Origin of the sequence: Aporhodopirellula sallentina SM41, from assembly GCF_000346505.1 — a bacterium.
Lineage (GTDB): Bacteria > Planctomycetota > Planctomycetia > Pirellulales > Pirellulaceae > Rhodopirellula > Rhodopirellula sallentina.
In genome coordinates this window covers 1-57,671 of sequence record NZ_ANOH01000315.1, presented here as the reverse complement: position 1 = coordinate 57,671, position 57,671 = coordinate 1, and the positions used below count along the sequence as shown (strand labels likewise).

Annotated in this window: 39 protein-coding genes and 1 pseudogene (1 of these 40 running past the window's edge); 27 read left to right on the top strand and 13 right to left on the bottom strand. The window is 57.6% G+C overall.

The genetic code is table 11. The annotated features are described in order from the left end of the window. The 6 genes and pseudogenes from RSSM_RS20965 to gluQRS form a co-directional block, all read left to right on the top strand. Positions 1 to 399, top strand: the end of a protein-coding gene (locus RSSM_RS20965; RefSeq protein ID WP_008683603.1) for a serine/threonine protein kinase. 2,067 nt of this gene lie to the left of the window's left edge; 399 of the gene's 2,466 nt are visible here — the last part of the coding sequence; its start codon lies off the left edge, out of view; the stop codon is at positions 397 to 399. A 206-nt stretch (positions 400 to 605) separates the two neighbouring features. Beyond that, positions 606 to 1,655 (top strand): aldose epimerase family protein, encoded by a 1,050-nt coding sequence (locus RSSM_RS20960; RefSeq protein ID WP_008683599.1) that lies wholly within the window; start codon positions 606 to 608, stop codon positions 1,653 to 1,655. Between the two features lie 97 nt (positions 1,656 to 1,752). Further along, a pseudogene (locus RSSM_RS35225) lies at positions 1,753 to 2,379 on the top strand (sodium:solute symporter family transporter); the annotation flags it as partial. A gap of 130 nt (positions 2,380 to 2,509) precedes the next feature. Next, positions 2,510 to 3,517, top strand: a complete 1,008-nt coding sequence (locus RSSM_RS35220; RefSeq protein ID WP_261340262.1) for a sodium:solute symporter family transporter — start codon at positions 2,510 to 2,512, stop codon at positions 3,515 to 3,517. Positions 3,518 to 3,535: 18 nt separating this feature from the next. Further along, complete coding sequence (asnS, locus tag RSSM_RS20945; RefSeq protein ID WP_008683594.1) at positions 3,536 to 4,924, top strand: asparagine--tRNA ligase; 1,389 nt, start codon at positions 3,536 to 3,538, stop codon at positions 4,922 to 4,924. A gap of 15 nt (positions 4,925 to 4,939) precedes the next feature. Further along, positions 4,940 to 6,019 carry a tRNA glutamyl-Q(34) synthetase GluQRS gene (gene gluQRS, locus RSSM_RS20940; protein ID WP_008683592.1) on the top strand — a complete coding sequence of 360 codons (1,080 nt, stop codon included), beginning with the start codon at positions 4,940 to 4,942 and terminating at the stop codon, positions 6,017 to 6,019. Positions 6,020 to 6,038: 19 nt separating this feature from the next. Here the strand turns inward: gluQRS and RSSM_RS20935 are convergent, their stop codons facing one another. Continuing rightward, positions 6,039 to 6,926 (bottom strand): LysR family transcriptional regulator, encoded by an 888-nt coding sequence (locus tag RSSM_RS20935; RefSeq protein ID WP_008683590.1) that lies wholly within the window; start codon positions 6,924 to 6,926, stop codon positions 6,039 to 6,041. 255 nt (positions 6,927 to 7,181) lie between these two features. Between RSSM_RS20935 and RSSM_RS20930 the strand changes: the two genes are divergently transcribed. Further along, the gene (locus tag RSSM_RS20930) at positions 7,182 to 9,824 is read left to right on the top strand and encodes an alpha/beta hydrolase-fold protein (protein ID WP_008683588.1); all 2,643 of its coding nucleotides are present in this window, start codon (positions 7,182 to 7,184) and stop codon (positions 9,822 to 9,824) included. A 32-nt stretch (positions 9,825 to 9,856) separates the two neighbouring features. Here RSSM_RS20930 and RSSM_RS20925 read toward each other — a convergent pair whose 3' ends face one another. The 3 genes from RSSM_RS20925 to RSSM_RS20915 all read right to left on the bottom strand — a co-directional run bounded on the left by RSSM_RS20925 (position 9,857) and on the right by RSSM_RS20915 (position 14,514). Further along, positions 9,857 to 11,989 carry a MutS family DNA mismatch repair protein gene (locus tag RSSM_RS20925; protein ID WP_008683586.1) on the bottom strand — a complete coding sequence of 711 codons (2,133 nt, stop codon included), beginning with the start codon at positions 11,987 to 11,989 and terminating at the stop codon, positions 9,857 to 9,859. Between the two features lie 5 nt (positions 11,990 to 11,994). After that, complete coding sequence (locus RSSM_RS20920; RefSeq protein ID WP_044303171.1) at positions 11,995 to 13,698, bottom strand: hypothetical protein; 1,704 nt, start codon at positions 13,696 to 13,698, stop codon at positions 11,995 to 11,997. Positions 13,699 to 13,866: 168 nt separating this feature from the next. Next, positions 13,867 to 14,514, bottom strand: coding sequence for a DUF502 domain-containing protein (locus RSSM_RS20915; protein ID WP_008683582.1), 648 nt, complete (start codon positions 14,512 to 14,514; stop codon positions 13,867 to 13,869). A gap of 440 nt (positions 14,515 to 14,954) precedes the next feature. Between RSSM_RS20915 and glmS the strand changes: the two genes are divergently transcribed. The 4 genes from glmS to leuD all read left to right on the top strand — a co-directional run bounded on the left by glmS (position 14,955) and on the right by leuD (position 19,580). After that, positions 14,955 to 16,808, top strand: coding sequence for a glutamine--fructose-6-phosphate transaminase (isomerizing) (gene glmS / locus RSSM_RS20910; RefSeq protein WP_008683580.1), 1,854 nt, complete (start codon positions 14,955 to 14,957; stop codon positions 16,806 to 16,808). 134 nt (positions 16,809 to 16,942) lie between these two features. Beyond that, a complete protein-coding gene (locus RSSM_RS20905; protein WP_008683578.1) occupies positions 16,943 to 17,143 on the top strand; it encodes a hypothetical protein in 201 nt (66 codons plus the stop codon). Positions 17,144 to 17,361: 218 nt separating this feature from the next. After that, positions 17,362 to 18,819 carry a 3-isopropylmalate dehydratase large subunit gene (leuC, locus tag RSSM_RS20900; RefSeq protein WP_008683576.1) on the top strand — a complete coding sequence of 486 codons (1,458 nt, stop codon included), beginning with the start codon at positions 17,362 to 17,364 and terminating at the stop codon, positions 18,817 to 18,819. 167 nt (positions 18,820 to 18,986) lie between these two features. Further along, positions 18,987 to 19,580: a 3-isopropylmalate dehydratase small subunit gene (gene leuD / locus RSSM_RS20895; protein ID WP_008683574.1), complete on the top strand. Its 594-nt coding sequence runs from the start codon at positions 18,987 to 18,989 to the stop codon at positions 19,578 to 19,580. 190 nt (positions 19,581 to 19,770) lie between these two features. Here leuD and RSSM_RS20890 read toward each other — a convergent pair whose 3' ends face one another. The 3 genes from RSSM_RS20890 to RSSM_RS20880 form a co-directional block, all read right to left on the bottom strand. Further along, positions 19,771 to 20,502: a PIG-L deacetylase family protein gene (locus tag RSSM_RS20890; RefSeq protein ID WP_044303177.1), complete on the bottom strand. Its 732-nt coding sequence runs from the start codon at positions 20,500 to 20,502 to the stop codon at positions 19,771 to 19,773. 126 nt (positions 20,503 to 20,628) lie between these two features. After that, positions 20,629 to 23,934, bottom strand: a complete 3,306-nt coding sequence (locus RSSM_RS20885) for an efflux RND transporter permease subunit (protein WP_008683569.1) — start codon at positions 23,932 to 23,934, stop codon at positions 20,629 to 20,631. Beyond that, entirely contained in the window at positions 23,934 to 25,580 is a 1,647-nt protein-coding gene (locus RSSM_RS20880; RefSeq protein ID WP_236621281.1) for an HlyD family secretion protein, read from the bottom strand. Before RSSM_RS20880 ends, RSSM_RS20885 begins: the two co-directional genes overlap by 1 nt. 1,146 nt (positions 25,581 to 26,726) lie before the next feature. Here RSSM_RS20880 and RSSM_RS20870 point away from each other — a divergent pair. Further along, positions 26,727 to 29,888, top strand: a complete 3,162-nt coding sequence (locus RSSM_RS20870; RefSeq protein WP_044303170.1) for a vitamin B12-dependent ribonucleotide reductase — start codon at positions 26,727 to 26,729, stop codon at positions 29,886 to 29,888. Between the two features lie 133 nt (positions 29,889 to 30,021). Here the strand turns inward: RSSM_RS20870 and RSSM_RS20865 are convergent, their stop codons facing one another. Further along, positions 30,022 to 31,272 carry a S49 family peptidase gene (locus RSSM_RS20865; protein WP_008683559.1) on the bottom strand — a complete coding sequence of 417 codons (1,251 nt, stop codon included), beginning with the start codon at positions 31,270 to 31,272 and terminating at the stop codon, positions 30,022 to 30,024. A 348-nt stretch (positions 31,273 to 31,620) separates the two neighbouring features. On the opposite strand from RSSM_RS20865, the gene RSSM_RS20860 reads away from it, so the two are divergent. Beyond that, positions 31,621 to 32,022: a nucleotide pyrophosphohydrolase gene (locus RSSM_RS20860; protein ID WP_008683557.1), complete on the top strand. Its 402-nt coding sequence runs from the start codon at positions 31,621 to 31,623 to the stop codon at positions 32,020 to 32,022. Between the two features lie 113 nt (positions 32,023 to 32,135). Here the strand turns inward: RSSM_RS20860 and dsrP are convergent, their stop codons facing one another. From dsrP to RSSM_RS20845, 3 genes are all read right to left on the bottom strand, one after another. Then, the gene (gene dsrP, locus RSSM_RS20855; RefSeq protein ID WP_008683555.1) at positions 32,136 to 33,401 is read right to left on the bottom strand and encodes a sulfate reduction electron transfer complex DsrMKJOP subunit DsrP; all 1,266 of its coding nucleotides are present in this window, start codon (positions 33,399 to 33,401) and stop codon (positions 32,136 to 32,138) included. 15 nt (positions 33,402 to 33,416) lie between these two features. Beyond that, complete coding sequence (locus RSSM_RS20850; protein WP_008683553.1) at positions 33,417 to 34,343, bottom strand: 4Fe-4S dicluster domain-containing protein; 927 nt, start codon at positions 34,341 to 34,343, stop codon at positions 33,417 to 33,419. 178 nt (positions 34,344 to 34,521) lie between these two features. After that, positions 34,522 to 35,181 carry a cytochrome c3 family protein gene (locus RSSM_RS20845; RefSeq protein WP_008683550.1) on the bottom strand — a complete coding sequence of 220 codons (660 nt, stop codon included), beginning with the start codon at positions 35,179 to 35,181 and terminating at the stop codon, positions 34,522 to 34,524. A 53-nt stretch (positions 35,182 to 35,234) separates the two neighbouring features. Between RSSM_RS20845 and RSSM_RS34305 the strand changes: the two genes are divergently transcribed. The 13 genes from RSSM_RS34305 (at position 35,235) to RSSM_RS20785 (ending at position 52,086) form a co-directional block, all read left to right on the top strand. Next, positions 35,235 to 35,621: a hypothetical protein gene (locus tag RSSM_RS34305; protein WP_008683548.1), complete on the top strand. Its 387-nt coding sequence runs from the start codon at positions 35,235 to 35,237 to the stop codon at positions 35,619 to 35,621. A gap of 147 nt (positions 35,622 to 35,768) precedes the next feature. Further along, positions 35,769 to 38,198: a molybdopterin-dependent oxidoreductase gene (locus tag RSSM_RS20835; protein WP_008683545.1), complete on the top strand. Its 2,430-nt coding sequence runs from the start codon at positions 35,769 to 35,771 to the stop codon at positions 38,196 to 38,198. 109 nt (positions 38,199 to 38,307) lie between these two features. Further along, on the top strand, positions 38,308 to 39,117 hold the full coding sequence (locus tag RSSM_RS20830; RefSeq protein WP_008683542.1) for a diheme cytochrome c precursor: 810 nt from the start codon (positions 38,308 to 38,310) through the stop codon (positions 39,115 to 39,117). A gap of 226 nt (positions 39,118 to 39,343) precedes the next feature. After that, on the top strand, positions 39,344 to 39,976 hold the full coding sequence (locus RSSM_RS20825) for a 4Fe-4S dicluster domain-containing protein (protein ID WP_236621280.1): 633 nt from the start codon (positions 39,344 to 39,346) through the stop codon (positions 39,974 to 39,976). A 166-nt stretch (positions 39,977 to 40,142) separates the two neighbouring features. After that, positions 40,143 to 40,433: a hypothetical protein gene (locus RSSM_RS20820; protein ID WP_008683538.1), complete on the top strand. Its 291-nt coding sequence runs from the start codon at positions 40,143 to 40,145 to the stop codon at positions 40,431 to 40,433. Between the two features lie 179 nt (positions 40,434 to 40,612). Then, complete coding sequence (gene ric / locus RSSM_RS20815; protein ID WP_008683536.1) at positions 40,613 to 41,314, top strand: iron-sulfur cluster repair di-iron protein; 702 nt, start codon at positions 40,613 to 40,615, stop codon at positions 41,312 to 41,314. 13 nt (positions 41,315 to 41,327) lie between these two features. Continuing rightward, positions 41,328 to 41,723, top strand: coding sequence for a putative zinc-binding protein (locus RSSM_RS20810; RefSeq protein WP_052336087.1), 396 nt, complete (start codon positions 41,328 to 41,330; stop codon positions 41,721 to 41,723). Between the two features lie 367 nt (positions 41,724 to 42,090). After that, the gene (locus RSSM_RS20805; RefSeq protein WP_449314186.1) at positions 42,091 to 43,623 is read left to right on the top strand and encodes a circularly permuted type 2 ATP-grasp protein; all 1,533 of its coding nucleotides are present in this window, start codon (positions 42,091 to 42,093) and stop codon (positions 43,621 to 43,623) included. 112 nt (positions 43,624 to 43,735) lie between these two features. Then, positions 43,736 to 44,686, top strand: coding sequence for an alpha-E domain-containing protein (locus tag RSSM_RS20800; protein ID WP_008683530.1), 951 nt, complete (start codon positions 43,736 to 43,738; stop codon positions 44,684 to 44,686). A 52-nt stretch (positions 44,687 to 44,738) separates the two neighbouring features. Next, positions 44,739 to 48,158, top strand: coding sequence for a transglutaminase family protein (locus tag RSSM_RS20795; RefSeq protein WP_008683529.1), 3,420 nt, complete (start codon positions 44,739 to 44,741; stop codon positions 48,156 to 48,158). Positions 48,159 to 48,269: 111 nt separating this feature from the next. After that, positions 48,270 to 49,637 (top strand): circularly permuted type 2 ATP-grasp protein, encoded by a 1,368-nt coding sequence (locus RSSM_RS34865; RefSeq protein WP_008683526.1) that lies wholly within the window; start codon positions 48,270 to 48,272, stop codon positions 49,635 to 49,637. After that, a complete protein-coding gene (locus RSSM_RS34860; protein WP_261340261.1) occupies positions 49,567 to 51,105 on the top strand; it encodes a circularly permuted type 2 ATP-grasp protein in 1,539 nt (512 codons plus the stop codon). The genes RSSM_RS34865 and RSSM_RS34860 overlap by 71 nt, the downstream gene beginning before the upstream one ends. A gap of 90 nt (positions 51,106 to 51,195) precedes the next feature. Continuing rightward, positions 51,196 to 52,086 (top strand): transglutaminase family protein, encoded by an 891-nt coding sequence (locus RSSM_RS20785; protein ID WP_008683522.1) that lies wholly within the window; start codon positions 51,196 to 51,198, stop codon positions 52,084 to 52,086. Positions 52,087 to 52,112: 26 nt separating this feature from the next. Here RSSM_RS20785 and RSSM_RS20780 read toward each other — a convergent pair whose 3' ends face one another. Together RSSM_RS20780 and RSSM_RS20775 are read right to left on the bottom strand one after the other, a co-directional pair. After that, positions 52,113 to 53,255, bottom strand: a complete 1,143-nt coding sequence (locus RSSM_RS20780; RefSeq protein ID WP_008683520.1) for a DinB family protein — start codon at positions 53,253 to 53,255, stop codon at positions 52,113 to 52,115. Positions 53,256 to 53,437: 182 nt separating this feature from the next. Then, positions 53,438 to 55,216, bottom strand: coding sequence for a DUF5060 domain-containing protein (locus RSSM_RS20775; RefSeq protein WP_044303172.1), 1,779 nt, complete (start codon positions 55,214 to 55,216; stop codon positions 53,438 to 53,440). Positions 55,217 to 55,524: 308 nt separating this feature from the next. Here RSSM_RS20775 and RSSM_RS20770 point away from each other — a divergent pair. Next, the coding region (locus RSSM_RS20770; RefSeq protein ID WP_044303168.1) for a glycoside hydrolase family 95 protein at positions 55,525 to 57,671 on the top strand (2,147 nt) is incomplete at its 3' end.

The following is a 57,671-nucleotide window of genomic DNA, read 5'->3' as shown; positions in this document are numbered from 1 at the left end:
CCTCACGAATTGCCGCTGAACGTCCAGCAATACACCGCCGGGATTGCTCACCTGCGCGCCGGGAAATCTGACGAGGCCATCGACCTGCTCAAGACGGCCCAGCGTGATCGGTCATGGCCGGCGAGTTGGTTGGTCGACGCCCCGTTGGCCATCGCCTACCAACAACGCGGTCAAACCCAGCAAGCCGTCGAAACGTTGCAACGATCGCGTGAGTCTCTCGCGGAAGTCACCGAGATGCTCAACAAAGTAAACACGATCGACGACAAGCCGCCATGGTTTGACTTCGTCGAGTACCTGATTTTCTACCGCGAGGCGTGCGAGAAAATCGAAGGAGCACCGCCGAGCGATTTGCCGTCGTTCGAAGAAGCACATCAGCGAACGTGGGCGAGTCTCTGGTAGACGTTCGGCTGAAATCTCAGCATGCCTCTCCGCTGGCGTCTCAGAAAACCGCATGTCGTTGGTGGACGCCTGCCTCGCTGCGTCGAGACGTCGCGTCCTGCGGGACTGGTGAATCGACGTGATGTGCGGGTAAACTCCTGCAGCCGACCGCTGCAGATGCCGGTGCCGCTGCGCCGCCCGACTCCTTCGACCTTCAAATCAACACCATGAGTATCATTGCCGTCCCTTTTGGCGAGACGTCCGACGGGGCTCCGGTGACCAAAGTCACGCTGACCAACAAATCAGGCAATCACGTCAGCGTGATGAACTGGGGCGCGTCGCTGTTGGAGGTGGTCGTGCCGGATCGGTCCGGCAAACGTGAGAACATCAACTTCGTTTTCGAATCGCTCGAAGGTTACCTGGGGAAGCACTCCGGTTTCGGCAGCACGATCGGTCGTTTTTGCAATCGGATCGGACTGGGCCAATTCACCATCGACGGGGTCAAACATCAAGTTACCGTCAACAAGGGCAAGCATTGCCTGCACGGGGGAGCGGTCAACTTTTCGCATCATAATTGGTCTACCGAATTGATCCCGGCCGATGAGGCTCGTGGCGAAACCGAAGACCGTGTTCGCTACACCCTGGTCAGCCCTGATGGCGACGAAGGGTTCCCCGGTGAATTGACCGTGACGGCGGAATACGGTTGGAACGATGCGAATGAGTTGACGCTGGAGTACCGGGCCACCACGACGGCGCCCACTCCCGTCAATTTGACCAATCACAGTTACTGGAATCTCGGCGGCGTCGATTCCGGCATCGCACTGAATCACGAGGCAATGATTCACAGCAGCAAACTGCTGGACACCGACGAGGATCAAATCCCAACCGGCGACATCCTGGACGTCGACAACACGCCGTTTGACTTTCGCAAACCCATGCCGTTTGCCAGACACATCGAATCCTTGCCCGCGACAAAAGGCTACGACCACTGCTACGTCATCGACGGCGAAACCGGGACACTACGCCCCGCGGCTCGCGTGACCGATCCGGTGTCGGGCCGCGTCATGGAACTGGAAACGACTTTCCCCGGCATGCAACTGTATACAGCCAATAATCTCAAAGGCGATGCCTCGAGTGCCGGGTATCCTCCGCACACGTCGTTCTGTCTCGAGACGCAATATTACCCCGATGCGCCCAACCACGCGAACTTTCCCTCGACGGTACTGCGTCCAGGCGAGAGTTTTCACGAAAAAACCGTCCATCGCTTCATTTCATAGGCTCACACGGGCGCGCTGAATATCGTAAAACATGCGTCAACGCATGGCGTCGCTCCCGAGCAACCATGCCCCATCCCCGCCATCTGATTAGTCCGCCATGAATATTCTCGAAGTTGTACTGTTTCTCGGATCCGTGATCGGCGTGATCGCGCTGGGCATCTGGATGGCGTCCGAACCAGATGACGGCGACCCGACAAACGACGCATCGGATTACTTTCTCGCCGGCCGTGGGCTGACGTGGTGGTTGGTCGGATTCTCGTTGATCGCCGCTAACATTTCGACCGAACAATTCGTCGGGATGTCGGGATCGGCGGCAAACTGGTTGGGGATGGCGATCGCCTCCTACGAATGGATGGCGGCGGTCACGTTGGTAGTGGTCGGCTTCCTGTTCCTGCCGCGGTTCCTCAAGGCAGGCTTGTTCACGATTCCTGAATTCTTGGAATACCGTTTCGGACCGATCGCCCGTTTGGTGATGGCCATCCCGGCCGTGGTGACGTTGGTGTTCGTCGCAACGTCATCGGTGATCTTTTCCGGTGCGAAGTTTATCTCCGAGTACTACAACACGGTTCCGGTCCTGAACAATTTGACCGCGATGTGTTGGTTGATCGCGTTGTTTGCGGCGGCATACGTTTTCGTCGGCGGACTCAAAGCCTGTGCGTGGACCGATTTGGTCTGGGGTTCAGCGTTGATCGTGGGCGGCATTGTGGTGATGACGATGGCGTTCATTCAGTTGTCGGATCGCCCGGCCGAAGAGTTGATCGAAACGAAAGTCGCTAACTCCGACGCGACCGTTGCTGATTTAGAAGAAGCCGGGTTCTGGAGAAGGTTTATTTTGCTCAACGACGGCGTCGACAATGAAGCGGTCGCGGTCAACGGCCCCAACGGCAGCGGCGGAAAAACCCACATGGTCCGGCCCAAGGAAGACCCCCGAGTTGCCGTGGACGGCTCTGATCGTTGGCCTCTGGATTCCGAACTTTTTCTACTGGGGTTTGAACCAATACATCGTTCAACGAACCCTGGGTTCGAAGTCGCTCGCCGAAGGCCAGAAGGGGATCGTGTTCGCGGCGTTCATGAAGTTGTTGATTCCGTTCCTGGTCGTGATCCCCGGGATTCTGGCGTACAACTTGTTTGCCGAAGACTTGTTTAATTCAGCGACCAACGAATACGACTACGACCGGGCATTCCCTGTGCTGGTTCGGAACCTGATCAAACCGTACCCGATGATCTCGTGGTTCATCCTGGCGGCTCTTTCGGGTGCCGTGATCAGCTCGCTCGCATCGATGTTGAACTCGGCATCCACGCTCGCGACGATGGACTTGTATGCCAAGGTCACTCACGAGAAAGACCAAAACAAACTGGTCATGGTCGGCCGAGTGTTCGTTGTCCTGTTCGTTCTGTTGTCCGCGTTGGTTGCCCCATCGCTGGATAACTTCACCAGCATTTTCACTTACATCCAAGAGTTCCAAGGGTTCATCTCGCCAGGCATTCTGGCTGTGTTCCTGCTCGGTTTCTTTTCGCCCCGAACGCCGAAATATTATGGAACGCTTGGTATCATCGTGAACGTGATCGCCTACGGTGCGTTCAAATGGTTCCTCGGTCCGATCATGGTCGAGAACGGTTGGTGGTACGCCGATCAGATCGCGTTCCTCGACCGGATGGCGTTGTGCTTCTTCATCGTGCTGTTGACCGGTTTGGTCGTGACCTTGGTGAATCCTCTCAAGACCCCCGGTCCTGATGCCAGTGAACGAGAAGATGAACCTCGAATCATCCAAGGGCGCCCAGATCGCGGGCGGGTTAATTATCTTGGCGACCATGGGCCTCTACTACTATTTCTGGTAAATAGTGGTGGATCCTTTCGATAACCCCAAAGTGAGTACTCCATGGATTGGAAGACGATCGACGCTTGTCGACGCTGCGAAACATTGCCTCAAAGAGTTGAAGTTCGCGGTTGGGTTCGCACCCGCCGCGACAGCAAGGGGGGCTTCAGTTTCATTGAGGTTAACGACGGAACCTGCCTCGGTAATCTCCAGGTCGTTGCTCCGGGCGAACTCGACAACTACGCGTCCGAGGTCCAAAAACTGACCGCGGGTTGCAGTGTTGTCGTTCAAGGTGAGCTGGTCGAATCACCCGCGAAGGGGCAATCCACGGAACTGCACGCACAATCCGTTCGCGTGATCGGTTGGTGCGACGGCGAAACCTACCCGTTGCAGAAAAAACGCCATTCGTTCGAAAAGCTCCGCGAGTGGTCCCACCTGCGTGCCCGCACGAACACGCTCGGCGCGGTGATGCGGGTCCGCAATCGGCTCAGTCAATCGATCCACCGATTTTTCGACGATGCCGGTTTCTATTACCTGCACACTCCGATTGTGACTGCGAGTGACTGCGAAGGCGCGGGCGAAATGTTCCGCGTGACGACGTTGGACCTCGAAAAACTCGCCGGCAGCAACCGTCCGTTCGATCCGTCACAGGATTTCTTTGGCAAACCCACGCACCTGACCGTCAGTGGCCAACTCGAAGGCGAAACCTACGCCAGCGCGTTGTCGAAGATCTACACCTTCGGCCCGACGTTCCGCGCCGAGAACAGCAACACGTCGCGGCACCTGGCTGAATTTTGGATGGTCGAACCGGAGGCCGCGTTCTTCGACCTTCGCGACAACATGAAGCTCGCCGAGTCGTTCCTCAAACACATCTTTTCGGATGTATTGGAACACTGCGCCGAGGACATGGAGTTCTTTGACCAACGGATCGAAAAGGGAAAAATCGATCAAGTGAAATCAGTGATCGAAAAACCTTTCGAACACATGACGTACACCGAGGCTGTTGATCGCCTGACGTCGTCGAAGGAGTCGTTCGAGTATCCGGTCAAATGGGGAATTGACCTTCAAGCCGAACATGAGAAATACCTCACCCAGCTCGTCGACGGGCCTTTGATCCTGACCGACTACCCGTCGACGATCAAGCCGTTCTACATGCGAGTTAGCGACGATGAAAAGACGGTCGCGGCGATGGACGTGTTGGTACCAGGCGTCGGCGAAATCATCGGCGGCAGCCAGCGAGAAGAACGCCTCGACGTCCTGCTTCGACGTATGAACGAAGCGGGACTCGATGAGAAGGAATACTGGTGGTACATCGACCTTCGTCGCTTCGGCAGCGTACCGCACGCCGGATTCGGGCTCGGCCTCGAACGTGCTGTCCAGTACGCGACAGGGATGACCAACATCCGTGATGTGATCCCTTTTCCGAGAACTCCCGGCAACGCGGAATTCTGACACGAAATCGCCGACGTGCTCTCCCAAACCACCGCGACAAATCCAGTCTGCCGGTTGGCCCCGTCTCCAACCGGGGCTCAACACCTCGGCAACGCGCGGACTTTCTTGATCGCCTACTGGAGTGCCCGCGCGCAAAACGCCCGCCTGCTGCTGCGGATCGAAGACATTGACTCGCCACGAGTGAAACCGTGGGCAACCCACCAGGCGATCGAGGACCTCGCGTGGCTAGGGATTGAACATGACGGCTCCCCGATAATTCAAACACAACGCACGGAACTCTACCAGGAACTGCTCGATCGGCTCCTCGCCGACGACCGCGTTTACCCGTGCACCTGTTCCCGCAAAGACATCGAAACGGCCGCCTCAGCGCCCCACGAACAACGTCCACCGAGTGCTCCGTCGTCTGACGGCCAACTCACCTTCGAACGCGAACTCATCGCCGAAGGCCAGTTCACCGCCGAAGGCCAACTTTCTGTCGACGCAGAATCAACGCTGTATCCGGGCACTTGCAGCGGTTGGCGGTTCGGGCAGGCGATGCCTGAGGAAGGCAGCTACTGCCTGCGGTTTCGAATCGATCCCACGCCGATGACTTTTAGCGATCAGATCGCGGGCAATGTGCACTGCATCCCAACGACCGCGATCGGTGACTTCCCGGTCACCCGCAAAGAAGGCGTCGCGGCGTACCAGCTCGCTGTCGTGGTTGACGACATCGATGCGGGAGTCACCGAAGTCGTCCGCGGCGATGATTTGCTAGTCAGCACGTTCCGCCAACTGCAGCTCTATCACTACCTCGGCGCCCCGCCTCCCACGTATGCGCATGCCCCGCTCGTCGTCGGAGAGGACGGCCGCCGACTGGCTAAACGCCATGGCGACACGCGATTGTCACAGTACCGAGAACAGGGCGTTGCACCGGAGACGATCGTCGCCTGGGCGGCTCGGTCAGCGATGGGAACCCAAGAAACGTTTCCGAGCCAAACCGAAACAGCGAGCTGGGAGCTTCGCCGTTGGCACGATGAAATGATCGCTCGCTTCGATTGGTCACAAATCTCACGCGAACGGATCTGTTTCGCCGAATCAGAAGGCTTCGGTTGCTAAGGACGGATCGTGATCGGCCTCACGAGAATTGCTTGCTGACGTAGTCGTGGATCGCCTCTCGGAATCGGATCAACAGTTGGCTTTGGAACCGGTATGGATTCCAAATCGCGACGACCGTACGTTTGGGTTTCGCACCGCTTAATGAACGATAGACGCGGCGATCGGTCTGGTCGAGGTTCTTCGCCATTTCAGGTATCAGCGAAACTCCGTGCGACAACGCAACGAGTTCTTGAACCATCGCCAACTGGTTCGCTCGCTCGACCGCGAGCGGGTGAACCGACCGCTGCCGACAAAACGAGACGATGTTATCCGAGAGACAGTGAGCTTCGTTGAGCAGCACAAACGGCTCGTGTTGGATGTCGCTCAGACGAATCTGCTTTTTCGTTGTCAACGGATGATCCGGAGGCATCACGAGACTCAACTCTTCATCGAACAGATTGTCGATCTCGACATACTTCGTAGGGATGGGCAACGCGAGGATCGCCACATCGAGTTCGCCTTGTTTGCACCGCCGCACGAGGTTGTCTGTCGTGTCTTCCTGCACGATCAGATTGGCATTGGGAAACTGGTCCGCGAACTGACGCAGCAACTCGGGGAGAAAGTACGGTGCGATTGTTGGAATCGCGCCGATCCGCAGTCGCCCCGTCTGCCCGTCGTCGCAGATTTCCGCCTTCATGTCTTCGACGATCAGCAGGATCTGTTCGGCGCGAGATTGAAAGATCAGACCAGCGTCCGTCAACTCCACGCAGCGAGGCTTCCTTTCAAAGAGAGGCTGCCCGACTTCGTCTTCGAGTCGCTGGATCGCACGACTGAGTGCCGACTGCGAAAGGCTCAGCCGTTCCGCAGCGTGAGTGAAGTTTTTCGTTTCGGCAACGCACTGAAAGTACGCCAGTTGGTCCATGTCCATGTCGGATTCTCTCGTTGATCACGCGCCCGAGGCAAAACATTGTTGCCCGCCACGAATAGGCCGCGCACGCGCTATGCGTTGTTGACATCGCAGCCATCGTAACGGTGCGTTGATCGCAAGACCATTGGCGGGATCGTTCGGCGATGTCGCCTGACTAGAAAACTCCGTCGATCGGATTGAGTACAATCATGGCACGCCGAAATTAACCGGCCCCGCCTTCCTCCCTCGCATTTCCCCACCCGAGGTTCACAGCCGATGAGAACTCGTTTCACATCTCTTCGATGCATTACCATTCATCGCATCGCCATTCTTCTTTGCATCTTCTCTTGCGGATCCATCCACAAAACGTTTGCTCAGCCGTCCACGGACGATGTCAACCCGCACGCGAAAACTCAATCCGATCCCCCACGCGGAACAGTCACCTCTGGGACCTTCAATCGCAGCGATATTTACCCGGGAACGACTCGCGATTATCGCGTTTACGTTCCGGCCCAGTACAACTCGCAAACACCCGCAAATTTGATGGTGTTCATGGACGGGCTGAACTACGCACGAGAAAAGGGAAATTTCCGTGTACCTCACGTGCTCGACGATCTGATTCACCGTGGTGAAATTCCGGTGACGGTCGCGGTCTTCGTGAATCCAGGAACGATTCCGCCGGTGCAACCCGGAGCGAAACCGCGCAGCAATCGCTCCTTCGAGTATGACTCGATGTCGGATCGTTACGTACGGTTTCTCGTCGACGAGTTTCTGCCCACCGCGTTGAAAGGGATCGAAGTATCAACCGACCCGGCAGACCGTGCCGTTTGTGGCATCTCTTCCGGAGGCATCTGCGCGTGGACGGCCGCGTGGGAGAGGCCGGACCAATTCGGCAAAGTACTCAGCCACATCGGCAGCTTCACAAACATCCGCGGCGGGTGGGCCTACCCGGGTTTGATTCGCAAAACGCAAGGCGATCCCAAACCGATCAAAGTCTACCTGCAGGAAGGCAAAGACGACCTGAACAACGTGCACGGGAGTTGGCCACTCGCTAACCATGACATGTCCGCTGCGCTTCGGTTTGCCGGCTATCAAAGCAAACTTGTGATCACCGAGGGAGGCCATACGTCAAAGTACGGTGGCGTCGAACTGCCCAACGCACTGCGATGGTTGTGGGACGAGAACGCGAAGAGCGACGAAGTTGTGAACCGCGAAACCAACCCCCAATGGCAGCCTCATCAGGACGCCGTCGTCCACGACGATATCCCGCAGGGAAACCTGTTCAAAATGCCAGCGTGGGAGTCAACAATCTTTCCAAACACGACTCGCGATTGGTGGATCTACGTTCCCGAGCAATACGACGAGTCAAAACCCGCCGCGTTGATGGTGTTTCAAGACGGCAAACGATTGTCAAACCGGGAGGGCCGGTGGAGGATTCCCACGGTCTTCGACAACCTGATCGCAAAAGGGGACATGCCACCGACGATTGGTGTGTTCATCGATCCGGGACATCACCTGTCCAAACCACGGTTCAAGAATAAGTCATCGAATCGGGGTTTCGAATACGACAGTCTCGGCGACCGCTATGCACGGTTCCTTACCGAAGAGATCCTTCCGGAAGTTGAAAGCCGGTACAACATCACTAAGGATCCGAAAGGGCGTGCGATCGGCGGATCGAGTTCCGGAGCGATCTGCGCGTTCACGGTCGCGTGGCAGCGTCCTGATCTTTTCTCCAAGGTCTACTCGAGCGTGGGTAGTTTCACGAACCTGCGCGGCGGAAACGCGTATCCCGCGATCGTTCGCAAAACCGAACCGAAACCGATTCGTGTCTACATGGCCGACACCAGCGGTGATATCGACAACCGTTTTGGCAGTTGGCCGTGGGCGAACCAGCGAATGGCAGCGAGCCTTCAATACATGGGCTATGACGCGCGTTTCGACTGGGCCGAGGGTTACGCTCACAACGCGGACTACGGCAGCTCACGCTTTCCTGACGCCATGAAATGGCTGTGGCGAGACGCCGAGCACACACCGTCCACCGACACGTCCGACGACCTCCGCGGCGACGTCACTCTTTTGAACCTACTGATTCCCTCGGAAACGTGGGAAGTGGTCGTCGATGGGATCGGTTTCGCCGATGCACCGTGTGCGGACGATGACGGTAATTTCTACTTCAGCGACATGCGAGAGCCAGCGATCTACCGCATCAACGCGAGTGACGGAACCCAAGACAAGATCGCTGCCGAAGCGGTTAGCGGACTCGAGTTCGGCCCCAATGGCACGCTGTATGGATGCCAAGGGAGAAAGAAACGTGTCATCGCCATCAACCTCGGCAATGGGAACGTTGACGTTGTCGCTGAAAACGTAACACCCAACGACTTAGCGGTTACCGACGACGGATACATCCTGATAACGGAAACGAAAGCCAAACAGGTGACTCGCATCAATCCCAAAACAGGCGAACGAACAGTGATGGACACCGGGATCACGCGGCCCAACGGTATCGTACTCTCGCCCGACGGCGGCACGCTCGTGGTGTCGGATCACGGAGGTCAGCACGCATGGATGATGCGTGTCGGAGCGGAGGGAACCCTCGACTCCAAGATGCCAACGATCACGTTGCGACTGCCGATTGATCCCAAAGGCGATTTCCCGTTCAACGAACCACCACCCTACGTCGACGCCTCTCGGGGCGACGGATCGGCCGTCGACTCGGCAGGAAGGTACTACATCACGAGTGCCGTGGGAGTGCAAATCTTCGACGCGACGGGCCGAATGTGCGGAGTACTCCCCGCACCCAATCCCAACAAACCGCTGACGAGTTGTGTGCTCGCTGGTCCGGATCACGAACATTTATACGTGACCAACGGCGACGCGATTTATCGCAGAAAACTCACGATCCGGCGGCCCACTCGCTAGTCGCGATACACAAACCAGATGCGATCGGCCGCCTAAGATGACTCTTCACCGAGGCCAACCATCTCGAGCAATCGGAGTGCGTTGGTTGTCGGTGACACTCCGTCTCGCATCCGGTAGTCGAACGTCATTCGTTCATCACCATCAGCATCCGGCGTGATCGTTTCGCGGAAGTGGACGGTGTGAGCGATCCGCATCAACTCAGGTTCATCGGCGAGTTCGAGGTCGTGCGTCGTAATCGCCCCGATTGCGCCGCTCTCGACGAGCATTCCCAACACGCGGGTGACCGCAATCTGGCGTTCGCGACTATTGGTTCCTTGTAAAATCTCGTCCAACAGAAACAACAAACGTCGAGGTGACTCACGGCGTTGGCTCGAACCGTTTGCGGCCTCCGCTTGAGCCGATCTGTGGAGCTGGCGAGCATGCTCCACGACGGCGGCCAAACGATTCAGCTCTGCCATGTAAAACGAAACGCCTTGGCTGAGGTCATCGCTGACTCGGATGCTCGTTGCCATTTCGATCGCGGGCAAACGCATCGCCGAACAGCAGACCGGTGCGCCCGCCATGGCGAGGGAAACGTTCAGACCGACGCTGCGCAGCATCGTGCTCTTTCCCGACATGTTGCTACCGGTGACCAACAGCAACGTTCCCGCCGGACCAATGGAGACGTCGTTGCGGACCCGCATCGTGTCCTGCAGGAGGGGATGCCCGAGCCGTTCGCAACGGACGATCGAATCGTCAGCGGAGTCGGAATTGTTCTTCGAATCAAAGCCCCCGGCACTCCACTGCGGGGCCGCCCAACGAGGGTACTCATCAGCGAGTGCGGCGAGCGACAATAACGATTCGAGTTCACCGAGCGAGGTAAACCAATCCTCGGCGTTCTTGGCATAACGTTCTTTCCATTCTTCGAGCCGACGCAGCACGCGGACATCCCAGAGACCGAACGCTTGCAACGGAAGATAGATTAAGAACGTGGCTGCGGAATGCTTCAATGCACCGGCTTTCGCGATCGATCCCAACTCCCTCATCGCGAGCCCGGCCGATTGGCCGCCATGACCAGGGTCTCCAAGGAACGTTCGACGAATTCTCGCAGTCAACTCGTTCGACGAAGCCCCCTCCGGTGCATCAGTTGGTAGCAACTCTGCCGACTGGAACAACTCCGCGTAATCATCAACGCTGCGTCGAGACTGAATCGCGACCGAAAAGATCTGTGCGACCGGACCGAGCATCAACGAGGCGATGGACAGGTTCAACACCGCGATCCCGATCAACGCAAAGAACGAGATTCGCGTGAGGTCTCGGTCCTGCATCAATGTTGCCGCGACGAGCGCTATCAAACACAACACCGACGCCACCGCGGTCAGGTTTGACCACGGCGATAGCCAACGACGCGAAGGAAGCCACGGTGGACTGCTGGCCCACTGCACGAACGACTCCGGGTCTCCGGTCGACGTACCTACTTCACGAGCGAGCGTATAAAAACGCAACCGTGCGTCACGTTGATCGGCGAGTGCGGCGACGGCGTGGTGTCGGTCCTGCGCTACCGCGGGATCGACCGGTTCGGTCAACCAACCCGCGAGCGTTCTCTGACCAGGGGTCGTCGCCGCCATCGATACCAGTTGAAACAGAGATGAATCACCGAGCAGATCCAAATCCCCGGCAAGGTAGCGTTGGCGTTCGTTGAGTTTGACAACGTCAGAAATTTGCCCGATCGGATCGGCAACGAGCGTGGCCCAGTCCCGATCGAGCCGGGCACAGAGTCGTCGCAGCGTCCGAGCCTCGTTTTGCCGGATTTCAATCTGCATCCGAACCGTTTCGTTTTTGACAACCGCGACGAGGAAAGCCAAAAACGCAACGATCGCGACGGCGATCCAAAACGGATGGCCGGTGGTCGTTGAAAAACCGATGCCGATGACCATCGCAAAAAACAGCGTGACGCGGACCGTGCCGAACTTTGAATCGGTTGCGGAATACTGTTGCAACTCAGCATCGATGCTCGACAACTGCCCGCGATACCGGTCGCGGGCCTCCTGGCAACTGTCGAGAGGGTCTACCGGAGTCGCATCGCTTGCGTTGGTGGTGTGGGAATTCAGAGGATCGGAACCGACCGCGACATGATCAGATTCGGCTCGGTTGCCCGATTCGGGCTGGGAAGAATGTTCGGACATCCGTATCAGGCTGCATCCATTTGGGCGGGCGCGCGTGGCGGCGACGTGGCGGCCGCATCGATTACTTTCAGAGCGATGCGATCTTGAAGATTGGGCCGGAAGATCGTAAGCAGCAACAGCGGCAGAAACCATCCCATGTACAACCCGCCGCCATAGCCGTGCCAAAACTGAGCCGCGATCATCAAAGCCGCCGAGCAACTGATCAGGATGCCAAGATTCTTCTGGGCGGGCCAAATCGCCAGAAAGATACTCAGGATGACAAAGGCCACGATCACCGGCAGACGCCAAACCGGATTCCACCCGAGTTCCCAAACACCACGCGGGTCCTGCGTCGGGAAGAAGAGCCCGAACATCTGTCGTAAGTGTTCAAAGAAAGGCTCGGTCCCGTCGAGCACGAGCAGCGCCATCAACACACCAATCATCGACAGAACGCCGATGGCAAAACGCCGAGCCCCTCGCTGCCAATAGAAACTGAACCAAAGCGGCAACAGAAAGAACGGGTAGTAAACCAGTCCCGCAGCGGCCCCGACGAACAATCCCGAGAAGAACGGTTTACGGTACAGCAGGATCGCCCAAAGCAGCAGCGCCGCCGGCACCACGTGATCGACCCGACCGGTCATTTGCGCCGTGTAAGGCATCAACAGATACAACGTGGCACAGCCCGCTCCGGCGCGGAGGTTTCCAAAATGGCGATTGCCGATCAGCAGGATTCCGATCAGGATCGCCGATTGGCTGATGATGGCGATGATCTTTGCGATCGCGGCGCGACTCTGCTGCGCCGGCGATAACTCATCGAGCGTTGGCGGTTCGGCTCCTCCGATCACTTCGCTGATGGGGCGAACTGGAATCGTCGGTAACATGTTCATCAACGCGTAGCCCGGGCCAAGTTCGGGGCCTTGTTCGCGTTGGATTTCCGGCGTGCTGGCGACCACGTTCGCCATCATGAAAATGAACAGAGAGATACCGAGGAAGTTCAACCCACCGGTCGTCAGGTTCGGATCCAACAAAGGCCGCCGGACCATCAACGGGTCGAGCAACATGCGGATCATCAAACCCATCTCGATCACAAACAACCAAATGAATCCGTTCCGCCGCATCGACGTCGCTGAATCGTAGGCTGCGATCTGTTCGGGAGTCCGAGGGTCCGCGACCTCAGCAGATTGGTGTGCATCCAGAGCGGGGGCTGTATCCAGAGCGGTTGGATCAGGAGCGGGGGCTGAATCTTGCGACTGGGAAACGAGCGTCTGACCACCTGATTCGTTCGGAGCGTCCGAGTCTCGCAAAAGTTCTGCGTCCCCTAGTGCTGCGTCCCCAAAAAGTTCTGCGTCCCCCGCGGGTTCCGACGAATCGTTTGGAAATGGCTCGCTGCCGCGAACACTCGTCTGCACCGGAGCCGCCTGATCTGAACCGGACGCCCCCGGCTTCGTTTTCTCCTGCGATGACGTGGAGTCCTCTATCGACAGCGACTCGCCAGCGGATCGTTGCTGGGCGAGCGTTTGAACCAGCTCTCGATCCAAACGGGTTTGTCGACGGTATCCTTCGTTGACCATCAACAATCCCGGCGCGAGCAAAATCAGCAGCAGGATGTCGAGATTACGGATGCTCCAAAAACGCCGAAAAACGAAGAACAATCCGATCGTCAAAAACGACGACATGTACACCCACGTCGTGGGATCAGGTCGACGATAATAAAGAAGGAATTCGCTCATCGCGACAGAGCCTGATTGACCGGAACCGGCGACGAACCAGCCCGAAGGAGAGAACGTTCAGTGGAGGAGAGGGGGTGTCCGTTTTTTCACAAAACAACTGTTTGTTAGGATAAACCGACAAGGGCATCACGGATATCCCCAGGCATCGGTCGCGGCAGGCACGTTAAATCAATCGTGCACCGATTCGCCTCGCAAGATTTTCTGCGAGTCCACCCCGAGCTTTTCGAAAGCCCCCAAGACGTCGGGGAAGGGCGTCTCGATCGGCTCAACTCGATCCGGCGTGACGTTAATCACCGATCCACTCCACGGGTCAGGCGATCCGGGTAGGAACACGGTCACATGTTCGGGATGCGTGGCCGACTGCGAATCCTCGGTCCTCTCTACCTCAAACGCAATTCGGGAATAACCCTCGAGCCGCACGTGGACTGGTTTGAGGCGATTCCTCGAGACTTCCCCGCCAATGTTTCCGCTGAGCTGTTCTTTGAAGATCGCGTAACGTGGAAACATCATCAACAGATACTTCTCGACCCAACCGGTGAACTGTTTCGCCACCGATCGGCTGGCCAAAATCCCTGCGGTGAAACAAGCCAGGATCAACACCAACAGAGCGATTGCAAAGATCAACGCGTACCCGGTGGCATCGTTGATGCCCAAATAGTCTCGCAGGATTGGCTGAATTTCCACCGCGATCGCGAAAACCACCTGAGCGATCTGGCCCAGGAAAAAACACAGCACGGCAAAAGGCAGCAGAAAGAAGACTCCACCGATCGCGGTTGCTCGCAAAAACGAGAGTTGCCGGGTGACATGATGCTTCACAACGGGATTCCATCAATTCGGAACGAAGAATTCGGCCGATGCTCTTTCCAGTCAGTCGCATCGAAGCCGGCCGACTTTCATCGGTTGGGTCGAACAAATCGGGCTGGCGATAGGTCGGGAAAGACAAATGAAAACGGCGTCGCCGCTCCGCCGAACCTCTCACCGACCAGGGCCCGAAAAACCGTACATCGGGGCGAGAACAAAAGTAAATTGCAAAACACCCAAGGAACGACTAAGGTACCCCCTACCTGGGCCGCATCGTTGCTCGCTCTTGACGTCGGCTGATCTAGCTGCGAAACCGAGAGGATCACAAGTTATTTTGCGAACCGAAACCGACCAAACGGTGTAGACTCGTTCACCGTTTGTGATCATAGCAATCGCGTTCGTCAAAAGCGTGCTTTTGCCCCGCGACCCTGAATAACCAAGGCTTAATCAAAGCGATGTGCGGAATAGTTGGATATGTTGGCGGCGAAGACGCGGCAGAGTTCCTGATTGACGGACTCCGCCGGCTGGAATATCGCGGATACGACAGTGCCGGGGTTGCGATTTTTGGCGACGCGGACATTGCGATCACGCGATCGGTCGGCAGAATTCAATCGCTCGCTGACCGCCTGGGCACGCCTCCGCCGGGCACGCTCGGGCTCGGCCACACCCGCTGGGCCACCCACGGGCCGGCAACGGAAGAGAACGCGCACCCGCACATCGGCGGCGATGGCGAAGTCGTCCTGGTTCATAACGGGGTGATCGAAAACTATCAGGCCCTCAAGGATGGCTTGATCGAGAAAGGCTACCAATTCACATCGGCGACCGACTCCGAAGTCATCGCTCACTTGATCGCCGAAGGTCTCGCCCAAACGCCACCGACCGACGACCAACCGCACGCACGCTACGTGACCGCGGTCCAGTGGGCGATCGGCCAACTCCGCGGGACCTACGGTTTGGCCGTGGTCTTCCGCGACAAACCAGGCTTCCTGATTGCTGCTCGCTTCGGCAGTCCACTCGTTATCGGCGTCGGACGGGGCGAGTACTTCGTCGCCAGCGACGCGTCCCCGATCGCCGGCCGGACCGACCGGATCGTCTATCTCGCCGACCATCAACTCGCGGTTTTGACCGCCGATGGCTTCTCGGTACTGCATCGCGACAGCGGCAAAGTCCGCGTCAATATCCAACCGCTCGAAGCCGAATCGGGTGAAGTCAGCCTGAACGGCTACGAGCACTACATGCTCAAGGAAATCTACGAACAACCCGACGCCCTGCGAAACGCGATGCGGGGTCGCCTGAACGACCAAGACGCGACCGCGGTCTTCGGCGGGCTCAACCTGACGCCGCAGCAACTTCGCAGCGTCGAACGAATCATCCTGACCGGCTGCGGAACGAGTTGGCACTCCGCCCTCGTCGGCGAATACATGATCGAGGAACTCGCGAGAATTCCGGTCTGCGTCGAATACGCCAGCGAGCTGCGGTACCGCAACCCGCCGATCGAAAACAACACCCTCGTGTTCGGGATCACGCAAAGTGGCGAGACCGCCGATACCCTCGCGGCTCTCAACGAAACCAAGCGAAAAGGGCACCGGACGTTGGCAATCTGCAACGTCGTCGGCAGTTCCATTGCACAGGCCTCCGACGGCGGCGTCTACCTTCACGCAGGCCCGGAAATCGGCGTTGCGAGCACGAAAGCCTTCACCAGTCAGTGCTGCGTGTTGGCGATGTTGGCCCTGTATTTCGGCCGGACTCGACACACCAGTTTCGAGACCGGAGAGCGAATTATCGAGGACCTCCGTCGCCTGCCGGCGATGATCGAGCAAGCATTGACCTGCGACGCGGAAGTTCGAAAGGTCGCCGAGAAGTACCAATCGGCGAGCAACGTCCTCTACCTCGGACGTCGGTACAACTTCCCCACCGCACTCGAGGGGGCCCTCAAACTCAAAGAAATCAGCTACATCCACGCCGAAGGCTACCCGGCGGCGGAAATGAAGCACGGCCCGATCGCGTTGGTCGATGCCGACACCCCGAGCGTTTTCATCATGCCCCGAGGCACCACCTACGACAAAGTGCTCTCAAACATGGAAGAAGTGAAGGCACGCGGAGGCCCCGTGATCGCCATCGCGAGCTCCGAAGACACAGAAATCCGCAAAATCGCGGACGATGTCATCACGATTCCCGAAGCTCCGGAGTTCCTGCAGCCGATTATAACTGTCGTACCGCTGCAATTACTTTCGTACCATATTGCAGTTTTGAGGGGTTGTGACGTGGACAAACCACGCAACTTAGCTAAGAGCGTGACGGTTGAGTAAAGTTTGCATTGTGGGAAGAAAAATTAAGATTATCCTTTTCAACAGCTGCGACCACGAACTAAAATAACTGAACGCCTGTTCTGCAGGTTTTTCTCATCGATGACCCTACTTCTTTCGCGACGGACACTTCTATCATGGAAAATCGAGGACTGAGCTACAACTCACGGAAAGCACTGATGGTCAACATCGGCGAAAACGCCGGATCCGAAGTCGCCGACCTGATCTCGCAACTGATCAACGAAGTCGACGAACTGCGACGGACCAAGGTCAGCATCACCCGGATCGTTCCGGGCCAAACCGAACAGGTCAAAGAGTACATCGAGGAACCGGTTTAGGTCGGAGGTTACCGACAACAAGTAGACAGGCCACAACTGCGAGGCGATCAGACGCAGGTGCGGTCTGCAGACTGCAGATGCGGCCTGATAGGACGCCGAGTTGTGGCGACGAAGACGCCTTCGCTTGACATTTTGCGTCCGAGTGTCGACAGTGTGGACGATGCGGTGGGAATTGGTTCTCGCCCCTCGTTTCCCTGCTTTTTGACTCGCCCCGCTAGATGTCTGACTCAAACGCTGCCGCTGCGGAAGCAACGGCCTCTACACCCGCCCCGACCGGCAACCGTACGTTGCTCGACAAGATCTGGGACGACCATTTGGTGCACGCTCCTGAGGGAGAAGCGTCGATTCTCTACATCGACCTGCACTTGGTACACGAGGTCACCAGCCCACAAGCGTTTGAAGGCCTCCGCATCAACAACCGTGGAGTTCGCCGGCCCGAACGCACCATCGCGACTCCCGATCACAACGTCCCGACGAGCGACCGCAGTCTGCCCATCGCAGACCCGATCAGTCGCAAACAGATCGAAACCCTGCGTGAAAACTGCAAAGAGTTCGGTGTCGAACTGTTCGACATCCACGACGTCCGCCAAGGGATTGTTCACGTCATCGGGCCTGAGAATGGGTACACCCAACCAGGCATGACTATCGTTTGCGGCGACTCGCACACCGCTACGCACGGAGCCTTTGGTGCGCTCGCGTTCGGGATCGGAACGAGCGAAGTCGAACACGTTTTGGCGACCCAAACGCTGCTGCAGTACAAACCGAAAACGTTTGAACTGCGGGTCGACGGCGAACTGCCTCGAGGCGTCACCGCCAAAGACATGATCCTGTACCTGATCGGACAGATCGGGACCGCGGGAGGCACCGGATACGTTCTCGAATACACCGGCGACTGCGTCCGCGCGTTGACGATGGAAGAACGGATGACGGTCTGCAACATGTCGATCGAAGCGGGAGCCCGCGCCGGCATGATCGCCCCTGACCAAACCACGTTTGACTACCTGCGTGGCCGTCCCGAAGCGCCGAAAGACTTCGACGCCGCCGTCGAACGGTGGAAGAAACTGCCGTCGGATTCGGGTGCCACTTACGATCGCAGCAACGTCTACCAAGGCAGCGACATCCAACCTCAAGTCACATGGGGCACCAACCCGGGGCAGGTTGTTGGCATCGACGCGCGTGTCCCGGACCCGGGCGATTCGACGGACCCGACCGAGCAAAAGACGACCGCTCTGTCGCTGCAGTACATGGACCTCAAAGCGGGCACACCGATCACCGAGATCGACATCAACCGCGTCTTCATCGGATCCTGCACCAACGCCCGCATCGAAGATTTGCGTGCCGCCGCCGCGGTCGTCAAAGGACACCGCTGCAGCGACAAAGTCAACGCGATGGTGGTTCCAGGCAGCGGACAGGTCAAAGCCCAAGCCGAGAAGGAAGGCCTCGACAAAATCTTCACCGAAGCCGGAATGGATTGGCGTGAAGCCGGTTGCAGCATGTGCCTGGCAATGAACCCGGACAAACTCGCCCCCGGCGAACGATGTGCGAGTACCAGCAACCGAAACTTCGAAGGCCGCCAAGGTAAAGGCGGACGTACTCACTTGGTCAGTCCTGCCATGGCTGCCGCGGCATCGGTGGCAGGCCACTTCGTTGACATTCGAGATTGGGACTACAAGTAACCAACTCCCGTCCGCAGCGGCGTGGGCAGCGAGCCCAGACGGACTCCTTCCCACGCCCCGTTTGTCGCTGCTCATTGTTGTCACTGCCAATCGCTGTTGCTGCCCATTGTTGTCGCGGCCCATTGAATAGGCACTCCCGTCAACCGCTCTCCACACACGCTCCCATCATGCAAAACTTCACCATTCATCAAGGCGTCGTCGCCACCCTCGACCGAGCCAACGTCGACACCGACGCGATCATCCCCAAGCAATTCCTCAAACGAATCGAACGAACCGGCTTCGGCCAATTCCTCTTCTTCGACTGGCGTTTCCTCGACGACGGCGAGACCGAGAACCCCGACTTCGAACTCAACCGAGTCAACGTCAAAGGCGCCTCGATTCTCATCGCACGGCAGAACTTCGGCAGCGGCAGCAGCCGTGAACACGCCGTTTGGGCTCTGGACGATTACGGCTTTCGCGCGGTGATCGCGCCGTCGTTCGCAGACATCTTCTACAACAACTCGTTCAAAAACGGTTTGCTGCCGATCGTGCTCAGCGAAGAAGACGTCGAAGAACTCTTCCAACGTGCCGCCAAAGGCAACCCGTACCAATTGACGGTTAACCTCGAAGACCAAACCGTCTCCGACGGCGAAGGGTTCGAGCGATCGTTCGAGGTTGATCCCAGCCGTCGACACAAACTTTTGCACGGCCTCGACGACATCGCACTGACACTGCAACATGAAGATAAGATCAGTGCCTACGAAGCCAAGATGTTTAGCTGATCGGGTCACGCTTTCCGGTGGCGTCCGCTAGTGTCGCCCACCGGCTAAACGCCCGAAACATCTCGGCATGAACAACGTCAGGACGAACAACCGCGAATGAGCGTTTCCACCGCGCCGCACTCCGACATCGGAATGCGGCCGTTTTTTTAACCGGTTTGGCAACTCGTTCGTTGCCACCTCATCGGCTCTTTCAATTGCCGCGTCTGCCCGGGCCGAACATCTCCAACAACAGATCATCGGCCGGGTGCCCGTGTCCTCGGTGTTGCACGAATGCCTCCGCAGCATCGACGCCACACTGGCGACCTCTCTCAACGCTGTGCGTTCGCATTGATTCGATGTAGTTATCGATGCCGTTGTGCGACCGCAACCAATCCCGCTGGCTTTGATGACAGGCCAACATTGAAGCCTTCAGCTCGAGTTGTCCTGAAATGTCGACAAACGTGGTCGGTTCTATCAGGTCACCCATGCGATCCCGCCCACCGAGTCCGTCACAGTAATAAACTCGCGGCACCGTCGCCCCATCGCCGAGCGGAACATCAGAAGCGTTGGGCGCCGCATAAACAAAACTCGCCGCCCGCCCGAGTCGGCCGGTCATTTCGTGATCGGAATGATAGTCCGACATCGGCATCGTGATCACCAGACTCGGTGTGATTCTGCGAAACAGATCGATCGTCTTTTGCAGCGATTGCCGATCGTAAACCACGCGACCATCTGGTTCGCCGAGACAATGGAAAGTCGCCCCGGCAAGCTCCGCCGCCCGCGTTCCTTCCTCCACTCGCATCGCTGCCGTTTCCTCGGGACCGAGCGACTGCGAGCCACAGTCCCCGGCGGTCACCGTCGCAATGTGGATCTCCCACCCCGACCGCGACAACCGAATGAGGGTTCCCGCGCAGGTCATCTCGGCGTCATCGGGATGCGCCATCAACGCGACCGCCACCTTCCGTTTGGGCACATCGTGAGTGCTCGCCAATTCCTCTCTCCTATTTCCGGGCTACTGAAAACCACCATGTTAACTCGCCCGAGATAATCCGTCGCGGGAGTTCCACAATCAACGTCGGGTGGCAGCATACAACGCCGGAATAATCACCAATGTCAAAACCGTGGTCAAACTCAAACCGACGATCATGCAGTACGCGAGCCCTTCCCATAGCGGCCCGCCACTGAGAGCCAACGGAATCAATCCTCCGACCGTGGTCGCAGTGGTCAAAAAGATCGGCAGCATCCGCTGTTTGCCTGCTTCCACCAAGCACTCTCGCAGTTCATTGTTCGAAAGACGATAGGTGCCCCCCTTTTCGCTGCCATCCTGTTTCGTCGACTGCGGATCGGCGGCCCGTTTTGCCGCCAATCGTTCGGCAACCAAGATATCCGCAAACTCAATGAAGATGATCGCCGTATTGAGCACGATGCCGAACAAAGCAAGGATCCCCAACTGCGGCATAAAACCGAGCGATTCGTCAAACAGATACAAACCCAGCCATGCCCCCACCAAAGCGATCGGCAACGTCGAGAGGATGATCAGCGGGCGCAACCAACCGTTGTATTGAAACAGCAAACACAGAATGATCAGCACGAACGAGATCGCAAACGACTTCATCATCTGACCGCCCGATTCGACGCTTTCCTCGTAAGAGCCTCCCGGTTCGATCCAGTAGCCGACAGGCAAACTCGCTTTAAGCGCTTCCATTTCGTCCGACTTCAAGACACGCGAGACGACATCGTTTCCCGTCACGCCAGGTTCCATCCGGGAACTTACCTCGATCGTTCGATTCATATTCCGGCGGCCGATCTTCGCGAGTTCAAACGTCGGTTCGAGCGTCGCGATCGATGCCAACGGCACTTTTCCGTTGTCGCCTTCAACGAACGATTCCTGCAGACCGTTGATGGATTCACGCTGTTTCTGTTCCAACCGAAAGTACACCGGAACCTGGTGATCGCCTTCACGGAAGGTGGTCAGTTGCAGTCCGGAGTAATACGAGTTCAACGTCTTGGCGACTTGGGAATTCGTCACCCCGGCGAGGGTTGCTCGATCGGGGTCGACCGCGACTCGAATTTGATATCCGTCGATGCCCCATGAATCCGACACGTCCCACGTCTCCGGCTGAGCGGCGACAATCTGTTTGAGACGATCGGCAGCGGTCCTGAGCACGTCCGGATCGGCAAACCCGCTGCCCAATATCCGAAATACCAACGGGTCCGCCGGCGGCCCCAACGCCAACTGCACCGGCACCACTCTCGCTCCGATCACCGGCGAGATCCCGAGCGACGCGTCACCACGCTCGGCCACCTCGCGCACGCGTTGCACGTAGAGCGGCGTGACCGAAGTGTCGGTGGTGCGAACCAGTATCTCGGCGAACGCACGATTCTTCGGCTCCGGACTCCAACTCAGATGCCAACGGGAACCTCCGCCACCGACGAGAGTCCGATACGAACGCAGCCATCCCTTTCCTTCGGGTTGCTCCTGACTCAACCGACGAATGATGTTTTCCACCTCCTCCGCGGCGCGGCTGGTTTGTTCAATCGTTGCCGTCTCGGGAAGGATCACCTTTACGGCGAACTGGGTTCCCGCCGCGTTGGGAAAGAACTCGGAACTGACCGGCAACATCAAGATTCCCACCACCATGACAATGGTCAGCAGGATCGTGATCCAGTAGTGAGTCACCGCCCAACCACCGATCACGTTGTAAACACGGTGAGGCAGACTCTCGCGTCCAGCAGACGCGATCGATGCTTTGCGTTTCCTCAACCGCGGAAACCAGCCCGTCACCGTTTCATAGGCGGCAATGATCGGTGAACCCGATCGGTCTGACTTCGGCGCGCGAATAAAAAACCCCGCGAGGATCACACACAACGTCATCGCCAACAGCCAACTCAGCCCCAACGTGGTCGAGACCGTGACCGGCAAACTGTACACGTACTCTTTGCCGCCTCCCTCGAGCGAAAACAACATCGGCACAAAGGCCGCCATCGTCGTCAGTGTCCCGACCAACATCGGAACCGCCAAAGTGTTGGCACCTTCGATCGCCGCAGGAAACGGCTTCATGCCAGCCATCTGATTCGAACGAGCTTGATCGCACACCTGCACCGCGTTGTCGACGAGCAGACCGAGCGAAATGATCAAAGCCGCGAGCGAGATCTGTTCCAACTCAACGCCAAACAATGAGATCAATCCGATAGACACAATCACCACGATCGGGATGTTCGCCGCCATGACGAAAGACGTACGAAAACCGACAACGACATACACCACCACGACAACGATCAACACCGCTTCGACCACGTTCACGATCACATCGGTAATCTTCTTTTCGACACTCGTCGATTGATCCGAGACAGCCGTTACACCGATGTCGGGCGGCAGTCTTTTCTCGACATGCATCATTTCGTCGACGCGTCGTTTGGCGGTCGTGCAAACATCAATGATGTTGGCCCCCGACTTCATCGTGATCCCCAACATCACGGCGGGCGTCGCTCCCGACTCATCACCGAAACGACATAAATAGTCCGCGGGATCTTCCACGCCACGGGTCACTTTCAGCCCGAGTTGTTTGAGCGGCACGCTGTTGTCGCCTCGCCCCGTTCGCACCGTGCTGGCGATCTGTTCGATCTCTTGAACGGCGTTGAACTCGCCTTCCGTCTTGACGCTGTAGTGCCCCGATTCGGTGTCGAGTTCGCCACCGGCCTGGATGATGTTTCGCTGCGTCGCGAGGGCCTGCAACTGCGTGGTCGTCAGTTGCAATTGAGCCCAGTTGGCGAGATCCGTTTCGATGTAGATCGCTTCATCGCGTTCGCCAAACATTTCGACCTTGGCGACGCCCGGCAGCAACCGCAACGCGTCCTGGATATCCTCCGCGTAGATCTCGAGTTGCCGATCGGAATAGGCATCTTGCTCGCGAATTTTTTCACGATCATGCGAAGGCGTTTGGTGTACCGCGAGCAACAACACCGAGGTGTCGCCGAACTCGTCGTTCACCACCGGACGGATATCCGCCGCCGGCATCGGCACCAAGTCGACTCGCGCTCGGACCTTGTCCCAAACGTTTTGAATGTCCGACGGCGGGACGTTGTCCTCGAGTTCAACGAAGATCGTCGACTGTCCCGTCAAAGTGGTCGAACGGGTGAAGTCGACCTCCTCGATGCTGATCAAAGTCTGCTCGATCTTGTCGGTGATCAACTCTTCCACGGTTTCGGCGGGCGCCCCCGGCCATGACGTCGAGACAACGCAAACCCGAATCGTGAACTGCGGATCCTCTCGGCGCGGCATCGTGAAGAAAGTGATTGTTCCCCACAGCATCGCCATCAAAGACAACGAAACCACAATCGTTCGATACTTCGCCGCGGCAGCAGGCAATCCCATTACGATGCCTCCCCGTCGACGGATTCATCCACCGAAGGTGTCCGTGAGACATCCTCCACGCCGCTGCCGACAACCTGCACCGCATCGCCATCGTGCAGGTAGTGAACACCGCCACCGATCAACGGCATCCCCTCGGTCAATTGCGACGATTGGATTTCAAACAAGGCACCGTCGCTGGAACTGTCTTGCGCTTTCGCGGTGACCTGAATCCGTTTCGCGATGCCGCTCTGTACGGTGAAGACGTACGTCTGATCCAACTCACGGTAAAGGGCTTCGATCGGCACATAGAAACCGGGCTCGGACACGGTGCTCGCCAAATCCACGGTCACCAAATCGCCGGGACGCAGCATCCAAACCGACCCCGCATCGAGTGCCACCGATTCACCGTCCCAATGAGGCGGCGCCGAGTCCCCGTCTTCGATCTTGCCGACGTACAACGTCGACAACGGAACTTCGGCGGGGGTGCCATCCTCGTTGACAAAATCGACTGACTGAAAGACCCAGTTTCCCAAAAACGGGATGCGTAGTTCCCTTTCCACAATTCGCTGGGGACGAACCTTCATCACCTCGGGAATCGGCTGCTGCAACTTGGCGTTGGTGATCAAATAGATGAACGCGCCTTTGTCGTCACGAACGATCGCATCCTCTTCGACGAGGAAGACATTATCCGGGGTGCCCATCATGCGATTGAGTTGCAACGGCCAGACGTTTTCACTGCGGGCAACCGAATCGGATGATATCGACGGTGGAAGTTCGTCTCGAAACTTCTCGTTGAGCAACAGCAACGTCAGCGTGAATGTACGCGTCGTTGGGTCCGCGCTCGGATCGATGCTGTAAACCAAACCTAACGATTCATGTTCGGTTCCGTCGGGCAGGTCGAACCGCGTCATCAAATCACGCCGACTTCGGATGATGCGAGACTGCGCCGCCGACAACTCCACCTCGACCGTGATCGGGTTGGTCATCTGCAACGTCAACACCGGCGTGCCGGCATCGACCACGCTGCCGGGAACCGCCATCACGTCAGAGATCTGTCCCTGATAGGAACCGTAAAGCGTCGTGTTCTCCAGATCACGTTGCGCATCGCGCAGCGCCTGTTGGGCCCGTTTGATCTCGGCTTCGGCGGACTGCAGTTCTGCCTCCGCCTGCTTCATGCTCGCCCGGATCGAATTGATCGTCGCCTCGTTGGTGCGAACCGAATTGAAGGCTTGGTCGAACTCCGACGTCGAGGCGGCGTTCTGCTTCTTCAACCGCTGGACACGATCAAATTCGTCGTTGGCCAAGCTCAAATTTGCCTCGGCTGACTTCAACTCCGCGTCGAGCGTTTCCTCCAAACGAATTTTCAGGCTCTCCTTTCGAAGCTTCGCAATCTCCAAATCGGCTTCGGCGGACTCGACGGCGATCTTGTACCGGGTCGGCTCGATCTGCGCCAGCGGAGTGCCGGGGCGCACTAAGTTGCCATCCGGGTCGACGATCCGACCATCGATATCTTGCCCCGGTTCACGAACCCACTCGACGCGGCCGGGCACTTCGAAACCGATCTCTTCGGTCTTCCACGACTTCACGCTGCCCGACGCCGAGTAAGTCGACCTGGGCTTGGACTTCTCCAAGACCATCACGGTGACCGGACGGGGAGTCTTCGCCATCGTCACGGGCGGCGGTTTGTCGCACCCACCGGAAAACATGCCAACTGCGACGATCAGACACATCACGCCAGAGGCGACTGCCGGGGATTGCTCAAGACTTCGATGCCACGGCCGTTCTCGAAAACGGCCGGCACTTCCACGTTTAGAAAACTCGCGATTACTCAACACGTCAAACGACCCAATAAAAGCCAGTATTTTGCATGCGGAACGACCGCAACAAGGCAGCTTAGCAAAGAGGAAACAGCCCTCCGTCCGACGCCGCCGTCGCACTGAGTCGTAGGGTATCGGCCCACATCCGTGACAACAGGGCCCCCGCCTGCGGCACAGGCACCTCCTTCGAAGCACCCTCATCGAGGCCCCAAACCAATCGAGATCCCAGCCAATCGAAATCCCGAGCCCCAAACACTCACCCCGAAATGTCGCGTCACGGACGGATGCGTGAAACAGAGGCCAACGAGGCGCACACCACCCTAAGTGTCCGATTCCGGGAGCCCAGCCCGATCGATACGAATGCCAACTTCGCGGTCATCGGCTCAGCCTGCTCCACCCCCAAAGGAGTTAGAACCCGACCGACACGCGACACACACTTCGTGTAACCGAACCATTTTGCCACCTCCGCTGTCGGTTCCGATGAGCTTCTCAAGAAGAGCTTGTAAAAAAAGCAACTTCTGACAGTTTTTCCACGGCCGGTTTGGGCCGCCGTCGGCGTTTTACTAACCCGCAAGCCGCACGCACTTTACGTCGAAAAGGGGGACACACATAGCGCGCAGGTCGGAAACGAGGCCACTCCGCAACTCATGCCGGAGACGCAACTTAGGACGCCTCAAATTTTTTCGTTGACACATCCTCACAAATCCCTAACATTCCGTGCGTCGTCCACATGTAGTGCCTCGAAGGCATGGAAGCCACTACCGGTAGTGATAGCAATTCGTTTCACGGCGAGTTTGCGGGTCACGTATTACCGATACCAATGGCCCGCCCTTCCCAATTTTTTGGGAGTGAGTAGCTGACATGTGGGAAGGCGATGTGAGTTGATTTTTTGATCAATGAATCGTTTCTGAAATCCGCAGCAACTTTCGAATCTTCAGAAAGAATTGCGCAAGGATGACCGCCACAAGGATGACTTCTTTCCGGAGCCAGTAATCTATGTCCACCGTTTTGCCAACCAAAACCGCCGCCGAGTCCAATCGCACCGCTTCCGAGTCAGACCGCGGCGCACACGCCGGGGTGGAAACGCGGTCACCCCACAACGACCCTGCCTTGGAGAAGGTCGACTCCCAACACGGCGTCGAATACGCCCGCCAAAAATTCAACGCCGCCCCGCGTGGCGAACGCACCGGATTGAAAATCGACGCCCGCTTCTGCCCCGACGACGGACGCACGCCGTTCGCGACGACGCAGTGGGACCTTCGCAGCGCTGCAATTAAAGACGAAACCGGCAAAGTCCTGTTTGAGCAAAACGATTGCGAAGTCCCTTCGAACTGGAGCCAATTGGCGACCAACGTCGTTGTCTCGAAATACTTCTACGGCGATCCGAACACCGAAGGCGAACGCGAACGCAGCGTTCGTCAACTCGTCCACCGCGTGACCCGTACCATTACGGACTGGGGTCTCGCCGACGGTTACTTCGACACCGCCGAAGACGGCGAGCGTTTCTATCGCGACCTGACTTGGTTGTGCCTGCACCAACATGGTGCTTTCAACAGCCCGGTATGGTTCAACGTCGGCCTACACACTCAGTACGGCGTGACCGGTGCAAAATGCAACTGGCACTGGGACGCTGAAACGCAAACCACCGCACAACCAGACAACCCTTACGAGTACCCGCAGGGTTCGGCATGTTTCATCCAAAGCGTTGATGACAACATGGAAGACATCATGCGTTTGGCATGCAGCGAAGCGATGCTGTTCAAATTCGGCAGCGGTACCGGAACCGACTTATCGACAATCCGCAGCCAACGTGAAAAACTCTCCGGCGGCGGAACTCCATCGGGCCCACTCTCGTTCATGCGTGTTTACGACTCGATCGCCGGCGTCGTGAAGTCGGGTGGCAAAACCCGCCGCGCCGCCAAGATGCAATCGCTCAAGGTTTGGCACGCGGACATTCTCGAGTTCATCGAGTGCAAATGGGCCGAAGAGAAGAAGGCACACGCGTTGATCCGTGAAGGCTACGAGTCAAACTTCAACGGTGAAGCCTACAGCAGCGTCTGCTTCCAGAACGCCAACCTCTCGGTCCGATTGACCGACGACTTCATGGACGCCGTCCGCCAAGGCGAACAATGGCAAACCCGCTGGGTCACGGACAAACCAACCGAAACCCCACCGAAGTACGACGCCAAAGAACTGCTCAACAAGATGGCTGAGTGTGCATGGCACTGCGGCGACCCCGGCGTGCAGTACGACACCACGATCAACAAATGGCACACGTGCCCTAACAGCGGAGCGATCAACGCATCGAACCCCTGCAGCGAGTACATGTTCCTCGACGACACGGCGTGCAACCTGTCGAGCATCAACTTGATGAAGTTCGTCGGCAAAGACGGCAGCTTCGACGTCGAGCGTTTCCGCGCCGCGGCACGTATCTTCTTCATCGCTCAAGAAATCCTCGTCGACCACGCGAGTTACCCGACCGAGCCGATCGCCCGCAACAGCCACCTGTACCGTCCACTCGGTCTCGGTTATTCGAACCTCGGCAGCGTAGTCATGACCGCCGGCCTGCCTTACGACAGCGACGCGGCCCGCGGCATGTGCGGATCGTTGACCGCGTTGTTGCACGGCGAAGCCAACCGCACCAGTGCCGAGATGGCAGCCGTGGTCGGACCGTTTGAAGGATACAAGGGCAACGAAGAACCCATGAATCGCGTGATGCAAATGCACCGCGATGCCTGTGACGACATCAGCGACGAAGGCCCTGAGGAACTCAAGGCAGCCGCTCAAGAGTTGTGGGACGAAGTCACCAAGGTTGGTAAGAAGTACGGCTTCCGAAACGCCCAGGCGACGGTTCTCGCTCCGACCGGAACCATCAGCTTCATGATGGACTGCGACACGACCGGGATCGAACCGGACATCGCACTCGTCAAATACAAACAACTCGCCGGCGGCGGGATGCTCAAGATCGTCAACCAAACCGTCAAACTCGGTTTGAAGACGTTGGGTTACGACCAAGTCACGATCGACGAGATCCTGAAGTACGTCGACGAAAACGACACGATCGAAGGTGCACCCGGCCTCAAGGACGAACACCTGCCCGTCTTCGACTGTGCGTTCAAACCAGCCAACGGCGTCCGCAGCATCGGATGGCGTGCCCACATCACCATGATGGCCGCCGCTCAACCGTTCCTCTCCGGTGCGATCTCCAAGACCGTTAACATGCCAAACGATGTCACGCCGCAAGACATCGCCGACGCGTATTTCTGGGGATGGGAACTCGGGCTCAAAGCGATCGCGATCTACCGTGACGGCAGCAAGCAGTCGCAACCGCTCAACACCAAACAAGACGAATCGAACGAAGCCGGTGAAGCGAAAGTCATCACCAAGACGGTTGAGAAAATCGTCTACAAGCCGAGCCGCGAACGTCTGCCCGACACCCGCCAAAGCCTCACGCACAAATTCACCATTGCCGGCCACGAAGGCTACCTGTGCGTCGGTCTTTATCCCGATGGTCGTCCGGGTGAAATCTTCATCACGATGGCCAAAGAAGGCTCGACCATCGGCGGCATCATGGACAGCTTTGGCACCGCGTTGTCGATCGCACTGCAGTACGGCGTGCCGCTCGACGTGCTCGTCAACAAGTTCAGCCACACCCGCTTTGAACCGATGGGACACACGTCCAATAAAGACATCCGCATCGCCAAGAGCGTCGTCGACTACATCGCGCGTTGGCTCGGAATCACGTTCATGTCCGGTCACGACCACGCACCACAGGCTTCGCCGGGCAACGGACCGGAAACCGCATCGGGCGGAGAAATCCTCGGTGGTGTGACTGTCGAAAACGGTGTCGCCGTCGCTGGCACCCCGCCGGCTGCGAAAGCAACCAGTTCGGTGATGCAGGAACTCAAGAACGATGCCGGTGCCGCCGTCGCGATCGCCGAGCGAGCAATCATGATGGCCAGCATTTCGGGAACCAACGGCTCCTCACGGAACGGTCACTCGGAACCCAAACCCGAAAACCAACTCGGCGGCCAAGCCGACCAGTTCTCGCGGTTCCAAACCGACGCACCGAGCTGTGACAACTGCGGCAGCATCACGGTCCGCAACGGAAACTGCTACCTCTGCCACAACTGCGGAAACTCGATGGGCTGCAGCTAAACGCAGCCCCGCGGGGCGAACGCCCTCAGACGCAATCGCTCCGGCGAGGTGAAACATTCAGCAAACGGCGACCACATGTTGGTCGCCGTTTTTCATGCGCCGACATCTCTCACGCGGCGACAACGACTTCGGATCAGCCGCCCGCCGTCACAAAGCTCGGCTCAGGTTGCCACAGGTACAGGAACGTCGGCATCTTCGAACGATCCAACCCTGGAATACTCAGCGGCAACAAACTGCTCATCGGCGAGTTCGGCGTCACGTCAAACTCACTCAACGCGCGATCGTTATCACGACGCAGCAGCACGACCGGAGCGTCCGATGAAAGCCCCGCCATCCGACCGGCAATGTCGATCGCATCATCGAGGTAACCGGTGCTGTCGACCAACCCGAGGTCAACCGCCTGCTCGCCCGTCCAAACGCGCCCATCGAATAACTCGCCGAGGTCACGATCGGAACCGCCGTCGGACTCATCGCCGAACTGATCTTCTTCGAGATCCCTCGCATCTTTTTCCCTGTCGCTCAATCCGAGCGCGAGCATGTCTTCGGTTTCGCTCAACCGATGCCCGCGGGAGCGTCGCACTTGAGCAATGAACCGATCATGAAATTGATTCGCCATCCGTTGCAAGATCGCCCGCTCCCGTTCCTCCATCGTCCGTTCCGGCGTCCCCAGATCGATCTTGTCGCCTGACTTCACCGGAACAGGAATGATGTTGTACTGAGCGAGCGTGTCTTCCATGTTGTAGCTATTGAGGATCACCCCGATCCCGCCGACCACTGACGTCGGGTGGGCAACAATTTGATCGGCGTGTGTCGCGAGGTAGTAGCCACCGCCACACCCCGTCGTCATCAAACAGGCCACCACCGGAATATCGCGGCATTGTTTCAGCCTCGCGATATCGTGGGCCAGAATATCACTCGCCGTCACACCACCACCGGGCGTGTTGATTCGCAGCACGATGGCGGCGACCGATCCGTCGCATTCAATCCGCCGGATCTTTTCTCGAAAGAGCGCGACAGGGTTTTCGCCCATCGAATTCAGACCGCTGAAGTTTCGATTAACGATCAGGCCGTCAACGTCCACGATCGCAATCCGACCTCCACCCAAAGTGTGGCTTCCGTCAACAACGACCGTCTGAACCGGTGAAGCGGTGTTGTCGTTCCGGGTGACCGTGACCATCTCGCCGGTCATGCGGATGTCGCCATCGACCCCCATATTCCCGCCCAGGTTCATGTTGCCGCCGACCAGTGCTTTGATCGGCGTATTGCACCCGGCGAGCACACCAAGCGACAGACAGGCAAACGCGAGCACACCGCAGATAGCCAACGGCGCGCTGCGATGCGACGATTGGCGATCAGCACGACAGCGTTCGGTTTGCGCGAACATGGAGAATCCATCCTTGGAAGTTCGATCAGTGGCCGTTCTCGCTCAATCCGTCGCGAAAACGAAGATGCACACCGTCTGAACATCGACCACTCAGCCGCCCCCAGCGAGGGTTTTGCGAAACCCGTTCGCGATCGGTGCATTCCTACCGAGGCGAACGATCGACAACCGCGTCACAATTGTCAAACTTTGTCATCCCAAATTCCTACGACGCCTCGGATACTTCGCGGCCTCCTACGATCCCTCACAGCCGATCCAACGCAGCGACCTGCCGGCTCAACAAACCGCGTCACGCAGACACTCCAACCCAAACACCTCAGCCCAGACACTCCAACCCAATTGATTCCTCCCATGAGTTCACCTCCCAACACCAACCCGCATCCCCCCGCTAATAACGACCGCGAAACGACCGTTTCTGAACTGAAAGCCGTGGTGGAATCGTTCGTCGATGAGCGCAATTGGCACCGCTTTCATACGCCCAAGAATCTCGTCATGTCCTTGGCGATCGAAACGGCTGAACTGATGGAGCACTTCCAGTGGCTGACGCCCGAACAGTCGCTGCGTGCGATGGAAGATCCGGAAACGGGACACGCCATCGGGGAAGAAGTCGCCGATTGCCTCGCGTATCTGCTCGCTATCGCCAACAAACTCGACATCGACCTCGCCACAACGCTTAAAGCCAAAATGATTCGCAACGCCGAGAAGTACCCCGCAGACGACAACCGATTCTCGAACATGGACGATGCCGACTGACCAGAGCTAAATAGGTTAGCGCGTCAGTGTTCAGCAACTCAGTGTTCAGCAACTCAGTGTTCAGCAACTCAGTGTTCAGCAACTCAGTGTTCAGCAACTCAGTGTTCGGCGTCTCAATGTTCAGCAGGATGCTTGAGCGTCGGCAGGGCTGTCTTGATCGCGATCGTGAAGATCATCAAACCGAACGCCCAAATGCCAACGGTGACTTTCCACTCGAGTTGGCTGGGAACATATTCGACGATTTCGTGAAGCGTACTGGGGACGAAACCGGGGATGATCAGGCCCATGCCTTTTTCGATCCATGCCCCCACAAACGCCATGCAGCACGCGGCAACCAACAGCGGTCGCCATCGGAACTGCAATAAACCTGGCCACAGGAACAACAACGCGGCAGTCACATTCAATCCGATCGCGGTCCATGTCCACGGAACCAAAGCAGTCTTTCCGTGCAGCCCAAAGAACAGGTATTTGGCCGCGCTGACGTGGCTTCCGCCGGTGTAAAACTCGGTAAACAGTTCCGACGCAACCATCAGCAGGTTCACCAAAATGGTGACGCGAATGATCTTGGTCAGCGTCGCAATCGGTTGATCCAAACCACCGACACCGGCGAGTCTTTTAATCAACACCATCGCCACGATGATGAACGCGGGACCTGACACAAACGCGGAGGCAAGAAACCGTGGGGCGAGCAATGCCGTGTTCCAGAACGGACGCCCTCCGAGCCCGCAGTACAAAAACGCGGTAACCGTATGGATTGAAATCGCCCAGACGATCGAAACCATCACAAATGGGATGTACCATACCGGATTCGGCTTGCGACCGAGGAACCGCATGTAGAGCAAGTATCCGCAAATATGCAGATTCAACAGCAGATAACCGTTCAGGACGATCACGTCCCAGGTCAACATGGAGATGGGAAAATTGAATTTCCCGATGCCGGGTAGCAGATGCCAAAACCGATCGGGCCGTCCCAAGTCGGCGACGACAAACATCAGGCACATCACAATCGCGGCAATCGCCAACAGCTCGCCGATGATGACGACGTCATGCATCTTTCGGTCATGATAAAGGTAAGCCGGGATCACCATCATCACACCGCCTGCGGCCAACCCGACCATGAACGTGAAGTTCGCGATGTACAGCCCCCACGAAACCTGGTCGGTCATGTTTGTGCCGATCATCCCGCCGGCGACTTGATTTGCCCATGCGTTGGCCCCCACCAGAAACAACGCCGTAAGCATCGTCATCCAGGCGTAGAACCCGAGCGAACCTTCGGTGGCTAACCACAACGATCGGCCGATAAATTTCGGGTAGCTCGAAATATGAGACGTTGTCTCACTCGGTTGATTTGTCGGTGACGGTGCGCTGACGCTGCTCATGCTGCTGTCCCTTCCTTAATCAAAGTAGTAAAAGAACGCGGGTTTGGTGCCGAGTTCCTCTTTAAGGATGTAGACACGTTTGTTTTCCAAAATCCAGCGGATGTTCGAGTTCGGATCGAGAATGTTTCCGAACACACGGGCACCGGTAGGGCAGGCTTCCAAGCATGCCGGCAGTTGGCCTCGCCGAGTCCGGTGTAGGCAATACGTGCACTTCTCAACCACGCCGACCGGACGAATCCGATTGCTCAGATAGCTCTGATTGGGATTGACCTCATCCGCCGGCACTTCGGGCTTTTTCCAATTGAATCGCCGGGCATGGTAAGGACAGGCGGCTTCGCAGTATCGACAACCGATGCACCAGTTGTAATCCACAACGACAATGCCATCTTCTTCCTTCCACGTCGCCTTGACCGGACAAACATCGACGCACGGCGGTTCATCACACTGCTGACATTGAACAGGCAGGTAGAACTTGTCGTCTTTCGGAACGGCGCCGCTGTAGGTCGTCGATCCCTTCTCCATGTCCATCGTGCCTTTGGGCATCTCGAGCACACGGATGTAGGACTGATTCGTGTCGCGGTCGTGATTGTTTTCTTTGTGACAGGCCTCGACACATTTCCCGTTGCCGTTGCAAACACTCAGATTGATCGCGTAGACAAACTTGGTTCCCGCAATGGGACGGTCATCTGCGATCGTAACGTCCGCGTCATACTTTTCCTTTGCTTCCGCTTCCAACCGCGAGATCACGTCGGCTTTCTGTTCGGGCGACAACTCGGTGTAGTGCGTCTGCATGAATTCCGCGGCCGAGGAATTCTTGGCTGCTTGCCGCAGGGGCGAAACCGCTGCAACAAACGCTCCAGCCCCGAGCGTGGCAAACGCGCCTTTCACCGCGGCACGCCGCGAGAAGTTTTCGACAACGGGAAGAGACGGTTTATCAGTCATAACATCTCTGCAAAAAAGTTGACGCGGCGCCGGGCAGGAATCGTCGTGTGGTCTTCAGGAATCGGGCGGCCAACACGAAGGCAGAACAACACGCAGTTGTCGCGGAGGAACAGCCTCCCTCGAACACATTGCGTCGGCAGAATGAGATGATCGAACGTGTCGTCGACATATTGCGTTCCTAATGACCTGCGTTTTCCACCGGAGTGTTGAACCGGTCCTTGGGCTTGAAACCGACGACCATCTTGGGATACGCGGGGGAGTGCGGGTCGTGGCAGTCGACACAATTGTTTTTCACCTGAGGACCACGAGACAGATCCCAATGCCCGTTCATTCCACCGTGCGCTCCGTGGGCATATGCGGTGGCCTGGGGGCCGTGACACTGCGAACACAGGGTCATCACGTCTTGGTATTCGATCTTCGTTCCGTCAGCCTGCCGCAACGTGTCCGAACCATCCGGATTGTGACACGAGTAGCACGAAAGATTGCCGTGGGCGACGACCAATCCTTGGTGAAACTCGTCGAGCGTTTCCGTTGTCTTGTTTTCAAAGTTCGGTTGCCGAACCGCGTGGCACGTCGAACACGCGACCTCGCCGGTGCGGCCCTGCGGATCTAATCCAGCCAACTTCACTCGCGGGGGACCATCCGGTTGATGAATAACGACTGGAAAGCTCGTCGTCTCGCCACCTGCAGAATGAGCATCACTCGAAGATGCGTTATCGGAAGCCTGTTGCGTGTTGGGCGATGCTTTGAAAGTGGATTGACGTGCGATAACCACGCCCACCATCGAGACGACCACAAGCACCGTGCCGACAAAAATCAGATTGATCGATCGAGCCATTTATTTTTGTCCAAAACACGGTTCCACTGACACGCCCCAACATATACACTCAGGTGCAGGTTCACAAAACCCCTATTCACATTCGCTCTGTTTGTTTTTCCGTTTTTAAGATCGCTTTCAACATGCCGATTAGTGGACTCGTCCTCACGTTCGACTCGCCAGTTGAACAAAACCAAGAGGCATTGGACGCCATCAAGGCGATCCCTGAAATTGATCTAGGTCAAGCCAACGATAGAAAACTAGCAATTGTGGTCGATAGTGATGACACAATCCGCGACCGCGAGATTTGGGATACGTTACAACAGATAACAAGCGTAACAAATGTTGCCATCGCAATGGTGGCTTTTGATAGCGAATGTGAAGAAGAAGCAAGCAACGATACAAACTCGCAAGACGACACACCGGAAGACACTCAAGGTGCTAACCGAACAAACGTCTAAACACGCGAAAGAATAACGAGGCAATCACCACTCATCTTTCAACATTCTCTCTGCATGAAGACGCGAGATGAATCGTGAGTGTCGCGTTGGTCCGTCGCCGTTTCTTAACAATCCCTATCGAATCTTTTCAACAAACCGAGCCGACAAATGAAGATGATGAATTCAGATCGACGGGAAATTCTGAAGTCAGCCGCGATGGCCGCGGCCGGTTCGTTGGTAACCGGCGGATCGCTACCGGTTGTGCAGGCCGATCCGGGCGTCGCTGACTTGCCCGACGGAGAAGGTTTGACTTGGAACAAAGCTCCCTGTCGGTTTTGCGGAACCGGATGCCACGTTCAAGTCGGCGTGGAAGACGGACGTGTCGTTGCGGTCGCAGGTGACAAAGCGGCGGACGTGAACAAGGGACTGTTGTGTGTCAAAGGGTATCACGTCGGCGGCATTTTATACGGCGAAGATCGCTTGACGGAGCCATTGCTTCGCCAAGATGACGGAACTCTGAAAGCGATCTCCTGGGACGAAGCTCTCGACATCATCGCCAAGCGTATCTTTGATTCGCCACAAACGTTTGCGTTCTACGGCAGCGGCCAATGGACCATTCCAGAAGGTTTCGCGGCCCAAAAATTCATGAAAGGCGGCCTCAGCAACAACCACATCGACCCCAACGCTCGACTTTGCATGGCATCCGCCGTGACGGGCTTCTTAGGAACCTATGGGGTCGACGAACCAGCAGGTTGTTATCAAGACCTCGATGAATGCGACGTGTTGATCACCTGGGGTAACAACCCGGCGGAGATGCACCCCGTTCTCTTCTCTCGTGTAACTGATCGGCGATCACGTGGCGAAAAGGTGCGCATCATTGACATCGGAACCCGCCGAACACGAACGACGGACGCCGCCAACGAATACTTGAACATGAAGCCGCACGGTGACGTCGCAATCGCCCTCGGCATCATGCACCTGCTGATCGAAAACAACACCTACGACACGTCGTTTGTAAAAGACCACTGCAACTTCCGGGCTCACCCCGAATCAGGCAAAACGCTGATGGGTGAAGCCATCAGCGAAGACGAGTTTCGCAAACGGATTGCCGAATACACTCCCGAACGAGTTTCCGAACTGTCCGGTTTGTCGGTCGAACAAATCCGCATGCTCGGTGACCTGTTCGGCGACAGGAACATCCGGATCACCAGCCTTTGGTGCATGGGTATGAACCAACACACAATGGGCACAGCGATCAACACGCTCGTTCACGGTGTGCATTTGCTGTCGGGACACTTCGGCAAACCCGGCGATTCCCCAACCAGTTTGACCGGGCAACCCTCGGCGTGCGGAACGGTTCGCGAAGTCGGAACACTGTCACACGCGTTGCCCGGCGGACGCGTCGTCGCCAACCCGGAACACCGTCAACAATGCGAAGAGTTCTGGAACGTTCCCGAAGGACGGATCAACGGAACGCCCGGCTATCACACGGTCAAGATGTTTGACCAATTCACGATGCCGACCGACGAAGGCGGCGACATCACGACAATGTTCGTGCAAGTCACCAATCCGGGACAAACGCTGCCGAATCTAAACAAACTGTTCAACGACAAGGAACAACTCGCGGATAAGTTCTTGATCGTCAGCGACGTTTACCCAACCCCCACCACCGCATTGGCCAACTTGATTTTGCCGGCCGCGATGTGGGTCGAAAAGAATGGAATGTTTGGCAACAGCGAACGTCGCACTCAGCAGTGGTTCAAAATGGTCGATCCGCCCGGCGATGCACGCGACGACTGTTGGATGACGATCGCCATCGCCCGCAAACTGTTTGAGATGGGGCACGAAGGCATGCAGGACAAGGACGGCGAATTCATCTTTGCGGTGAAGGACGAATCCGGCGAAGAAATCCCGATCTGGGAATTCGAACACTACTACGACACGAACGTCGATAAACATCTGTTCGAGGAGTATCGCCAGTTCACAACCATGAAGCACAAGAACCTGGCCCCATACGAGGAGTACGTCAAAGCCCGCGGGCTACGATGGCCGGTCGTCGAACAACAAGACGGATCATGGCGGGAAACCCGCTTCCGATTCTCCGGATTCGACGATCCGTTTGTCGCCGAGGGAGAAGAATTCGACTTCTATCATTCGTCCACGAAAGACGGCAAAGCTCAGATTTGGTTCCACGATTACGAACCACCACCGGAGATGCCTGACGAAGACTATCCATTGTGGCTGTGCACCGGACGCGTGCTGGAACACTGGCACACCGGAAGCATGACTCGCCGCGTGACGCAGTTGAGCCGAGCAATGCCGACGGGTTATGTCGAAATGAATAAAGAGGATGCCAAGGACGCTAATATTCGACAGGGCGAAACGGTAGTCGTCGAATCACGCCGCGGTTCCTGCCAGTTGCCAGTATGGATCGACGGTCGAGGCCGACCACCACGCGGAACGATCTTTGTTCCGTTCTTTGACGAAACGAAGATGATCAACAACGTGACACTCGAGGCATACTGCCCGATCTCCAAACAACCCGACTACAAGAAATGCGCTGCTCGGGTTCGGAAAATGACGGAGGCGGATTCGTGATCCACTCATCCCGTTCAAACCGCGTGCCCGTCCCGAATGCGATCGTCACGGACTCGAAACTCCTTTACCTGACGGTCGCTGAGCGAATCGTCAACGGAGGATTCCCGTCATGTTAAAACGCCTCGCCCCGATCTTTTTCGCCTGTGTGATTGCGATCGCGTTTATCGGTTACGCCATCGGCATCAGCGATGGTGTGCCCCAACCCGATGGAATGGACGAAACCGCACTGATCACGCAGTACGACCAAGACGAAGTTAAAGCCGATCCGAAATTGATCCCAGCGGTTTCTTATGCCGAGGTATCCCAGACCGCGATGGGCCCGACGGCGACATGGAGTGCTCAGGGACAAACGCTGCCGCAACCCGAGTACGATCTCTACACCAAGATCGAACCGAGCGAAGCCGAAAAGGAAGCGTCCAGTAAACAGCGAGGGTCCCGCCGGGCGTTCAACGGTGCGCCGCCGGTCATCCCGCACCCGGTCGAGAACACAACCGACGCGGCTTGCTACGCCTGCCATGGGAATGGCGTGAAGATGGCGGGATTGAAAGCCAGTGTCATGTCTCATCAATTCCTCGGCAACTGTGTCCAGTGTCACGCACCGATGGCCCCGGCGCCGTTCCAAAACGTCGACGCGACCGTACAGACCAGCTTCGTCGGGTTGCCTGCACCGAAGCAAGGCAAGCGAGCCTACCCGGGGGCACCACCAACGATCCCGCACTCTCGGTGGATGCGAGAAAACTGCAACGCGTGCCACGGAGGCCCCAACGGTTGGGCCGGTATGGAATCAACACACCCATGGCGAACCAACTGCACGCAGTGCCACGCACCCTCGGCAACGCTGGACCAAATGCCCGACGCCCAGAAGTTCAGCCCAGAGAGCGTTCCAATGCTGCCTCCTCTGAACGTCGTGTCGAATTGATGTGGTGCCGGGTTTGACGCGACGCCGACAACAGCACCCCCGTGTGGATGATAAGGAAACGAGCGAGAACGCAGGCGCGAACCGGATCGCGAGCTACCGGACGGCGTTCAAGAAACAGTTCGCGGCGGCCATTCGTTTTCCCCTTCGTGCATGCAGATTTCTATTCCGAACTCGGCCAACCAATCGCAGCCGACGCGATTTGATCCAAGGTCGGCTCTGGAGACTGATGCCACAGTCGCGGTTTCCGCCCCTGGTCACACGACTGCCCAAACCTGAAGACCGCCCGAACACGCAGGAAGCACCACGCAGCATCAACGGGATCAACATTGCACCGGTTCCGCCAACGGACCTTGGCACCAAGCGAGCCGCCCAAACGCTCCCACTGCATCGCCCGCCTGGAGCCATCGATGAGTTTCAGTTCCTATCCGGCTGCACACGATGTGGCGACTGCATCACCGCCTGTCCCCATGATGCGATCGTCAAAGCTCCCGATCGATTGGGCGATGTTGCCGGAACGCCGATCATCGAGGCTGATCACTCCGCATGCATGATGTGCGAAGACTTCCCGTGCATTGCATCCTGCGAACCCGGAGTTCTGATCGATTCGATCTCGCCAATCATGGGAACGGCTCGGATCACCGAACACTTGTGCCTGGCTCATCATTCCACACTTTGCACCGTTTGCAGCGAACGGTGTCCTGTCGAAGGGGCCATCGTCGTCACGCAAGGAAAGCCAACAGTCAACGAAAACGATTGCACCGGATGTGGTGTCTGCCGATACGTTTGCCCGGCACCGGAAAACGCGATCCTGCTAATGCCCGCCTTCGCCCGACCGGGACTCGCTCAACGACACGATTGACACAGACAAGAACCAAGAGGCTCTTGCGCGGACGCCTCAAAGCCAGCACCGCTTTTCGTCACGCGTGTCAACCGCGACGAACGCCGCCCCGCCGATGCGGCCTCGAACAGTTTCTCATCTCCCACTTTCTTCAACTCGGAATCACACCTTGCCGCACGAGCCTTCGATGAACGACGACCTTCCCGAGATCCTGCAGGCCGAATGGGCGAAGGACCAAGTCATGCAGCTATTCGCAGATTTATCCGAGGGCGCCGACGTTCAACACGTGCAATTGAAATCGAGCAAAACCGATGCGACGGTTTCGCTCGCCGATGCCGCCAGATCGTTTGCAGAAAACGATGCTCAGGCAATCCAGGTGCGATACCTGTTCGAAGGCGAAATGTGGTGCGACACGATCATGCCGGGCGACCCAACGACCAAAATCATTCGCAACCGACTCCCCACGCTCGACAGCTAGCCCCGCGGCGCGACCAACGAAGCGACTCGAAATCCAGCCGCCCCAATAATACACCTTGACGTGCATATTTAAAGTTTGCACACTGGAGGCATGGACAGAGCGAGCGTATTTGCCGCCGGCGATCCGTTGCGGCAGCTCTGCTCTGCGTGGCAGTTTCTTTCTCACAATCAAAGCACACCATGCTAACTCTCAACCCGGAACAAACCGTAGGTGACTTGGTCCGCCAGAGCCCGAATCGCGCACGCGTCTTCGAAAGCCTCAAGATTGACTACTGCTGCGGTGGCAAGGTGTCGTTGGACCGAGCGTGCCAGAAACGCGGTATCGATACCGCAGAGGTAATGGAACGAATACACGCCAACGACGCTACGTTGCATAGCGACAGTCACGTTGATGTCGACTCGATGACGTTGACCGAACTCGCCGACCACATCGAAACCACGCACCACGCCTACCTGCGTGAAGAATTGCCGAGGCTCGATGCCATGACCGAGAAGGTCTCGCGGGTCCACGGCGACAAAGACGCACGACTGCACCAGATGCGTGAGGCCTTCGTCGCTCTGAAGTCCGAACTCGAACCTCACATGATGAAGGAAGAACAGATCCTGTTTCCGATCGTGCGGCAGCTCGAGTCCTCCTCCGATCAACCCGAGTTCTTCTGCGGCAGCGTGGCGAATCCGATTCGGCAGATGGAGCATGAGCATGATCAGGCGGGAAACGCCCTCGCGGTTCTGAACGAATCCACCGACGGCTACGCTCCACCGGAGTGGGCGTGCAACACCTATCGCGCCATGTTGGATTCACTGGCACGACTGGAAGCCGACATGCATCAACACATCCACAAAGAAAACAACGTTTTGTTCGTCAAAGCCCTCGCACTTTAACAAGGAATAACCAATGTCAACGAAACGGCCTATCTTGTTCGCCTGCTCAGGATGCTCCAACGCGGGGCATCTGGCCGACGAGGTGGCTCGAGAACTCGATCGCCGAGGCATCGCCGAAATGTCATGCTTGGCAGGGATCGGCGCCGCCAAACCGCTGTTCCTAAAAAAGCTGACCGATCGAGAGATTTGGGTGATCGACGGTTGCCCGATTCACTGCAGCCTTGGCGTGTTCGGCCAGGTCCAACGAGAACCCGACGTCCACATTCGCCTGCACGACATCGGGATCAAGAAAAACGCAGCGTTTCCGGACTCAGATCATTTCGCCGCGGTCATGGAGGCGGTTATTGAACAAGTAACCCAACAACAGACCGAAAAACGCCAGGTCACCCAGGCAGACTCGATCGCTTGAAAGAATACAGTAGCCGATATCGCAAGACTTCGACGGGCTGAATTCTGGCCAATTCCGCTACAGAGAGCGGACACGACCTATTCCAAAATCCACGGCGGCTGCGAAACTCGCCAGGAGATTCGGTGGCCCCCGTGAATCATTGAAAACTGGGCGACTTTCACCACGGAATCGATCCCCAATTCCTGGCTGCAACCGAATGGATCGTGGCGACCTGGCTACCAATAGTGGCGAATTGCGGTGACCGTCGCCTCATTGCGCAACAATCCCATTGAATTGGTGTATCGGAAGTCCGTTTGCGATACACTACGGGCTCTCTTCTTCACGTTTTATTTCGACGTTGTCAGGGGCGGACTGACCGACGCGAGAGATGGGTACCTGTATGCAATCTCAGTCGCAGTCACAAACCTCGGACACAACATCCTCGATGACAGATTATCCTCGGTTGGAGAATTACCAATCGGAAGGTTTCTATGACGAAGTCGTCAGTGCCGACAGCGTGGCTCGTCCGGATTCCGTGGCTCTTGTTGACCTGCTGAACCGACTTCCCGCCGGCGAACTGATTCGTCGTCAACGTGCGATCGAACGTTCCCTCTATCAAATGGGAATCACGTTCACCGTCTACAGCGATGAAGAGGGCACTGAGAAAATCATGCCTTTCGACATCATTCCTCGCATCATTTCGGCGACGGTTTGGTCAGACATTGAACTTGGTTTGAAACAGCGTATTCGCGCGCTCAACCTCTTTCTCGATGACGTCTACAACGAACGCCGGATCATCAACGACGGATTGATCCCGGCAAACATCATCGATTCGTGCCCTCAGTACATGTCGCAGTGTAAGGGGCTGAAGCCGCCTGCCGGTGTTTGGTGCCACATCACCGGCACGGACCTGGTTCGCGACAACGCCGGATCGGTGTTTGTTCTCGAAGACAACCTGCGTTGCCCTTCCGGCGTGTCCTACGTGCTGCAGAACCGCGCGGTGATGAAGAAAAACTTCCCCCGCGCGTTCTCCGACTCGAGCGTTCGGCCGGTCAATGATTATCCGGCCCGTCTCTACCAAATGCTCCGGCGGATGGCCCCGCAGGACATGCCCAACCCGACCGTCGTCGTGCTGACCCCGGGTGTGTACAACAGTGCGTATTACGAGCACTCGTTCCTCGCACATCAAATGGGCGTCGAATTGGTCGAAGGTCGCGACCTGCTGATTGAGAACGATCACGTTTACATGCGAACGACCGACGGGCGTCAGCAGGTTGACGTGATTTATCGCCGCGTCGACGACACCTTCCTCGACCCGGAGGTGTTCAACAAAGAATCCGTACTCGGCGTTCCTGGCCTGATGCGTGCGTATCGAGCCGGCAACGTTGCTCTGGCAAATGCCCCGGGAACCGGTGTTGCCGATGATAAAGTGGTCTACGCGTTTGTCCCCGAAATGATCCGGTACTACCTCGGCGAAGAACCGATCCTGAACAACGTGCCGACGTACTTATGTCAACGCGACGAAGACCGCGATTATGTGCTCGCGCACCTCGACGAGTTGGTCGTCAAAGCGGCGGGTGAATCGGGCGGGTACGGGATCCTGATCGGACCTCACGCGACCGAGCAACAACGAGCCGAGTTCGCAGAAAAGATCCGCGAGAACCCACGCAACTACGTTGCCCAACCAACCCTGCAACTTTCCCGTGTCCCGACCATGACCGGCGAAACGCTCGAGGGCCGTCACGTTGACCTTCGCCCTTACATTCTTTGCGAAGGACCGGACGATGTCTGGGTGTTGCCCGGCGGACTCACACGAGTTGCGTTGAAAAAAGGATCACTGGTAGTCAATTCGTCGCAAGGCGGAGGCAGCAAGGATACTTGGGTCGTGGCCAGCCCCGGCCAGATCGTCGCCCGTCCGTAATTGCGTCACCACTCGGTTTGTCCCGGCGATTTCTCCCCCACAGTCGCCCAACTGTCCGCCAGAATGCGTTCACACCGCACCTTCCATTCTCCTTCTTATATCAGTTCACAACATGCTCTCCCGCGTCGCCGAATCGATCTATTGGATGAGTCGCCAGATCGAGCGTGCCGAAAACCTCGCCCGGTTTCTCGAGGTCACGCTGCACCTGATTCTGGATCAACCTGAAAACCTCGTTGACCCTTGGGAACCGCTCGTCCGCGTCACCGGCGATGAAGAATGGTTCACTGAAAAGTACGGCGTTCCCAACCAAGAGAACGTGGTCAACTTTCTCGCGTTCGACGACGAATACCCCAACTCCATGCTGACGTGTTTGCGTGCCGCACGCGAAAATGCACGTGGAGTTCGCGAAAAACTGTCCTCCGAAGCGTTCGAACAGATCAACGAGTTCTATCTCTTTGTCAACGAGGCTTCGCGCAACGAATCGCTCGACCGGACGAGCAAGTTCTTTGACGAGATTCGCCAACAGACGTTGCTGTGGAGCGGAGTGCTCGAGAGCACGATGGCCCAGGACACCGCGTGGCACTTTGCCAACGTCGGTCGGATGCTCGAACGTGCGGACAAGACATCCCGTATCCTCGATGTGAAGTACTTCAACCTGCTGCCTTCGGTCGAACACGTCGGCACGGCGATCGACGACATGCAGTGGTCGGCGCTGCTTCTCGCGATCAGCGGATTCGAAGCCTACCGGCGCGACCATCACGAGATCGATATTCCCAACGTCGTTGGCTTCTTCCTGTTCAACCGGACGTTCCCACGCAGCGTCCACCGGTGCGTTGCCTCGGCAGGATGGTCGCTCGGCGAAATCGATCAAGCGTCGAGCAATCAGTCCTCGAGCGAATCGAGCACCAAGGTCGACGCCCTCAAACACCGACTCGCGCACACCCAAGTCGAAGAAGTACTCGCCGGCGGGATGCACGAGTTCGTTGACCACCTGCAGAGAGAACTCAACGACATCGGCAACACGCTCGCCGAAGATTACTTCCAAGCTCCCGTTTCAGCGTAAGAAATTCCTACAGACGCCGTTTCATTCCTTTTGATCATACCCCGGTTTTTCTATGACGATTCGCGTCGCGTTGCACCACAAAACCTCCTACGAGTACGACAAGCCCATCATGGTCGGGCCTCAACTCGTTCGATTACGACCGGCCTATCACGGCCGGACACCGATTCAGTCGTATCAATTGACGGTTTCGCCCGATCAACACTTTGTGAATTGGCAACAAGACCCGTTTGCCAACCCGATCGCACGTTTGGTTTTCGAAAAGCCGATCGACCATCTCTGCGTCACCGTCGACCTCGTTGCCGACATGACGGTCATCAACCCGTTCGAGTTCTTCGTCGACGACACCGCGGAAGCCTTCCCGTTTGAGTACGACGAAGACACCAAACGGCAATTGTCGTCTTACTTGGAACCGGGCGAACTGACTCCCGCCTTGGACGCGTGGATCCAATCGCTGCCGCAGTCCAACGACCGCACGATCGACTTCATCGTCGACATCAATCGCGCCGCGCAGCAGAAGATCTACTACAACATCCGGCTCGAACCCGGCGTTCAGTCCCCCGAAGAAACACTGACTCTCTGCAGCGGTTCGTGCCGTGACTCGGCGTGGTTGCTGGTCGAGACGTTCCGTCACATGGGATTGGCCGCACGTTTCGTTTCGGGGTACCTCATCCAACTCGCCGCCGACCAAGAATCACTCGACGGCCCATCGGGACCGACCGAAGACTTCTGTGATCTGCACGCATGGACCGAGGTTTATCTGCCCGGTGCAGGTTGGGTCGGACTCGACCCAACGAGCGGATTGCTCGCCGGCGAGGGGCACATTCCTCTCGCGTGCACGCCGACGTACACCGGCGCGGCTCCGATCACCGGTGGCCACGAACCGTGCGAGGTAACGTTCGAACACGTCATGAAAGTGACGCGAGTTCACGAAGACCCGCGCGTTACCAAACCGTACACCGAATCGACGTGGAAGGAAGTCCTCAAAGCGGGCGACCTGATCGATGAGAAACTCAACGCCGGTGACGTGCGACTGACGATGGGCGGCGAACCGACGTTCGTTTCGATCGACGACATGGACCACCCGCAGTGGAACACCGACGCGGTCGGCGAAGACAAACGCGTGCTCAGCAACGTGCTGCTCAAACGCTTCCGTGAAAAGCTCACCGAGACCGACCAAATCGCCAAGGGCAGCTTGCTGCACTACGGGCAAGGCAAATGGTATCCCGGCGAACAACTGCCCCGATGGGCGCTGACCTGTTTGTGGCGCCGCGACGGCCAACCGATCTGGAACGACGAAAAATGGCTGGCCGACGAAGGTCGCGACTACAAACACACGCACGAAGATGCCCGTCGGTTCATCCGAACGCTTTCGCGCGAACTCAACATCAGTGCGAAGATGACCTTCCCGGTCCACGAAGACATCTTCCATTACCTCTGGAAGGAAGACCGTCTTCCCGTCGACATCGACCCGGCCGACCCGCGTCTCAAAGACCCCAATGAGCGGGCGATGTTGATGCGGACGTTCGGCAACGGCCTCGGCACGCCGGTCGGGTACGTTCTGCCGCTGCGTCGCGCTTGGTGGCAAGCTCACCCTGGTTGGATGGGCGGTCGTTGGCCGGTCCGCAGCGAGAAAATCTACCTGATCCCTGGTGAATCACCGATCGGACTGCGACTCCCGCTCGAAACGCTCCCACCGGACTCCTTCAGCACGGCGCCGTTCTACACCACACCGCTCGACCCCACGATCAGCCACAATCCACTGCCGCCGCCTTACCGCGGCCCCGGTGCAAGCGGTGGTACACCGCGTGGAATGGAAAGCTATGTCGCCGCACGCCAGGGCGGGACCACCGGCGGTGGTGGCGGACGCATCGGCGGTCCCGCTGAATCAACGGCTTTGGCGGTCAACGAACAAACGCTCGATGACGTCGATGAAGATGATTTGCCGACCCACAACGACATCGTGCATACCGCACTTTGTGTCGAAGCAAGGTTCGGACGCCTGCACGTCTTCCTGCCTCCGGCGCAGCGACTCGAAGATTACCTCGACCTTGTTTCGGCAGTGGAAGAGACCTGTGCGTTGACCGACCTACCGGTTGTCGTCGAAGGTTACCTGCCGCCACCGGACGACCGGATTGATTACTTCAAAGTCACCCCTGACCCGGGCGTGATCGAAGTCAACACGCAACCGTCGTCGACTTGGCGATCGTTGGTCACGCTGACCGAGACGCTTTACGAAGAAGCACGTTTGTCGCGTCTCGGCACTGAGAAGTTTGACCTCGACGGGCATCACACCGGCACCGGCGGCGGAAACCATGTCGTCATGGGCGGTGCCAAACCGACCGACAGCCCGTTTCTGCGGCGGCCTCATTTGCTCGGCAGTTTGATCCGTTTCTGGCACAACCATCCGGCGCTATCCTACCTGTTCAGCGGCAAGTTCATCGGCCCGACCAGCCAAGCACCGCGGATGGACGAAGCCCGCAGCGATTCCGTCTACGAGATGGAAATCGCCCTGGCACAGTTACCTCCGTTCGGTGCCGACGTCCAACCGTGGATCGTCGACCGGTTGTTCCGCGATTTGCTCGTTGACACCACCGGCAACACACACCGCGCCGAAATCTGCATCGACAAGATGTATTCCCCCGACAGCTCGACGGGGCGTTTAGGGCTGGTCGAACTGCGTGGGTTCGAGATGCCGCCGCACGCGCAAATGAGCCTTTCGCAACAACTGCTGATTCGCGCCATCGTGGCTGCGTTTTGGGATAGCCCGTATCAAGAACCGCTCGTCCCGTGGGGACCGATGTTGTATGACCGCTATCTGCTGCCGCATTTCGTCTGGGACGATCTGAACAAACTCACCGGCGAACTACAACGATTAGGCTCCCCGGTGAAGGCCGACTGGTTCGCGCCTCACCACGAGTTCCGCTTCCCACTGATGGGTGAATTGGTCGTTGATGGAGTCCGCATGGAACTCCGCAGCGCGATCGAGCCTTGGTACGTGATGGGCGAGGAACCCGGCTCGGGCGGAACAGCGCGGTTCGTGGACTCGTCGCTCGAACGATTGCAGATCCTGGTCGAGGGGATGGATCCGAATCAATACGCGGTGACGTGTTTCGGCCACCGTGTGCCCCTGCACAAAACCGGCGTGACCGGGCAGGGCGTGGCCGGCGTGAAGTATCGTGCGTGGCAACCACCACGGTGCCTGCATCCCACCATCGGGATTCACACGCCACTGCAATTCGACCTGGTCGATTTAAAGGCTCGCCGCAGCGTCGGGGGGTGCACGTACCACGCAGTACACCCAGGTGGGGTATCGAGCGAGAACTTCCCGATCAACGCGAAAGAGGCTGAATCGCGGCGTGCGGCGAGATTCGATGCGTTCACGATGACGGGTGGAGAAATAGTAGTCCCTAATTTGCCACCCGTGGTCGGATCGGAACCGTACCCGGTTACCATGGATTTGCGTCGGCTCTAAAATGAGCATTCGTGAATCGGCGTGCTCAAGGCGGGTAGTCGATCGGAGGGAAGGTTAGCGCGACATGCGATCTCGTTCCCTATCGGCATTCAAACCGGAGCCCAGACCACATTGTCGACCAGCATCGCAGCCCCATTGTCGCTCGCCAGTTATGAAAAGCAGGCGGGCCGTTTCGACGAATCACGCGATGAAAACGGCGCCATTCGTCCACACTGGTCGACCGTGGAAAGCACGCTCAACCGAATCGGCCCGTCCGGACTGGACGAGCGTTCGCAACAGATCGAACAGCTCATCCGCGAAAACGGGCTGACGTTCCAGGTCGACGCCAATCAAAAACCGTCCGACGGCAACCAAGACTTCAACGCCCCCGCGAGTGTCGTCAATCCGCTGACAACGGGACCGCAAAGCATCGCGGCGGGCGGCACCGCGGCACTCCCCAGCGGTGTGCTCGGCAGCGGGCCATTGGGTACCGGTCCGCTCGAACAAGCTGGCAATCAAAGAGGCGACGGGGCCAGGGCGACACCCCCCGTCGACCCGTCACGTCCCTGGCAGTTAGCGGCGCTGCCGGTCGCATTCCAAGAAAAGGACTGGGTCGGACTCGCGGACGGACTCGCCCAACGCGTTCGCGTCCTCGAAGCGGTGCTCGACGACCTTCTCGGCCCGCAGCACTTGGTCACCGACCGTGTCATTCCCCCGGAACTCGTTTGGGGCAACCCACGTTTCTACCGCGTCTATCACCGGCTCGGACGTTCGGCAAAGTCAAGCGAGAACGAAGCCGCCACGATGGCAAAGGAAGGCATGTCCCGCCGCCTGCATGTCACCGCGTTCGATGTCGTTCGCGGCGATAGTGGGCGTTGGTGGGTCACAGGCGACCGCACACGCGCCCCGAGCGGACTCGGTTACCTGTTGGAAAACCGAATCGTCCTCAGCCGTGCGTTGCCGCACTTGCATCGACGTGCCAACGTTCGTCGGTTGGCCCCTTTCTTTGAATCGCTCCGGGGACACTTCCGCTCACTCGCACCTCGAGCACGTGACAACCCGCGCGTCGCGTTGCTGACTCCTGGTCCGGGCAGCTACCGCGAATTCGAGGACGCGTACCTCGCGCGGTATCTCGGTTACACGCTCGTCCAGGGCCGCGACCTCGCCGTTCGTGGCGAACGATTGAACCTGAAAACACTCGGCGGGCTGTTGCCGATCGAAGTTCTTTGGCGTCATGTTTCGGACCGCAAGTGTGATCCACTCGAACTCGATCCGCTTTCGATGGAAGGCTGCACGGGTTTGTTGCAAACCATCCGTGGCGGTCATGTGTCGGTCGTCAACGCGATCGGTGCCGCCATCGCGGAGATGCCCGCACTGCCTCCCGTTCTTGGCCGCGTCGGCGAGAAAGCTGCTCGGCGAGGAGATGCTCTTGCCGAGCGTCGCAACCTATTGGTGCGGCGACGAAGGCCCGTGCCAGTTCGTTTTGGAAAACCTCGATAAACTGATCATCCGCAGCGCCTATTCGGTCAACGACGCCAAACCGTCCGTTCCGGAGTACATGACATCGGAAGAGAAGGCCGAGTTGGTTCAAAAGATCAAAGCCAACCCGCATCGCTACGTCGGACAAGAACGTCTTTCGCACAGCCTGACGCCGGCATGGGTGGATGGAAAGCTCAAACCATGGCACCTCACGCTGCGATCGTTCCAGTTGCAAACGGCGGACGGCATCGAGGTTCTGCCCGGTGGTTTGGCTCGCGTGAGTCCGAAACCGGATTTGCTCGGCCGCTCCCCGACGAGCGGACAAATGACGCAAGATTGCTGGATCGTCAGCGATGAGCCGATCGACCACGAAGCAACGTTGTTGTCACCCGAATCCGAAACAATCCGCCTTCGCCGCAGCGGAGCAGAACTGCCCAGCCGGGTTGCCGAACATCTTTTCTGGCTCGGACGATACACCGAGCGGTGCGAATCGATCGCACGATTGCTGCGGACGACGCTAACGCGTTTGGCCGGTGAAGATGAGTACGATGAACTGTCCGAGATGCCGCATCTCGTCAAAGCCCTCGCCGCGATGGGTCAACTCGAACCCGACTATGCGATCGAGGGACTCGGCCGTGCAATGCCGCAGCTCGACCTGATGTTGCCAGCGAGCGTATTCGATTGCGGCACCTCGCGAGGGCTCCAATCCGCCGCGGTCGGTGCCCTGCGAAACGCATCGGCGGTTCGCGACCGGATCTCGCTGGACGCGTATCGGATTCTGCGTAGCCTTCACAACGAGATCGTCGTGCAAAGTCGGCCTCGCGGTGCCAACGTGATCGCAGCGATTGAACGACTCAATCACTGCGTGACGCTGCTGCTCGCGTTCAGTGGGCTGTCGGCGGAGAGTTTGACCCGCACTCATGGTTGGCGTTTCGTTTTGCTCGGACGCCGCATCGAACGGGCTCACCAAACCGCCGAACTGCTCAACGCCACGATGACGGTGCCGTTGGCAAACGAAAGCAACCTTTGCGAAGCGATTTTGGATGCGACGGACAGTTTGATGACGTATCGATCGCGCTATCTGTCACTCGTCCAACCGGCACCCACCATCGACCTGTTGGTCACCGACGAATCGAACCCTCGTTCACTGAGGTTCCAATTGCAGGACATCGAACAGGTACTCCTGGAACTCCCCACATCGGCGTCGCAAGTCGGGTTGGGTGCGGATGAACGGATCGCCGCGGACCTGATGCGCCGATTGCTCGTGGCCGACATCGTCAAACTCACCCAGTGCGGGGCAAACCAGGAGCGTGGTGCTCTCGCCGAATTGCTCGAACAGGTGTGCATCGGAATGCCGAGGCTCGCCAACGCACTGGAAGCCCGATACTTGATTCACACATCGGTCTCCCAGTCGCTCACTGGCGAACCATCAAAAACACTCCCGCCACTCGCACTCCTACCGCCCGGCCCCGCCGACAAACCGACGTAGAAAACAACGAGCCGACATCCTCACAACCTCCACCGTGATCCGAGCCCACCTTTTCCCCACGCTCTCATCTGTTTCCCACGCTGTCGCCTGATGACTCAAACCGCGAACTACCGAATCATCCACGAGACGGCGTACCGTTACAGCGAACCGGTGGCGTTGTGCCAGAACCAACTTCGGATGCGGCCGCGCAATCAAGCGAAACTGAAATGCCATTCGTGCGAAGTGGAGATCGATCCTGCACCGGCATCGATCCTCCGGCACCCGGACTACTACGGCAACATGGTCGACTCGTTTTCGATCGAATCGTTGCACCAGTCATTGCTCGTCCGAGTGACCAGTCGAGTGACCGTTTCGGCCCCCGATGCCGAAAACCTCGCCTCCGCACCGGCCTGGACCGAACTCGCGTCGATGGTCCGTCGAGGTGACAAACCTGTCGACTGGGACGCGCGCGAGTTCGTCTTTGAATCGCCGCGTATCGAACTCAGCCCGAAGTTCGCCGACTACGCCCGCGAAATCATGCAGCCTCACACGAGTATTGTCGATGCGGTCGACGCGTTAACCAAACACATTCATAACGACTTCCGTTACGACACGCAGGCCACCGATGTCAACACAACCACCGAGGACGCGTTCCTGATGAAAGCGGGCGTTTGCCAAGACTTCGCGCACGTCCAAATCGCGTGCCTGCGAAGTCTCGGATTGCCCACCCGATACATCAGCGGATACCTGCGAACCTATCCACCCGAAGGTGAACCTCGGCTCGTCGGTAGTGACGAATCCCACGCGTGGATCAGCGTGTACGCAGGATCCGAGGTCGGTTGGGTTGATTTTGACCCCACCAACGCCGTCCGCGCCGGCACCGACCATATCCCAATGTGCCTCGGAAGAGACTACGACGATATCAGCCCGATGCGTGGAATCGTCATGGGCGGAGGACAACCGGAGTTGAAGGTCAGTGTCGACGTGCTACCGCTCGACTGACATCACACCCGTCTCGACACCTGCGGTTATTCCGATTCGCCACTCGCCTCAGGCCATCCGGGTAACGCAAACTTCTTCTGCGTGTTCGCGGTATGCTCGCCGTAGTGCTTTTGCATTTGAACCAACAATGCCCGCAGCGATGGCCATCGGCTTCCCGGTGCCTTTTCATTGAGTTCGATGCCGTCGAGTAGGTAGGCAAACCGGCGGCAGAAGTCACTAGCCCGCTGCATCTGACGAGCCTCTTCGACACCGTCCCAATCTGGATGCGCGAACTCGTAGTCCTTTGGCATTTGTTTTGGATTGAGATCCATCACGGTCACGGCAGGATCGATCGCGTGATAGATCTGAGAGAAGAACAGCAACTGTCGTCCCATCATGTGCTCGGCATTCCACCGAGGCGTGTGGGTTCCGTTGGCCGGTTGGAAGTTCAACTGCGAGACCGACAGTTCGGCAAAGACCTCTTGCGACTTCCGGCACGCTTTTTCCATCGCATCAAACATCGCCGCGAGATCTTCCGGCATCTCCCACGGTGTTTGACTGAGGAGAACCGTTTCGGTTTCTTCTGGACCACGCTCCGATGCCGATACGGCAAACGTGTTGCCCGTTCGGCCTTTGCCTGTCACTTGGTCGGGATTCACGGCCAAGGGCAGTCCCCAACGTGGATTGACCGTGTCGACGACACTGACGACCGATTCATGGGCCATTTGTCCAGGCCCAACATCGCAGAGCACCAAAGCGTCCACGTCAACGAAGTCGCCCGCCGAATCGCCCACCTTGTTCTGCGACAAATCCCCGGTCGCAACGACAACACCGACGCCATCAACGTCGATGCGAGTCATCGTTGGCCCCATCGAGCGAACCGTCATCGCGTTGGCGTCCGTCATCGAATCCGACGTAGACCGCCCCCAAGTTGTCTTGGGTTGATTCGGTAGTCGCGACAACACGTGTCCCCACTCTGCCTGTTCCACGACGATGACCTGATCGACGTCGTCGGGGACAGACACTTTATCATCCGCACGGGGAACAATCGCGAGCGACAATCCCCATTGGTTTTCAATCGAGACCACACCGTTGGGCCACGATCGCACGGCAACCGGTTCGCCCTCGGCGGCGAACAATCCGGTCGTAAACACGCTCACAAAGAGTGAACAGAGAAACATCGATTTCATGGCAGTGATCGTCTAGCGTGACAGGGAATCGAACCTCAACCGGAGAGGCGCGTTTTCACGTGAGCTTACCGGGACGGCAACTCGGTCGAAACCACGTCACCGAGCAATCGTCCCTTTGCACCAGCCTTCGCCCCTGCCTGTGCCTCTGCCGCGCCCCCAACGCCGGTCAGTCCCTGCGCCGGTCAGTCCATGCGCCGAATGACTGCTAGCCAGTCTTGATCAGCGTGGCGCGGCGGCTGGCCGAGTTCCCGTTTGGCTCCACCGAGAATTGTGTTGGCGGCGCCGGTATCGAGGGAACCACCCGTGCGAGGATTAAACCACCGCACTTTGAATCGACCTTCCACGTCGGTCAGATCGAGTTTCGCCTCGCCTCCCTTCTTCAGATACACGAGGTACGTGTCACCGGCTTTTTGCAAACCATACGCATTCGGATTTTCAACCTTGTCGTTGCAATTGGACATGTCCCAAAACGGAATCAATTCGCTTTGAAAGAATTCCAATGCGTGCCGACACTGAACCCACATTTTCTCTCGCACGCGATAGTCCTGACAGGTCAGGTCGCTGTGCGGATGGTTGTATCCGAAATACCACTCCACGCCTGCTCCACCGGCCATGATGTTTCCCCACAATGCGTTCATTCGAGCATTGTTGTGCTCGGGATCTTCCTCGTCAGTGATTAACGAGTGTTTCGCATCACCTGGTTCATCACAGGCGACCACCCATGGTTTTCCAGCCGCCACGGACCGAGTGATGTAGTCGAGCGTTCGCTTGTGAACGTTGCCGAAGTCAGGACGGTTGGTTTGCAAAGAGAACCCAGTCAACGCCGAGGCATCGCCTAACAGGTCATAGTGCGGCTCGCCCATGTTGTGAATCACGATGTTGTGATGATAGGGATCGTGAGTCGCGAAGTAATTGGCCCAGGCAACCTTTTGCTCATGAGACGCGTCGTTGATCTCTTCACCGAGGTTCCAGTTCAAGGCCAAGTTGTGCCCGAATCGGGCAATCAGTTCGCGGTAGTACAGTTTTCGTTGCGGGCCGAGGTTGCCTCTGTCGAGCAACATCTCGTTCTCGGTTTCCATCGTCTTGAAGTGCAGGTACATGCCGTTGTTGTTTCCGTGCTCCAAGACGATCGCCCACTGATCCAAACGCGAGCAATCCAACCGACTGCGCTCGTCGTAGGTCGTGTACGGGAACACGTTGCGGTCATCGCCCTGAATGTTCATCGTTAAAAACGAGAACGCATTGAGCCCTTGCGACGCGAGATAATTCACCGCGCCGATAATCCCTTTGCCTTTCCCGTCCTGCCATGTCGGATCACCTTGCTTCCAATCTCGCACGTGAGGCTGCCAGGTTTTGACCAAGTTGTCTTTCTGGCCGTCCTTTTTGAAGTCGCCATCGAAATCGGCGTAAGCGAGAAAATTCTCAGGTGCATCCGCGCCGCACTTCAAGAAATACTCCCCGGTGCCGGTGAACCGAAGGTGATGTTTTCCGACGTAGCTGAGTCTGCCTTTGGAACGAAAATCGCGTCCGCCCTTATCTGACGCAGCAACGGTGAACTCACCCGAAACCCCGTCGACACCCACGACGGGCTGACCTGCATCGCGTTGATCCGAAACAGCGACGTTGCTTCCCTTTCGAAACGACACGCTGTACGTCCAACGGCCTTCATGATCAGGAGAGAGATGGGCACGCCAACGGTCGCCCGAACTCGCCGAGGAGTTCGCCGCGTCACCATCGGCGGCGAAATAACCAGGCACGTCATACTTCAGCCCGGACTCAGGGTGCTCAAAGGTGACCTGCATTCGATAGTCAGTGAACGGATTGGGTTTTCCATCTTCCGACGCGTGCGGTCCACGCAGAGTCAGCGTGATTTTGTGCCACTGCTGCATCGTCCCCGACACGACCGCCACCGATTCGCCCGGCGGATTCGCCGCCCGCGCCGAAACGGATGTCGTGCTCAATGACGAAATGATGCCTAGACAAGCAACGATTGCAAAAAACGGTCTCACTGATTTCACCTGCAATTGGGGATGCCAAAACTCGAGAAGATTGTCTCGCTCAAAGCTATTGACCGATTCGCAAAACCGTTCACAAAAAAACACGTCTTTGCATCAAATCAAAATCCTCGAGCATCTTCCGACGCCCCGACATCGCCTGAAAAATTGCGACAGTTCGTCTCCCCGTGGGTACCCGTGAGGGGGTGATCGACTACGATACGGCGACCTTAGATTCTATAGACGAGAAGTTCTGGCTACACAAAGGTACCAAAATGCATCGGGTTTTGCTGATTATCATGACCGCCGCGCTGGTCGGATCGTCCCCCGTTTCCGCCGCCCGACATAGCGTCGACGAGAGCAACAATCCCAAGGCGGACATGGAGTTCACTGAAGACGCCGGCCCGCCTACGCAGCCTCTAACACTGTGGTACCGCAAACCGGCGACACGCTGGGAAACGCAGGCTCTTCCCGTCGGCAACGGCCGCCTCGCCGCAATGGTGTTTGGCGGGGTCAACAACGAACGCATTCAGTTCAACGAGGAAACCGTCTGGGACGGCGTGCCGACCGACTACAACAATCCCAACGCCCTCGAAGCTCTGCCGGAGGTCCGGCGTCTGCTCTTCGAGGGGAAAAACGCAGAGGCAACTCGCATCGCGGGTCGCAACATGATGGGTGACCCAATGAAGGTCAAATCCTATCAAACGCTCGGCGATCTCTTTCTGGATTTCCCCGACGCCGAAACAGTCTCAGGCTATCGACGTGACCTCGACCTCACCACCGCGATCAGCCGAACGCAGTACAGCGTTGATGCGATCGAGTACACACGCGAAGTGTTCGTCAGTGAACCGGCCCAAGCGATCGTTGTCCGTCTGACCGCCAGTCAACCGGGCAGCATCGACTTCACCGCTAGGCTCGCCCGTGAGAACACGACGACTCAGTCGGCGTCAGACAATCGTCTGATCCTGCGTGGCAAACTCGGCGTCGACTACGAAGCCCAACTTCGTCCGATCGTCCACGGCGGCAGCGTCGAATGCGCACGTGGCGAACTGAAGGTTTCAGGCGCCGACGACGTGACGCTGCTGCTCGTCGGTGCGACGAGCTACAACAACGCGACGGACATTTCCGGCGACGCGACCAAACGTTGCGAAGACTTCTTAGCGGCGATCGGAACCCCACCTTACGAAGAACTACGATCCGCGCACGTCGCCGCACACCAAAAACTCTTCAACCGCGTGAAGCTCGACTTGGGCTCCACAGACGCCGTCAACCTGCCCACCGATGAACGACTGCAGGCGATCAAGAAAGGCAAACACGACCCACAGTTCGAAACGCTGTACTTTCAATTCGGTCGTTATCTGTTGATCAGCAGTTCCCGCCCCGGCTACCTGCCTGCCAACCTGCAAGGCAAATGGGCCCAGCACTACGACGCGCCGTGGAACAGCGACTATCACTTCAACATTAACTTCCAAATGAATTACTGGCCCGCGCAGGTCTGTAATTTGTCCGAATGCCACATGCCGTTCTTCGACTATGTCGAGAGCCTCGTGCCGTACGGTGAGAAAACCGCCAAGGTCCATTACGGAGCCGACGGTTGGACGCTGCACCACCTGTCGGATATCTACGGAATGACGGCGCCGGCGGACGGCGTTTGGGGAATTTGGCCAATGGGTGCGGCGTGGGCGAGTCGTGGTTTGATGGAACATTATCGTTTCAACGGCGACAAAGAATTCCTGCGTCAACGTGCTTATCCTCTTATGAAAGGTGCCGCTGAATTCATGCTGGATTTCCTGGTCGAAGCTCCCGCGGGAACTCCGGCCGCCGGCCGACTGGTCACCAACCCATCGCACTCTCCCGAGAACGCGTTCATCAAAGACGACGGTACCGAGTCGGAATTTACCTATGCCGCCACGATGGACCTGCAGATCATTCATGACCTGTTTACGGGCCTGTTGGAAGCCAGCGACGCGATCGACCCAAGCGGAAATTTCGACAAGGAATTCCGCGATCAAATCGAATCCGCCTTGTCGAACCTGCAGCCGCTGCAGATCAGCCCCACGACCGGTCGTTTGCAGGAATGGATCGAAGACTATGGCGAAAAAGACCCTCACCATCGTCACACGTCCCACCTCTTCGGACTGCATCCCGGCAAACAGATCACCAAGAACGCAACACCAGAACTCTACGACGCCGCACGCAAATCACTCGAAGCCCGCGGCGACTTTGGCAAAGGTTGGAGCATGGCGTGGAAGGTCAACTTCTGGGCCCGTTTTCACAACGGCGACCGAGCTCACGAGCTGCTGACGAATCTGTTGCGAAAGATGACGTTGACGAATTTGTTTGACACCCATCCGCCATTCCAAATCGACGGCAACTTCGGCGGAACCGCAGCGATTGCGGAGATGTTGGTGCAGAGTCATGA

Bases quoted from the DNA above. Each gene is read 5' to 3' on its own strand.
- RSSM_RS20960 (WP_008683599.1), top strand. From the start codon at position 606: ATGAGTATCATTGCCGTCCCTTTTGGCGAGACGTCCGACGGGGCTCCG.
- RSSM_RS35220 (WP_261340262.1), top strand. From the start codon at position 2,510: ATGAAGCGGTCGCGGTCAACGGCCCCAACGGCAGCGGCGGAAAAACCC.
- asnS (WP_008683594.1), top strand. From the start codon at position 3,536: ATGGATTGGAAGACGATCGACGCTTGTCGACGCTGCGAAACATTGCCT.
- RSSM_RS20935 (WP_008683590.1), bottom strand. From the start codon at position 6,926: ATGGACATGGACCAACTGGCGTACTTTCAGTGCGTTGCCGAAACGAAA.
- RSSM_RS20930 (WP_008683588.1), top strand. From the start codon at position 7,182: ATGAGAACTCGTTTCACATCTCTTCGATGCATTACCATTCATCGCATC.
- RSSM_RS20925 (WP_008683586.1), bottom strand. From the start codon at position 11,989: ATGTCCGAACATTCTTCCCAGCCCGAATCGGGCAACCGAGCCGAATCT.
- RSSM_RS20920 (WP_044303171.1), bottom strand. From the start codon at position 13,698: ATGAGCGAATTCCTTCTTTATTATCGTCGACCTGATCCCACGACGTGG.
- glmS (WP_008683580.1), top strand. From the start codon at position 14,955: ATGTGCGGAATAGTTGGATATGTTGGCGGCGAAGACGCGGCAGAGTTC.
- RSSM_RS20905 (WP_008683578.1), top strand. From the start codon at position 16,943: ATGGAAAATCGAGGACTGAGCTACAACTCACGGAAAGCACTGATGGTC.
- leuC (WP_008683576.1), top strand. From the start codon at position 17,362: ATGTCTGACTCAAACGCTGCCGCTGCGGAAGCAACGGCCTCTACACCC.
- leuD (WP_008683574.1), top strand. From the start codon at position 18,987: ATGCAAAACTTCACCATTCATCAAGGCGTCGTCGCCACCCTCGACCGA.
- RSSM_RS20890 (WP_044303177.1), bottom strand. From the start codon at position 20,502: ATGGCGCATCCCGATGACGCCGAGATGACCTGCGCGGGAACCCTCATT.
- RSSM_RS20885 (WP_008683569.1), bottom strand. From the start codon at position 23,934: ATGGGATTGCCTGCTGCCGCGGCGAAGTATCGAACGATTGTGGTTTCG.
- RSSM_RS20880 (WP_236621281.1), bottom strand. From the start codon at position 25,580: ATGGCGAAGACTCCCCGTCCGGTCACCGTGATGGTCTTGGAGAAGTCC.
- RSSM_RS20870 (WP_044303170.1), top strand. From the start codon at position 26,727: ATGTCCACCGTTTTGCCAACCAAAACCGCCGCCGAGTCCAATCGCACC.
- RSSM_RS20865 (WP_008683559.1), bottom strand. From the start codon at position 31,272: ATGTTCGCGCAAACCGAACGCTGTCGTGCTGATCGCCAATCGTCGCAT.
- RSSM_RS20860 (WP_008683557.1), top strand. From the start codon at position 31,621: ATGAGTTCACCTCCCAACACCAACCCGCATCCCCCCGCTAATAACGAC.
- dsrP (WP_008683555.1), bottom strand. From the start codon at position 33,401: ATGAGCAGCGTCAGCGCACCGTCACCGACAAATCAACCGAGTGAGACA.
- RSSM_RS20850 (WP_008683553.1), bottom strand. From the start codon at position 34,343: ATGACTGATAAACCGTCTCTTCCCGTTGTCGAAAACTTCTCGCGGCGT.
- RSSM_RS20845 (WP_008683550.1), bottom strand. From the start codon at position 35,181: ATGGCTCGATCGATCAATCTGATTTTTGTCGGCACGGTGCTTGTGGTC.
- RSSM_RS20835 (WP_008683545.1), top strand. From the start codon at position 35,769: ATGAAGATGATGAATTCAGATCGACGGGAAATTCTGAAGTCAGCCGCG.
- RSSM_RS20830 (WP_008683542.1), top strand. From the start codon at position 38,308: ATGTTAAAACGCCTCGCCCCGATCTTTTTCGCCTGTGTGATTGCGATC.
- RSSM_RS20825 (WP_236621280.1), top strand. From the start codon at position 39,344: ATGCCACAGTCGCGGTTTCCGCCCCTGGTCACACGACTGCCCAAACCT.
- RSSM_RS20820 (WP_008683538.1), top strand. From the start codon at position 40,143: ATGAACGACGACCTTCCCGAGATCCTGCAGGCCGAATGGGCGAAGGAC.
- ric (WP_008683536.1), top strand. From the start codon at position 40,613: ATGCTAACTCTCAACCCGGAACAAACCGTAGGTGACTTGGTCCGCCAG.
- RSSM_RS20810 (WP_052336087.1), top strand. From the start codon at position 41,328: ATGTCAACGAAACGGCCTATCTTGTTCGCCTGCTCAGGATGCTCCAAC.
- RSSM_RS20805 (WP_449314186.1), top strand. From the start codon at position 42,091: ATGGGTACCTGTATGCAATCTCAGTCGCAGTCACAAACCTCGGACACA.
- RSSM_RS20800 (WP_008683530.1), top strand. From the start codon at position 43,736: ATGCTCTCCCGCGTCGCCGAATCGATCTATTGGATGAGTCGCCAGATC.
- RSSM_RS20795 (WP_008683529.1), top strand. From the start codon at position 44,739: ATGACGATTCGCGTCGCGTTGCACCACAAAACCTCCTACGAGTACGAC.
- RSSM_RS20785 (WP_008683522.1), top strand. From the start codon at position 51,196: ATGACTCAAACCGCGAACTACCGAATCATCCACGAGACGGCGTACCGT.
- RSSM_RS20780 (WP_008683520.1), bottom strand. From the start codon at position 53,255: ATGAAATCGATGTTTCTCTGTTCACTCTTTGTGAGCGTGTTTACGACC.